Below are 57,671 nucleotides of genomic sequence, written 5' to 3' on the forward strand. Positions count from 1 at the left end.
TGGAGTTCGTAAATTCTCTGCGACTATTTCAGCAGAAAATGGAGCAACTACTCATGAATTGATGGCCACTTATGGCTGGAAATCAGTAGCACAAGCAGAAAGATATACTCGGGGAGCTGATAGAGTACGTTTAGGAATCAATGCTTCTAAGGTTATTTCTGCTTCAATTAATCCCGAACCCAATAAAACAAGGTGCGGAGAATAATTGAAAAAAGCCATAATATCAAGGACTTAACGATAAATTAATAATTAAAAGAAATAATTAAAAGTTATTTGTGTTAATCTCATTCTTGTATTTCTTTTAAAACCTCAGCAGCTAGAGAACGCGTCATACCAATACTACGAGATAAAGCTAGATTATCCATTCTATCTACTAACTTTTCTGCAACAACAAAAGATCTTTCCATTCGTTGTACAATATAAGCAGCAAGTCTTTTATCAACAAAAATCTGTCTATCAGCAAACATTTTAACTATTATTTTTTCTAAACAATCATCATCTGGTATACTAATCTTAACTACTGTTGCAGCTTGCAAACGAGAACATAAATCTGGCAAGCATACCTCCCAAGAAACAGGTAGAGTCCGAGCTGTCATCATCAAGCTTGAATCATATTGATATACATTATTGATAATATGAAATAATTGAGTATCATTAAAATCTAAACGATCAACATCCTCTAATAGAACTGGTTTCCTCGTATCTATTAAAATAGAATCCAAGCTTTTATCAATATTATCAAGCCTTGTAGATTCGCTTTTTTCAGACCATATACGAGATAAAAAAGATTTTCCAGAACCACTAGGACCAACAATAATTACAACAGGAGATGGCCAAAATGGCCAAGAGTCTATTAGACGTATAGCATGTTCAATAGAATTATGCACCAAAAGATCATCACGATTAATTTCATTATGTCTAGGAAAAGATAAAAATAGTTGCTCTTCCTTGTTATACTTTATCTGATTACCATCTTTCCTCTTATCAGAAATAAATAAATTATAGTCATCCATCTTAAATTCACGATCTAGAATTAACCTATAAAAATACTAATTATTTGATAAAAAGATCCTCTACGATATTGCAGAAGAGCAATGGCCTATATAATAATGCCCATAGAATAAAAGCTTCAACAATAAAAGAATAAAACTGTTATAACATAGTATATTGATAAAACATACCATATAATTTCCCCTAGTAAGCTCTAAATAATAATAATTTTTAAGATTTAGGAGAATAAATTTGAATCATGAACAAAGGAGCGGGCTTACATATAGAGAGTCCGGCGTCGATATAGAAGCGGGGAATCTGACTGTTGAACAAATTAAATCAACTTTAAGATCTACAAAACGTGCAGGAACCATTGGAGAAATTGGTGGTTTTGGAGGTTTATTCGATCTTAAAAAAGCGGGTTTTATAGATCCTATCATGGTATCTTCCAGTGATGGAGTTGGAACTAAAATTAAAATTGCAGCAGAAATGGATAAGAATGACAGCATAGGAATAGATCTAGTAGCAATGTGTGTCAATGATATATTAACACATGGAGCTGAACCATTATTCTTTCTTGATTACTTAGCAAGCAGCAAACTGAATCCTGATCAGGCAACTTGCATTATAAATGGAATAGCAAAAGGATGTCTCAAAGCTGGATGTGCATTAATTGGTGGAGAAACCGCCGAAATGCCAGGGATATATCATGGAAAAGATTATGATCTTGCAGGATTTGCCGTAGGAGCAGTAGAAAGAAAACACCTACTCTCTACTGATAACGTGTGTGACGGGGATATAATCTTGGGGATACCTTCTTCTGGACTACATTCAAATGGTTTTTCATTAGTACGAAAAATTATTTCATTATCGAAATTATCATGGAAAGACCCTTCTCCCATTTCTTCCGAACATAGTTTAGGAGAAACGCTTTTGACACCAACGCGTATCTATGTCAATCCTCTATTACAAATCATAAAAAAAACGAGAAAAATAAAATCATTAGCACATATTACTGGGGGAGGATTAACAGAAAATATTCCAAGAGCTATTCCATCTCATCTTACTGCTAGCATTGACTTGAATTATATTGAAATTCCTAAAATTATATCGTGGTTATCTAAAAAAGCACACATAGATAATGTCGAAATATTACGTACTTTCAATTGTGGAATCGGAATGATTCTTATTATCCACCCAGAAAACAAAGAACTTATTATAAAAAGCTTTAAAGATAAAAATGAAAATATAATCCATCTTGGAGAAGTGATACCGCGCAATAACAAAAGATCTCCTATTCTCTACAAAGGATCACTATCGCTATGATTCGTAAGAATATCGTGATATTCATATCTGGAGAAGGTACAAATATGTTGTCTATTATTAAAGCGGCAAAGAAAAGTAATTATCCTGCTAAAATTATAGGAGTTGTTTCTGATAATCCTAGGGCAAATGGTCTTGTAAAGGCACAAAAAGAGAAAATACCTACTTATTCAATTCCTTATGAAGATTATCTTTCTAAGACAGAACATGAAAAAATAATTTTATCACACTTATCCTCTATAAAACCAGACTTAATATGCCTTGCAGGATATATGCGTCTCTTAAGCGAAAATTTCGTAGAATCATATAAAAATCAAATTATTAACATCCATCCGTCTTTACTTCCACTTTTCCCAGGGCTACATACGCACCGTAGAGTCTTGAAAAAAGGGCTAAAAATAACTGGATGCACTGTTCACATAGTTACTAAAAAAATGGATGAAGGCTTAATTATTGCTCAGGCAGCTGTACCTATATTATCAAATGATACGGAAGAAAGCCTTTCCCAAAAAGTTTTATCAGCTGAACACATATTATATCCTCTAGCAATTGAATATATGATTACAGGAAAAAAATTTAAATACAATAACCATAATTATCAAATAATTGGAATAGGATAAATGAATAATATAAGAATAAATTTATTTTTAATTCACTATATTTAAATAAGCAAAAATATTTATAAAAAAGAATGGTGTTCAAGAAGTAAAACATAGTTCTTTTATATTATTGGCAAAAATTTATATGCATCGAAAGTATCATTTTTTCTTGATATTATTTCCTAAAAATATAATTAATATGAGTATCCCAATATATAGAAAATATTAATTAGCAATCTTTACAAACCACCTCATCACCTAAACGCTGCCGATAATAAAAAACTTTATCAAAAACAATATTATCCAAATTCTTTGGCAAGATTATTGAAAGAATAATCGGATGATATGTCATAGAAACTTCAGCACGTACTATAAAAGTAGAATAATCCTTTATAGAATAGGGAATATCAAGATTTTGTTTATTATTGACTGTACCAGAAGACCAATGCCACTTTTCAAGAGATTTTTTATTTTTATCAATCCAATAGCCACTTATATTAATAGAACAATCGTTATTTACATATGGATACATAGTAGCATCTGAAAACTTTTTAAAACCTTGAAAATATTGTTTACTAACTAAAGTCTCTTGAGCAACTATATCTCCTATATAACTAGAAACACGAGTTAAACGCTTAGAGAAAGTGTATAACATAGTTATCTCGAACACTGAAAGATAAATTAGTAATAACACAGGAAAAATAAACGCCATTTCTATTGCAGCGACACCATCTACCATAGAAAAAAAACGAAGGATATAATTTTCAATACGTTTCATTATGTATTCTCTTTGCCAATAATTAATTATTATTTGAAAATTACTTAAGTAAGACAGTTTAAAAATATGGCTTATATAAACCTTATAAAAATTAGGAAATTCCTACATATCATCATATATTAAAAAGGCTCATTTTTAAATACTACAATCGATGTAATTAAAAAATCTGGGCTTTTCCCTGGATGCTTGACAGTAGACATATACCTACGAATAAAATCCGTAAATAATGGCCAGTGATAATATGCTCTCAATACGTTATAAGTCGAAGGACCACCAGGGTTAAAATCAAATTTGCTATCATCTATTTCAGAACTATAGTCATTTATATTTTTGCGAGGTATATTCGTGGAGATATCATTCAACGATTTAATTTTAATAACATCTATATACAAATCATAAGGCGATAATATTTCTTTGTTCGAACAATTAAATAAAACCTTCAGGTGACTACAAAAGACCTTTCGAAATTCCGTAAGAGATTTAGTGTTGCTTTGGTTTATTTCTCCCGTACGAATTTTACGAGATATTTCGTATGTCGCATTTTCAAAAATTTGTCCAGCAGTAAAAGATAAAGAAATTTCCAATATAGCAAAAACCAACATAAAATAAGGCATAGATAAAATTGCAAATTCAATAGCTACCGCACCTTCGCGTTTTAATATTGAAAGCCTCATACCTTGTAATAATTTTATTCTCATAATAGATCCGCAATTAAAATTATAAAAATTATCAACTATATAATACTCGTAATTACATACGAATAAGCAATTATTGCCAAATAATAACATAAAAAACTAAACATCTTATAAAAATACAATTTATTATTCTTATAAAAATAATTTAATAACTTTAAAAAATTATCTTTAATAAGATATAATATAAATGAAGCGACTAATACGGTTGTAAGCTCTATATAGAATGAGATAATTTGAACTAAAACATCCACTCATCTACAAGGCTTTTCTGATGAACCCAACAATAAAACTATATAACACCTTAGAACGAAAAACAATGCAATTTCAAGCTATAGAACCTTCGAACATTAGAATGTATGTTTGTGGCCCAACAGTATATGATTTTGCTCATATTGGCAATGCTAGGCCAATGATCGTATTTGACGTTCTTTATCGTCTTTTGCAGTACTGTTATGGAGAAAAATGTGTAACTTATGTCCGTAATATTACTGATATTGATGATAAAATAATTGAACGAGCACGTATAGAATATCCATCTGTATCTATAAACAATGCTATAAGTATAATAACAGAAAAAAATACAAAACAATTTATCAAGGATACAATGCGTCTATCATGCCTTTCACCTACACATCAACCACGTGCTACTGACCATATTCCTCAAATGATAAGCTTAATTCAATCGATAATATCAAATGGTAACGCATATGAATCAAAGAATGAAATTTTATTTGACACAAATTCTATACCAAATTACGGATCTTTTTCCAGACGTATAATAGATGATCAAAGAATAGGAATGCGTGTTTCCAAAAAATCCCATAAAAAACATCCTTCAGATTTTGTTCTTTGGAAAAAATCTACTTCATCAGAACCAGGATGGGAATCTCCTTGGGGTAAGGGTAGACCAGGATGGCATATAGAATGTTCGGCAATGTCTTCCCATTATCTCGGGAAAGTATTTGATATCCACGGAGGTGGACTTGATTTAATTTTCCCACATCACGAAAACGAAATAGCACAATCTTGTTGTGCTTATAAATTAGAAAAAACAGCTAATTTCTGGATTCATAACGGTTTTCTCAATTTAGAAGGACATAAAATGTCCAAATCAAATGGGAACTTTATTACAATAAACGAACTTCTTGAAACTAAAAAATTTGGAGGACGATCTTGGCCTGCTCCAGTCATACGACTTGCTATACTCATGACTCATTATAGAGAACCAATTGATTTTACTGTTCAACGCCTAATAGAAGCAGAAAAGTTATTGTCTAAGTGGCCTAGAAGCAAATCACCTAAAGGTAAAATTGATTCTTCAGTTATTTCTGCATTGTTTAATGATCTTAATACTGTATCAGCAATACAAGAGATTCACAAACTAGCACGAGAAAGTACAAGAAACCATGATTTAATACCTGTATTCAATGCCAGCACCCATATTTTGGGAATCGAAGTTTTCGAAGAACCTCTTAATAAGAATTTATCAATAGCAATTGAAGAATTAATACAAAAACGTATTGCTCTTTTAAATATAAAAAATTTTTCTTCTGCAGATTATATCAGAAAACAACTAGAATATAAAGGTTTTATAATAGAAGACTACAAAGAACCCACAACTGGAAAACGTATGACTAGGTGGAAACGTAAATAATGTTATTAAATTAATAATATTGATTGAGTATAATCGTTTAAGACACTAAATAAATATCATTATTTTTTTAATATAAATTTAATTGTTATGTAAATGGTTTAAAGTCTTGGTTAATAAAGGAAAAATATGGCACAAGAAACAATTCAAAAAGATACTTCTACAAATTGTAATCATAAAAGCAATATACAAATATCTATGACAGGCACTTTACTTGTATTTTGTTCATACGTTATTTGGGGATTGTCACCTCTATATACTCAGTTCTTAGAACACTTAGCTATCACTGAAGTGATTCCTCATCGTGTAATATGGTCTTTGCCGGGAGCTTTTTTTGCATTTTCTTATTTTGGTGGTGGATTACCTGTATTGAGAAATACCTTTCAAAACAAGAGACATATTACAATGCTTTTAATAAGTGCAACCCTTCTCGCTGCTCACTGGGGATGCTTTGTATATGCTCTCTTATCAGGACAAATTCTTCTAACATCTTTTAGCTTCTTTGTTTCTCCAGTTATTACGACACTTTTAGGAGTAATATTTTTAAAAGAGCGGTTAAATTATCTACAAATGATTGCAGCAGCACTTATTATTTTATCTTTAATAATAATGACATATTACAATGGAATACCATTTTTATCTTTGTCTATAGCTGTTACTTGGAGTTCTTACTGCTTTGCACGTAAAACAATTCCTGTAAATTCTAGTCAGGGATTCTTTGTAGAAATGTTCGTTCTAGCTGTTCCATCATTATCATATGTTTTGTGGAATATCTCTTCAGGAGAAGATCATTTTTTTCTACAGACTACGTCCGACACATTGTTATTGATAGGATACGGACTTATTAATTCATTTGTTTTCTGTATATTTGCGTATGGCATTCAAAGATCTCGTATAACAACTGTGGGAGTTATGGAATATATTTCACCACTTTTTGTGGCTTTCATTAGTGTTTTTGTATTAAGACAACCTATTGATACAGTACGCATTGTTGTTTTAATTATAGCTATTCTAGCTATTGTAATTTATTTGACATCAAACGTTATAGATGAAAAACAAAAAAATAAAATAATATCAAACTGATTATGAAGATCTTTCAAAAAATGGCTTTTAATAATTTTACTTTACCAAGAATCATAAAAAAAATTTGGCCATATATATGGCCTGATAACCAATTAGATCTGAAAATTAGGATTATAGGAGCGATGCTTTTTCTTATAGCATCTAAGTTTATAACGCTCGGAATTCCTTTCTTTTTTAAATGGGTTACAGATAATTTACTTGAACAATCTTTGTCTAATAAGACAGCATCTTATATCTCGATAACAACATTTATTTTAATAATATCATACGGCACAATGCGTATTGTAAGTCTAGTATTAAACCAGATTCGTGATTATCTATTTGTAGAAGTAGGTCAAGGAGCTACATGTACTTTATATCATCAAGTAGTGTCACACGCTTATAAACTATCACAACGTTTTCACATTGATTATAAAATTGGCAGATTATCTTCTGCAATAAGCAATGGTACAAAAGCCATAGAAACAATCATTCGCATTATAGTAATTCATTTTATACCAACAGTTTTAGAATTTTTGATTTCCATATCTTTCATATGGAATATCTATGGTATTACTTATGTTAATGTCATAGCTATTACAGTGGTTTTTTATGTTTGTTTTACTATAATAGCTAGCAATTGGCGTGTAGGTCTTTTTAAAAAGATGAACCAATTACTGCATTCATGCCATGCTACAGTATTTGATTCTCTTATTAATTTTGAAACGGTAAAATATTTCAATTCTGAAAAAATAGAAATCAAAAGGTTTGAAAAAAATATATCGGAATACAAAAAAGCTGCAATTTCTATATCAAATTCTTTAGGATGGTTAAATTTCGGACAGGGAATGATTTTTAGTATAGGAATGGTCATAATAATGATTATGTCTTCTCGTGCGGTTTATGCAGGAAAACAAACAATTGGAGATTTTGTTTTTATCAATGCATTACTAACTCAACTATCTATTCCACTAAATATCTTAGGTACAATATACCGTGATTCTCGTCAGAGTTTTATAGAAATAGAAGAACTTTTCAATATTCTAAATGAAAAAATAGAAATAGAAGATGATATAAATTCAAAAGATCTAGAAATAAAAAATTCTCATATAACTTTCAATAATGTTTTTTTCTCATATAATCCTAATACTTGCATTTTTGAAGGAATATCTTTTGAAATTTTACATGGTAAAAAAACAGCATTAGTTGGTAAATCTGGAGTAGGGAAATCAACTATTTCCAAGCTTATCTATAGATTATATGATATACAAGATGGTTGTATTACAATTGATGGTCAAGATATCAAGACTGTCACACAAGAATCTTTGCATCGAAGCATTGGTATCATTCCACAAAACACCATCCTTTTTAATGATACTTTACGGTATAATATTCTATATGGAAACCCAAATGCATCTGAACAGGATTTGTATAAAGCCGTTGAGATTGCACAACTAAAATCATTTATCATGAATTTACCAAATGGATATGATACTATAGTTGGAGAACGAGGATTAAAACTATCTGGAGGAGAAAAACAAAGAGTATCAATAGCTCGTGCCATTCTAAAGAATCCCCCAATAATGATTTTTGACGAAGCAACCTCATCTCTTGATGTCATTACAGAACAAAATATTCAAAAATCATTGAACACTATTTCAGAAAATCGAACTACTTTGGTTATAGCTCATAGATTATATACTATTTCAGATGCTGATAATATTATTGTATTGGATAAAGGAAAAATCGTAGAACATGGATCTCATGAAGATCTGATATCACTAGGTGGTATCTATGCTAATATGTGGGAAGAACAAAAAAAGATTTGATTCAATAAAATAAATGTAAATATTTTGTATATAAGCATCATACAAGAAATTTATTCATTCTATAATTAAATATTTACATTGTTTGTGTATTCTGATAGAAAATCTCTCTAAATACTAAATATTTTTAGATATATAAATATTAAAGGAGCAATTCTATCTATGAACCTCATCGGAGCGATTCGCAAGATTATAGTGCCCATCCATTTTCATGGTTGGCCTTTTATAATATCTTTTCTAGCACTCACAATAATCGTGGGGATGTGGTCTAGTTCATTATTATGGTTAGGAAGTATTATAACTGTTTGGTGTGCTTACTTTTTTAGGGATCCAGAAAGAGTTACACCAGTAGATCCAGATTTATTCATTAGCCCCGCTGACGGTAATGTATCTGCAATATGTGAAATAGAACCACCGCCAGAGCTAGAACTTGAAGATGGATCTATGTATCGTATTTCCATTTTTATGAGTATTTTTGACTGTCATGTAAATCGCATACCAATCAGCGGTGAAGTTGTAAGAAGTGTTCACCGTAATGGACAATTTTTAAATGCTTCTTTAGATAAAGCAAGTGAACAAAATGAAAGACAAAGCTTAGTTCTTAAAACTATTCATGGAAAAGTTGGTGTAGTACAAATTGCTGGATTTATAGCACGTAGAATTGTTTGTTGGGTTAAGCCAACTATGAAGGTTGAAGCAGGTGCACGTTTTGGAATAATAAGATTTGGATCAAGATTAGATGTTTTTTTACCTAAGACTGCTAATATACGCGTCGAGATTGGTCAAAAAACTGTATCTGGTGAAACAATAATTGCTGAATTTAACTCGACCAAGCCCTCCCTATTAGTATGTCGCACTTAACAGAAAGTTGTATATAGGCAAGGAAATTTCCCATGGTCAAAAAAGGGAATGACTTTTTTCTTGATGATCTTAACCTATCCGATAAGGATCAAACAGAATTTTCCAATATCCAGGATAATAAAAATATTTTAAGAAAAAGGGAAACTATTCCTTTTAGATTTTTATTTCCTAATTTGGTAACGATTCTGGCAATATGTTCGGGATTTAGTGGAATAGGATCTGCTCTAGAAGGTAATTATGAAACTGCAGTATGTATGGTGCTTGTCGCTGCTTTTCTTGATGGAATTGATGGACGTATAGCTAGACTAATGAAAGCAACTTCAAAGTTTGGCGCACAAATGGATTCAATAGCCGATGTAATTAATTTTGGCGTTGCCCCCTCTTTAGTAACTTATATTGTTGTATTACATAAAGCTAATACTTTTGGGTGGAGCATATCTCTTATGTATACAATAGCAATAAGTTTACGTCTAGCAAGATTTAATATTATGAATGAATGCGATCATAAAGAATCATGGCAGGATGAATATTTTGTTGGTGTTCCGGCTCCGCTCGGAGCAATACTGCTAATGCTACCATTGTATATAAATTTTTTGGGTTTTAAAATTAGTGTAATGTATGGATATGGATCAGCAATTTATGCTATGATCATCAGCTTTTTATTATGTTCACGATTACCAATTTGGTCTGGAAAAAAAATAAATGTAAGATTTGTATTACCAATTGTACTTTGCTCTGTAGCTTATATAGCATTCATGATACACTTCTTATGGGAAATAATAATCTTTAGCACGTTATGTTATATTATTTTTCTGCCAATTTCATTTTGTTATTGGCACAAAAGTTATGGAATTAAAGTGCAAAATAAGAAAATATAAAAGATACATAGTAAAAAACATTAAATCTAATAAATAATTTTTATGATCATAATAACTTAGATTTTACATAATTTTGAATATAGCGAACATATATATTTATATAAAATAGTGGATAAATATATCAAATTATTTTTAAAAAGATGATTTTTTTCCTTAAAATTTAAAATTATAAATAATATTGATAGTAGTAAGTATTCTTTTATATATTGGATAAATATCTGCTAAAAAATAATGTAGAAAATTTACATAAATACTTATTATAAGCAAATAAAATATATGAAAACAGTGTAAGGGAAAAGTTTGCGCTATTATTGGTATAGTATTTCTATGTGTTTAATGTTTTTTATAATAGGTTTTATATCATTTATAAACTGTGTTCAAAGAATGAGGATACCTAATCATCCACTTGTCAACGCCATCGTGGTATTAACTGGAGAAAAGATTAGAATAGAAAAATCATTTGAATTACTTGAAAACAACATAGGATCTAAAGTTTTTATATCAGGAGTTCATCATTCTGTTAGTAAGGATATTTTGATTAAAAAAATACCTATAAAAAAAGATTTAGCAGAATGTTGCATAGATATAGGATACAAAGCACTTAATACATCAGGAAATGCTACAGAAATATCCGAATGGGCTAAAAAACATAATTTTCATCATGTTCTCATAGTTACTCATGACTATCATATAATTAGAACATTCCTTGAATTAAATAGAGTTAATAATACCATAAATTTTATTCCCTATCCCATAATCAGCCCTAGTGTACAAAATAATAATTTAATCTTAAATATGAGAATGTTAATAATAATTTTCATAGAATATTTGAAGATTTTACTATTATCTGTACAAAATGAATTGCATTACAATTTTTTATAGCACTAATTTAAAAACATCTACAAATGGATTATATGACTATGATTTTTTTGCGATCTTTAATTTTTAATATAGTATTTTTTATTCATATTTTTATAGCATCGATTATTTTTTTATTTGCATGTTGCTTTGTAAGTCGAAAGAAATGCTTACTTATTGCACAAAAATCAGCACATATAAACCAAATATTTTTAAAGTATATTACAAAAACAAATATTCAAATAGAAGGCATAGATAATATTCCAACTACAGGATGTATTATAGCAATCAAGCACCAGTCATCTTGGGATACATTTTATTTTTTAACATGTATCAAGGATCCAATCTTTATATTAAAACACACTGTTTTTTACATACCAGTACTAGGATTTTACTTTTTAAAACAAGGCATGATCGGAGTTAAACGTAATTCAAAAAGCATTGATATGAAGAATATTATCAAACGAGCTAAAAAAGCAGTTGTAAATAATCGCCAATTGATCATATATCCTGAAGGAACACGCCGCCCTCCAGGAGATAAGCCTATTTATAAAAGAGGAATTGCACATATATATGATGCTCTATCAATTCCTGTTATCCCGATTGTCGTACATGCGGGATTGTTTTGGCCACGTAGAAAATTTATGCGTTATCCAGGAAATTTTAAAGTAAGAGTTTTAAAACCAATACCTGCTGGCATACCAAGAAAACAGTTTTTTGCAGAACTTCAAGAAAAGATGGAATATGAAAGCAATAATCTTTTGCTTGAGACAGTTCGCGATAATCCTCAATTACATCTTCCTAAATCCACAAAAAAAGCCTTAAATAACTTACAAAAGAATATAAAGTGCATTTAAAATTAACTAAAATAAAATAATTCATGGTTTTCTTTATTCTGTATATTTAAAGATTTTTTTTATAGAAGAAAAAATATTTTTAATCTAATCCATTAGAAATAAATTTATTATTTAAAGTTGAAACTGTTTGAGGAACTAAAATTGGAACTGGAATACGTTTAGCTTTAGATTCTATTACTGGAATCCCTTGATATAAAATTTTTCTTGCTTCTACTGCATAAACTCCAGCAAATCCTGGCCCCAAAATATTACCGATTCTTTCAAAAACTGGCCATAATTTTAGCATAAACTTCTTATGCGTAGGAGGGAAAAAAAGGGATCTTGAAATTGTAGATACAGTAAAATTAGTTTCTTTCAAGAGAGAAATGATCTGATATAATGCGTAAGGTTGTCCTGAACCAAATGGAGTATGTTCCATACGCGTCCAACAACCACGTCGATTAGGGATAATGATAATCATACGGCCACCTGATGACAATACTCTCCATATTTCAGCCAACATTAAAAAAGGATCTTCCGCAAACTCTAAATAATGAACCATTAAAATACAATCAATAGAAGAGTCTAAAAGTGGTAGGCTTTCTTCAAAAACCAACGCAGTTGAAGAAAAATTATCACCTGGCCAGTTTGTAGCTCCCTGACCTGCAGGCATAAATGCTAAGTTGCATTCTGTTTTCCCCTCAAAATAAGGGAAGAAAGGAACAGCATAACCTAATCCTAACAAACGACATCCTGTAACATCATCCCATATTGTTGACAATACTTTAGATATAGCATCTTTAGTACATTCACCAAGAAAAGAACTATAAAACTGTTGAAGTTCAATGATATCAACTCGCATAATACTCTGCCTAATAGATTATTTGATTATTAGTAATCGTTTTTATATTAATAATAGATTTTTATATAAAAAAATTATAGAAGAAAAAATATGAAATCACTAAATATCAATATATCCCTTTATTATGATAATTTTTGCATTCTTGTTCATAATAATGAACACCAATTAACAGCCTCTATTGACGCTCCTGATACACACACCATTGTAAAAATGCTCAAAAAACAAAATTGGTCTCTAACACATATCTTCAATACACATTACCATATAGATCATACACGAGCTAACTTAGACCTAAAAAGAATTTTTAATTGCAAAATATTCGGACCTATAAAAGAATCAGATAAAATCCCTGGTATAGACCATGCATTTTATAACAGAGATACTTTTGAGTTTGGATCACATCCAGTACAAATTATAGCCACTCCAGGACATACTATCGGACACATTTGTTACCATTTTACAAAAGATCATATTCTTTTTGCAGGAGATACATTGTTTTCATTAGGATGCGGAAAAATCCTTGAAGGAAGTTATGTCGAAATGTTTGAATCATTATCAATAATAAATTCTTATCCAGATAAAACACGTATTTATTTTGGACATGAGTATACAAAAAACAATGCCAAATTCGCCTTATCTTGCGATCCTAACAATATAGAATTAAAAGAATATTATTCTAGGATAAACATTCTACGTTCTCAAAATCTTTATACTAATCCAACGACTATATCTCTTGAGAAAAAAGTTAACCCTTTCTTACGAACAAAAAATACTTCCTTACGTAAAAATTTAGACATGGAAAACGCAAGCGATTTAGATATTTTTACCGAACTTCGCATTCGTAAAGATCAATTTAAATAAAATCTCATTACTAAATTTTTACTATGAAACATCAAAAAAATACATATTATCCAAGAGGAGAAAAAATTTTATTATTATAACTTCTACCCTTATTATTTAGAAGATACTATAATTTCAAGGCTAAATATGATAAAATAGGACTAGCATTTTAAAAATTATCGATGTATGAATTACCGATGAGATTTATAAATATTAATATGATATCTGGTGTAATTGCTTACATGAATTTATCGCATAATGCTATTCTGTAAATAAGAGAAAGAAAATATTTTTTCTTTCTTATCCAGATAAAAGGAGCAAAATTGTGTCACGAGTTTGTGAATTAACTAAAAAAACCATCATGTCAGGCAATAAAGTTAGCCATTCTAACAATAAAACTAGAAGGTGTTTTCTCCCAAATCTTTGCAAAATTACGCTAATTTCTGATATTATGGAACAAAAATATCATCTTCGTATTTCTAAATACGCATTGCGCTCTGTTGAACGGCAAGGAGGATTAGATCAATTCCTATTGGATTCTAAAAAAGATAATCTCTCTGATCGTATGCGTACCTTACGTAATCAAATAATAAAAAAAATGTCTGAAAAGTCTTCTTGACAAAAAATATTTACAAACTTGGTTTATTATCACGTATTTTTTTTATTAATAAAATTACATAAATTATAATTTAGAGCATTTTAATATTGAAAATTATATTTATGTCATTGAAAATATAATGTTCCGTATTATGGTGGTTTACGAGAAAAATCGTAACAAGACAACAACTTAAGGCAACCGGAGTATTATTTATAAAGATCAGTATTCTACTTAACAAAACCCAGCTTTTTTCAGTACTTTATATGCTTGTACAGCATCCTGAAAATGTTCTTTAGATCCACAGTCTCCCCCATTTACATCGGGATGATGTCTTTTCACCAAATCTTTATATCTTTTCCTTATCTCTTCACAAGAAGAATCATAAGACAAACCCAATACTTCGAATGCGTTATACTGCAAAGAATTTAAGCAGTTTTCTGGTCTATCAGAAAAATGGCCATAAGAACCTTTCTGATCATTGAAAAATGAAGTATCTTCAGGATAACGGGTAGCATATAAATGAGTTGTCCAAGTGAAACGCTCCCCAGTTGATGCTTCTTTTTGATAACGACTAACCTCATCATTAGAAAGATCTAAAAAATAATTATATCCTTTATTGTATTTTTTAACATGATCAAGACAGAAAAGGAAAAATTGCTCCTCAGCACCACTACCTACTGGGGCACGATATTCTCCTATACATTGGCAATTATCCCATTGACATATAGAAGACTTAAGAGTTGGAGCGTTCTTTTTCTTCTTTTTACGAGTTCGAATACGATCGAAATACTTTGAATCAAGTTTCATAACGGCTACTGTAACTAACTATACAAGGTTAAAACAAGAAAACTTCTTGAGAATAATATCCACCATATAAAATGAATAGGAAACAAAATGCAAACTTATCACATATCACTTATCAACAGAATAACAGAAAAAATACGTTACGCACTATCCCCTGATTATTTACAAGTAATAGACGAAAGCCATCTTCATGTTGGACATCAACCAGGATTCAACGGATTAAATGAAACTCACATCCGTATAAAGATTGTATCCAAAAGCTTCATAGGTATAAGTCGTATTTTACGACATAAAAAAATCTATGAACTATTAAACAAAGAAATAAAAGAAGAGCTACACGCACTATCCATAGAAGCTTTTTCTCCCGACGAAAAACATTAGATACTTACATTACTGTTTTTTTCTTTGTACGATCCTTTTAAAAATCACTAGTCTTAATGATATTTTTTTTTAAATATCGATACTAATGGATATATCACTTAGTATCATAGAGCAATGTTATCTAAAATAATTTCGTACAAAAAATAGTATAATCAAGAAAATATGAACATAGAATCAAGATATCATCTCATGATTTATCCTAGCTATCTTTCTCAAAAGAGATAATATAAAAAAATAATTTCTAAAGCATTTTTTATCTTTGCCTAATATTGTTACGTAGTTGACATAATAACTATAATACTATTATCAAATATTAAATAGATTCTATTAATGAGGATCTTCAAGCACATAAATCATAAATTTTTATAGATACTAAAAAGTTATTTTAAAATATTTTGACAAAAATAAAAACGAAAATAGGACAAAATAAAGACGTCATCGGACTTTTCTTAGAAATGATGACTTATGAAAGAGCATCTAGTATTAATACACTATCTGCTTATAAAAAAGACTTGGAAGAAATACAAATATTTCTCTGCAATTGTGGTACATCACTATTAAAAGCTTCTGAAAATGATATTGTTTCTTATCTAAATTATCTGTCTCAAAGAGAGTTAGTCGCTAATTCTAAAAGGAGGAAAATATCTGTAATACGACAATTCTACAATTTTCTTTGTTCTGAAGGAATTCGCAAAGATAACCCTTCTGCCACCCTTGTCCTTCCAAAAAAAAACCATACACTGCCTAAAATACTAAACAAAAAAAACATATCAGATCTTTTACAAAGGGCTTATACAGAAGCAAAAGATCCTTCTCCAGGTCAATCGAAACGCATACGTACATTTTTATTGATAGAGTTGCTATATGCTACTGGTATGCGAGTAAGCGAGTTAGTAACACTATCCTCCCATATTCTAAACTTAAAAGAGCGTACAATGATAATTAAAGGGAAAGGTAATAAAGAACGCATGGTTGTTCTTTCTCCTTCTGCATTGCATGCATTACAAATATACAAAGAAAATTTCTATTCTACAACAAATCTGATCGATAGCCCGTGGTTATTTCCATCATCTACCAAGAAAGGACATATATCACGTCAAGTGTTTGCAAGAGATTTAAAAAAATTAGCCAATCGTTCTGGCATTCCAACAGAAAGCATTTCTCCACATATAATACGTCATGCATTCGCGAGTCATCTTCTTGAAGGTGGAGCTGATCTACGCACTATACAAATGCTTTTAGGTCATACAGACATATCAACAACTCAAATATACACTCACCTTTTATCAAATAAATTGCAAAAATTAATTCAAGATCATCATCCCCTTGCTAAGAAGGAAAAGAAATAATAGAATTGGTCGTCCACTAAATATTTTTAAAATAAGAGTAAATATTAATATGCATCATTATTTTGATTTTGAACAACCAATATCTGATCTAGAAGCGAAGATTCATGAACTTAAAAAATTATCACGAGAAAATGAGAATATTGATTGTTCCGAGGAAATTCATGAATTAGAGAAAGTAGTTTACAAAACTCTATCTGATATTTACTCAAAACTTACCCCTTGGCAAAAAACTCAAATTTCCAGGCACCCCAATAGACCCCATTATGTTGATTATGTAAATTCTCTCTTTACTCACTTTATACCTCTTGCAGGAGATCGACTATTTGGAGATGACCCAGCAATGCAAATTGGCCTTGCTAGATTTCATGGACAACCTGTCGCTATTGTAGGACAAGAAAAAGGATGTGACACAAAATCAAGAATCAAACATAATTTCGGTAGTCCACGCCCCGAAGGATATCGTAAGGCTATACGTCTTATGGAAATAGCTGATAGATTTAAAATACCTGTAATATCATTAGTAGATACAGCAGGAGCTTATCCTGGAATGGATGCAGAAGCACGAGGACAAGGAGAAGCAATTGCTCGTTCTACTGAGATGTGTCTTAAATTACAAGTACCAATGATTTCTATAATTATTGGCGAAGGTGGATCTGGTGGAGCAATAGGAATAGCTGCTGCTAATTTTGTTTATATGTTAGAATATTCTATTTACAGCGTTATTTCTCCAGAAGGTGCTGCCTCAATTCTTTGGAAAGATCCTTCTCGTGCACAACAAGCCGCTATGGCTATGAAGATAACAGCAGCTGATTTAAAGGATCTTTCCATAATTGATGGAATTATTCCAGAACCTATAGGAGGAGCTCATAGAAATCATGCTCAAACCATTTCCTCTGTTAGCGAAGTAATAAGTAAATTCTTATCAGAAACATCAATGTATTCTGGAAAAGAGATACGCAAACATCGACATGAAAAATATCTGAATATTGGTAGAACATTATAATCATTTAATATAATTTATGATATTTTTTATTTATCAAAGAATCAAAGATTTTAAAGTGACGAGCTTAAATAATTTTTTATTGTTTATAATATTGATGTTAATAGGTGGATGCAATAGCCAACGTTTATTCGTTGATAAAGCAGAATATCCCTTATCAAAAAGTCTTACGTTATCTATGAAAAAACAAAGGACTTCTGCTTATCATCCTGCTTTGATACGTATCTTTAAAAAAGAAAAAATTCTTGAAATATGGAAACTTAATGATGATTACCAATATGTTCTGTTGAAAAAATATGATATATGTGCATGGTCAGGAACCTTTGGGCCTAAGATAGAAATAGGAGATGGACAGGCTCCTGAAGGGTTTTACTATATTGGATGGAATAATTTAAATCCTAATTCAAAATACTTTCTATCAATTAATATCGGATTTCCTAATGAATTCGATAAAACACATAATAGAACAGGAACTGACCTAATGATTCATGGAGGATGTGAATCTGCTGGTTGCTATGCAATGGATAACAAACAAATGGTAGAAATATATGCGATCATAAGGGATTCACTCAGAGGTAATATGCAATCTTATGTACAAATACAAGCATTCCCTTTCAGAATGACATCTAAAAATATGAAAATTTATCGCGATCATCCAAGTTATCTTTTCTGGAACATGCTAAAAATAGGCCATGATTATTTTGAGAATACTCATCAAGAACCAATTGTAAAAATACTAAATAAACATTACATATTTTTAAAAGAATAATGCGTATTAGATTACCATTTGTATCTATTTAAAATATATACTATAATTATATTTCTACTTAAAATTTATATATAAAAATATCTAATATATTATATTTAAAATTAGTAGAAAAGTAATAATTTAAATTATAAATAAATAAATTTTTAACTTATATTTTATCTTTCTGATTAGTGTAATATTAAATTATAACTTATGAATCTTAAATAGCTGTACCATTTGATAGTTATACAATATCTTGTATATAGAAGAAATGTTATATACTGTATTAAAAATTAATCTTTGATAATTTCATTTTCCTTGGATATATTTTGTTATCATATTATCAGGAATAAATAGTAGTCTACTAGCTAGGAGTAAAAACTATGGAAAGTATACGCAGCGTAGAAGATAAAATCAAGATTTTGATACCCTACTCCTTCATGAGAAGATGCAGGTTGCGATTGAATATCAAAATGAAGCATGGGCTGGTGGTATAGCAGATGGTATAGAGCCAGAAATTATTGCTAATGCCGCCATTACTCAAGCAATACGCGAAACAGTACGGATCCACGGAGAAGAGAAGGTGGAGTCATTGATAAATTCAATAGTTGCCCGTATGTTAGTTAGTAGGAGAATTTTCGCCTGAAAGAGTTATTCAGTAAAATTGATAATTGCTAATAGTGATATAAAAGTATTATATTGTAAGTTATTAGGAAAAACACTTAAAGTAAGTTAGTAAAAATAATATATTTAGCATAGTAGAAAATCCGTAAGGATTATTCACAAGTTTAAAAGATATTAATAATAATAAAATAGATTTTTTTTTGAGAAAGTGAATGTCATCCGTTTACCTATCTAACCGGTCGTTTATCAAAGTAAGAGGTAACTCCGCTGTATCTTTTTTACAAAATATTATAACAGCAGATATATCCTCGTTGCCTTTTAAAGTCGCGCGTAGCAGTGCAATTCTCACCCCTCAAGGAAAAATTTTATTTTATTTTCTAATAAGCAAAGTTGAAGAAAAAGTATTTTTACTAGAAGTAGACACAAACAAACGTGACTCTTTGATTGAAAAACTTGCTTTTTATAAATTGCGATCAGATGTTGTTCTAGAAATACAACCGATAAATGGAATAACATTATTTTGGAACAAAAAGTATATATCCGATCATCCCTCATTTGTTGATGAACGTTTTTCAATAGCAAATGTATTACTTTACAGAACGTGGGGATACAATGATAATGCCACATATGATGTTACAGAATATAATAAACTTAGAATTAATTATGGAATAGTTGATCCTGATACTGACTTTTTACCATCTACTATATTCCCCCACGATGCATTGATGGATCTCACTAAAGGAATCTCTTTTACAAAAGGCTGTTATATTGGTCAAGAAGTTGTGTCACGAATTCAACACCGAGGGATAATACGCAAACGTCCGATAATTATCACAGGGAAAGATACTCTCCCTCCTAGCGGATCCTATATAGTTGTTAATAATGTAAAAATAGGAATACTCGGAGTATCTGCAGGGAAAAAAGCTCTATCAATAACACGAACAGATAAGATAAATGATGCTATAAAAAAATGTATGATAATAACAGTTAATGGAATTGAGGTAATACCAACTTTTCCTAAATTATTAGAATATAATGAATGTATATCAAAATAATATCTTTAACAATAAGTATTGATTTCATAAATAATAAAGTAGTATTATTATACTCAAGTTATAACTAAACTTGCATATATATTATAAATTATTATTGCATGAAAGATAATGAATATATATATTTGCAAAGGTTAATATTTTGTCATTGATTATTTATAATTTTGGTACTAAAAAATTAATTTTTAAATATTATATCAATGATGAAACTTGGTAGTTGTTGTAATTTTAATAACGTCTTTGTCTGTTTGTATTTATTTTGTATACATGCATTAGTTGCATTGAAAAATATTTGTTTGAGAAAATTTTGACAACAAGCAAAGATATTTTTTATCCATATAATTTTAAGGGAATAAGATAGTGATCGCATTGTTTCCTCTTTTAAGTATTTTTTTTAAAAATATCAAATACTCATTTTTTGTAGTTACGATATTTTCATTATCTAGTTGCTTTTTATTAAAGCCTGGTATATCTGTGCCAGATCTTGAATCTCTAGAAAATATGAACAATGAACAATTACTAACTGTTGTAGATACCGTAGGAGAAAAGTACAAAGCACATCCTAAAAACAAAATAATAGGAATTATATATGCAGATGTATTAAAAAGAGTTGGACGTATTTCTCAAGCACTTGCTGTCATGAGACAAATGGCTATATTCTATCCAAAAGATCAAGAAGTGCTATCGGCTTATGGAAAAGCTTTAGCAAATGCTGGATACCTAAGTGAAGGTCTTAATGCTATTGATCGTGCACAAAGACCTGACATGCCCGATTGGAGATTAATATCTGCCAAAGCATCTATTCTAGCTCAGATGGGCAAACATTCTGAAGCACTATTAGAATATGAAAAAGCTCTAGAATTATCTCCCAATGAATCATCTATTGTTTCTAATATGGCTATGTCCTATCTCCTCATGGGAGATTTAAAGACAGCAGAAGAAAAACTACGATATGCTTCTAAAATGATAGGATCTGATAGTCGTGTAAGACAAAATTTAGCATTAGTGGTTGGTTTGCAAGGACGTATAAAAGAAGCTTATTCTATAGCATCAAATGAATTATCCTCTGAAGAGGCTGAGACAAATATGAGATATATCAAATCAATTATTTTCCAAAAAGATCCTTGGAAAAAAATTGCTAAGAAAGAAAATAATATTAATAAGGAGAGAAGATCTTTTTATTAAAAAAGATAAATTATCTATAAAAATTATTTTGATTATTATTGGATTTTCGAAGCAAGATAAACTTCTTATATATCAAATAAATAATTTTTATATTTCTTGGTATATTTTTATTATTTATAAGATTATATTAAAATTTTTTTTGTACTCTAAAAAAATCAAGTTTACCATGTAATAAGTATCTTTACTTTAAAAAGATTACTTATTATTCGGGAAAATAACTATCCATTTCTACATTTTATGTTGTAATTGATTCTATAACTTTTTATAACTTAAACTAGAGTGATTTTTAACATCAAATGTCATATTATAAATATTTATTATAGTATGAAAAAAAAATTTAATGCATTGCATAACTTATTTTACATAATAAATAAAAATTTCACTGATTTATTTGTTTTTTTATTGATCTTATATATATGTGAAAAAAGATTTTTATTCTAAAAATTTATGGTTGTAAATTAACTGATAATCAATAAAAAAGTTGATTATTAAAAAAATACTTCTAAAAATAATCCTATAAAACCAATTAATATTCTCCATAAAGCAAAAGGAGCATATCCTTTCTTTGCTATAAAGTTCAGTAAATATCGTATAACAATTAGACTAGTGATAAAAGAAGATATACAACCAAAAATAATCTCCTGTCCTATATCATTCATTATAACACTATAATTTTTATAATAATCCAGTGCACAAGCACCAATAATTGTTGGAATTGCTATGAAAAAAGAAAATTCTGCCGCAGAAGTTTTATCAGCCCCTAGAAACAATGCACCGGTAATAGTAGCTCCTGAACGAGATACACCAGGAATCAAAGAAAAACATTGAAAAAAACCTATTTTAATGGATAAAGGTATAGGATAATTTTCAATACAAAAATATTTTGATTTAAATTTCAAACGATCAACTAATAATAATACAAATCCACCAATAATTAGATTATAGTATACAAGAATTTTTTCTTTAAATAGTATTGATTTGATAAAATTATATGAAAAAAAACCAAATACTGCCGCAGGAAAAAATCCACAGAATAGAACTATTACAAAATGACGTTTAGCAGAACTAAATGGAAGAGAAAAGAATATAGAAATAATTCTGCTAAAGTAAACATATAATAATGCAGAAACAGCTCCTAATTGAACTAAGATAGTAAAACTACTACCCAAATCACCCCCTAATAATCGATTTACAATTAACAAATGCGCTGTTGAAGAAACAGGCATAAATTCTGTTAATCCCTCTACTATTCCCAAAATAAGTGAGACAATTAAAGAATGTCTTAACATTTATATCTCGCAATATTTTAATTGATTGTTTACTTATCTACATCTTGCATCTATTATTTCTACATAATACAATGCGAAATAAATATTCAACATAATCTTAATTTATATCCACTTTGAAAAATCAAAATCAAACCTTAAAGCACAATGTCTAAACTTTACCATTATCCTATGTCATCTAGTTCAAGATTCGTAAGGTTAATTCTTAGTGAATATGACTTTAAACCTGATATGATAGAGGAATATCCTTGGGGAAAACGCCGTGAATTTTTGAAACTAAATCCATCTGGCGGACTTCCCGTTTACATAGTAGATAATCATCCGCAAGCATTATGCGGTTTTGCCATTATTTCTGAATATCTTGATGAAATATATGGTTCAGTTACAAAGAAGAATCGTCTTTTTCCTACTGATCCATTTCAAAGAGCAGAAACACGTAGAATGATCGAATGGTTTATGTATCAAATAGAATACGATGTTACACGACCATTAGTTAATGAACGTGTTTATAAATTACATATGACTACTGAACAAGGCGGAGGATCTCCTGATTCTAAAGCACTACGTATAGCACGTAAAAACATGCGAGAACATACGAAATACATAACATGCATCATAAAATCAAGATCATGGATTGCTGGTGACCATATCAGTTATGCTGATTTCGCAGCTTCTGCAACAATTTCGGTACTTGATTATCTAGGAGAAATAGATTGGGAGAGCTTCCCTATTATCAAGGAATGGTATCAAAGAATAAAATCTCGTCCTTCGTTTCGCCCTATTCTATCAGAACGTATTCGAGGATTGCTACCCGTTTCACATTATACTGATCTTGATTTTTAAGCATAGTGTATTATTGTCTATAATATAACGATAAAATTTCCCCGAATACTTATTTTTAAAATTTGTCTATAGTCGAGGATTTAAAGATGCACCTCATGATATTCGGCGCTGGTTATACTGGACAATTCATCGCAGATGAAGCATTAAAAGCAGGAATACAAATATCAGGAACTACAAGATCAGAAACTAATTTTCCAATATTAAATAATAAAGGAATATCATCTGTTATATTTGCGAATAAACAAATAAATAGCGTATTACAAAAAAAGCTATATAGCACTACACACATCGTACAATGCATTGAACCTGAAAATACAGGGGATCCATTAATTATGTCTATGGGAGAAGATTTTTATAAATTAGTACCTAATCTCAAATGGATTGGATATCTTTCTAGCACAAGTGTCTATGGAAATCGCGAAGGACAATGGGTAGATGAAAATTCTTTTATATATCCGATTTCTTGTATTGCTACTAAAAGATTTAACGCAGAAAAAGAATGGCTTTCAATAGCAAAAAAACTAAATGTTAAATTAGCAATCTTGCGATTATCTGGAATTTATGGAGAAGGACGTAATCCTTTTATCAAAATAAAACAAAAAACTTCAGTAAGATTAATTAAAAAAAATCAAGTATTTAATAGAATTAGAGTAGAAGACATAGCTAGAGCAGTTTTTTTCTTTACTAATCATAATATTGGAGGAATTTTCAATATCAGTGATGACGAACCAGCTCCTTCACAAGATGTAATAACGGAAGCTGCTTCTATCATGAACGTAATCCCTCCACCAGAAAAATATTTTGATACGACATATATATCACCTACTACCAGATTTTTTTATGCGGATAACAAAAGAATATCAAATGCAAAAATTAAGTCACTTGGATTTAACTTTTTATATCCTAATTATCGCATATCACTCAAACAATTATGGAAACAAATAAAAAGCATATAAAAACACACTCTATCTTTTAATATCACTGCGGATTATCAAAACTAAAAAGCTCACTCTGTTCGTCATAAGAAAAAAGTTCTGCATATCTTCCCCAAGATACGACAGTATCAATGGTTTCTTTTGCATATTCTTCAGACATATAATCCTCAAGTTCATTTCTAAATCGTGCAGCAGGCGCACTATGCAATCTACGTTCATCAAGAACACGTCTAATAAGATTGACCAATGGAACATACTTTAAAAGATGTTTTGCAAAAAGTATTTTACGAGAGTCTGTATCAAGATTCGCAAATCTTCTTCCTGCTTCTGTTAGTGTAATATCACCTTCATTTAGATTAACTAACTGTAATAATTGAAGAGATTCTCCAATATGAAAAAGCCTATCTGCTTCGAGTTGAAAACTATTTGCTAGATCTGGAAGATCAGCTTTACCATTATATGGAGGAGCTATAATAGCTTCAATAAGCCCCGACAACAAATTTATTGAGACATGTCTCAAAAACATTCCTATTCCTGATCCTGGAGCATTTTCCAGAGGATTAAAACGTTTTTCTTCCTTTTTTGTCATAAGAGCATATATTTTTTCAACAATTTGACGAAATTCAGGAGAAAGACGATTACGTGGATGCGGAATATTAATCAAAACTTCTTCTGCTATTCGACCAGGATTAGAAGAAAAAACTAAAACACGATCACACATCAATACAGCTTCTTCTATATTATGAGTGACCATCAACATAGATTTAATAGGAAGTCGACCTTCAATCCAAAGATCTATAAGATCAGTACGTAAATTTTCTGCAGTCAAAACATCTAAAGCAGAAAATGGTTCATCCATTAATAGCAAACTAGGAAAAACAACTAACGCACGTGCAAAACCAACACGTTGACGCATACCACCTGAAATTTCTGTTATATTCGCAGATTCAAAACCATCCAATCCAATTAAATCTATTGCTGATAATACTCTTTTACGTCTTTCTTCTCTATCTATTCCTCTTGCTTTTAAACCCAATTCAACATTTTCTAATACCGTCAACCATGGGAACAATGCAAATGATTGAAATACTAAACTAATATCTTTTGAAGGAGATGTTATTTTTTTCCCTTTAAAGATAACTTGACCTGAAGATGGGGAAACTAAGCCTGCAATGATACGTAACAAAGTCGATTTTCCAGAACCAGAACGACCTAGTAATCCGACAATTTCACCCGTAGAAACATTAAAATTAACTTTATCCAATACGAGATGATTACCCGACATTTTTTTAAGAAAAAAGCTTTGGCAAATATTTTGGATTTCTAAAAGACAATCAGTCTTAGTAGTAATATTCACTACCATATTCAACTCCAAACATAAATATTAATTATTACGCATGTGACGTGTTCCATATAGACAGAGGGGATGCCATAAAAAACGATTCAGTGCTAAAACAAAGAAACACATTACTAATACACCAAGAGATACTTCTGGAAAGCTTCCTTTTTCTGTAGCTTCTGCAATATAGGCACCTAAACCTATTGTTCTAAGATGTATATCACCCCAACTAGCCACTTCAGCAACAATACTAGCATTCCATGCACCTCCACATGCTGTAATAGCCCCAGTAATATAATAAGGGAAAATTCCTGGAATAATAACATATCTCCACCAACGCCAACCAGTAATATGAAAACTTCTTACTACTTCTTTAAAATCATTTGGAAAAACACTGGCTCCAGCAATAACATTAAATAGAATATACCACTGAGTCCCAAATATCATCAAAAGAGATAACCATATATCAGGATTGAGATGATAATAAAAGACAAAAGAAACCACTAGAGGGAAAAAAACATTAGCAGGGAATGCAGCTAAAAATTGAGCGAATGGTTGTATTTTACTAGCAATATTAGGACGAAAACCAATCCATATACCAATAGGAACCCAAATAATAGTAGCGATAAAAATTAAAATAAGCACGCGTGACATTGTAATACAGCCAAGCCAGAATACATGCATGAAATCATGATAAGTAAAATGATCCGATATATAACCAATAGATTTCCAAGCTATTCCAATAGCAATACTACACACCATTAAAAACCACAAAACATCCATTATGGATGATATTCTCTTGTTGTAATAAATATGGAAACAATCTTCTGGAATATGGAATTGTATTTTTTTAAATATACGAAATATTTTTTTAATATTATTAGATAACGGCAAACAAACATTCCAAGAACTATATCCTATAAAACGCAAAAAATTTGTTTTACGAAATAAATGCAATACCCAAGAATCGGAAGAATATCTTGCTGTAGTTTTTTCAAGGATAAATTTATTTGACCAAGCAATCATAGGACGAAAAAACAACTGATCATATAAAAAAATAACCCCTAACATTGTTAGCATTGCATATAAAACAGCTAATAAATTTCGCTCTTTAATTGCTAATGATATGTAAGAACCAATACCTGGGAGAGGAATAATTGTATCTCCAACTACAATCATTTCAGAAGCCACTACAAAAAACCATCCCCCAGACATTGACATCATCATGTTCCAGACTAACCCTGGAATGCTAAAGGGCACCTCTAAATGCCAAAAATTTTGCCAACCAGAAAGCCTAAAGCTATTAGCTACTTCTTTTAAATCTTTTGGAATATTACAAAGAGATTGATACATACTAAAAGTCATATTCCATACTTGACTAGTAAAAATAGCAAAAATAGCTGCTAATTCAGCACCTATAACTCTTCCAGGATATAAATTCATAAAATAAACAACCGTAAATGTTAAGAATCCAAGGATAGGAACAGATTGCATAACATCTAAAATAGGAATAAGAATCATTCCTAATCTACGATTCTTAGCTGCAAGAGTAGCATAAATAAAAGTGAATAACAGAGAGATAACTATAGCAATTAGCATACGCAAAGTCGTACGTAATGCATATTTTGGCAAAACATTTACATCAAGAGTAATAGGAATAATATCTACAATATCACTCGATACTGTTGTTTCCTGTATACCATGGAATAGAATAACGATTATCCCAACAACCAATATAAACGCTAAAACATCAAAAATATTAGGGAAAGTCTTTTTAGACACAAAAAGTGGCAATATATTGTATATAAAAATTGTTCTTCTCCCTAATTTATTCAATTATATTACTCAAATATGGTTATAATAAATAATTCACGACCAATATATTTATCTAGCAAGAAAATAAAATTTTATTATTTAATATAAAAATAAAAAACATCAAATAGAAGCGATACGATTATAGAAATCATTAACTTATGTTTCACAGAACAAATTAATAAAATTGAAAAAATTATAAAGGAAAACCGGACTTTTTATAAAGCCCGGTCTAAATAATGCAATAAATAGCAATATTAGAATTTCATTCCTACACCAGCAGAGAACATATTCTGAACATGATTAACTTCTTTGAAATATTCAGTTAAACGATATTCTATACGACCAGTGATATTATCAGCTAATATAGCCTCAACACCAACACCAGCTGTTCCACCTAAAGGATAGCTAGCATTATTTCCTGCTAATTTTCTAACAACGTCTATACCAGCAGTACCATATAACAATACGGAATCTACTACTTCATATCCTCCGCGAGCACGCAACGATCCGGATACGCCATTCAAGGTATATGGACGAGCATCAGCTGCGTCTTTAGTTTCAGACTCTACACTAAAAACGTAGCGAACATCTCCTTCAACACCATAAACTATACCATAATCCTGCATATTATATCCAGCATAAACAGCACCTCCTAAACGGTTTTGATCATGATTTGCTTTTGAAAAATCTGTGTTATATAACGCACTTAAACCTGCATATGGACCAACAAAGCTCTGATAAGTAACATATCTATTAGTATAAGCAGTTGGAACTTTCCCACGAGAAGCACTATTATGATGACGATTATATACTACAGCATCAGCAGCATTAACTGAACAGAACGAGGCAAGTGTAATACTAGAAACACCAACAGCTAAAAGGAATTTTTGCATTATATTTTCTCCATGATTAAAAAAGCACATCTTCGAAATAAAGCGATATACCCTACAAGTCACAAGGACCCAAGACCGTCATAGCTCCCATAATTATCTCCAATCGTCAAGAACAAAAGGCAAATACACGATGAAAACTATGAATAAATTATGCATCAAAAACTAATATAATAAACAGGTAAACTATTTATTTATATAATTTTCCGAATGTAAAAAATAATAGTTGCAAAAAAGCAACATATATCTCTTAACTTCAAGAAAACCGCCTTTGACGTATAAACTTTCATAATAACTCAAATACACTATCACTCGATCATCATTATTTAGTTCATAATGTACATATCACTTCATATTCATTATAAAATAAACATTAATGAAATGTTGTAAAAATGTAAATCCCAAAAATATAACTAATATTAACCAATAGTATCTTCATCTTAATATAATGATACATGATAACAAGAAAACTTGATATTTTATTATTATTGTAAAAATATATATAAGGGTAATAGTATATATTAAAACGAATATTGATTCTTAAATTTTATATTAGATGAGAATATTTGTTCTACTTTTAAATAAAAAATATATCTTATTAAAAATATCGATAAAAAATAAAATATGAATATTATACAGACACTTAGCAAAGAAATGCCAGAATGCCCAGGAATCTATCAAATGTTAGATGCTACTGGAAAGGTTTTATATATAGGCAAGGCTTATAATCTTAAAAAACGTATTAAAAATTATATGCAATTGAAAAATCATACGCGAAGAATCATGCATATGATTAGTCAAATACAAAATATACAATTTACTATTACTAAAACAGAATCCGAAGCACTTCTTCTAGAAGCAATAATGATCAAACGCTTGAAACCTCGTTTTAATATATTATTACGCGATGATAAATCTTTTCCTTATATTCTCATAACAGACGAACATAAAATACCAGCACTGTATAAACACAGAGGTGCTCCAGTATTAAAAGGTAGTTATTTTGGTCCATTTGCATCTGTAGAAGCCGTAGATAAAACAATCAGTGCCCTTCAGCGTTCTTTTTTTCTTCGCAATTGTTCAGATAGCGTATTTGGATGCAGATCAAGACCTTGTCTTCTTTTTCAAATTAAACGCTGTTCTGGACCATGTACTGGAGAAATAAGTTCAGAAGAATATATGGAATTAGTCCATAAAACGAAGGAATTTCTTTCTGGTCGTAATAATAATATAAAAGAAGAAATCTCGTTTCAGATGAATCAGGCCTCACTAAAAGAAGACTATGAAACTGCAATTTTACATCGTGATAGGCTAGTAGCACTTTCAAATATCCAAAATCATAGAGATTTAAATTGTAATACGACGATGGATTATTTCTCAATTTATCATGATAGAAACATTGCTTGTATACAAGCTTTCTTTTTTCGCTTTGGACAAAATAGAGGAACCTGTACTTTCTTTTTAAAAACAGATTCCGAATCAACCAATTCACAGATTTTGAGTCATTTTCTTAGACAATTTTATGAAGACAAGCCTTGCCCAGAAAATATTTTGTTATCAGAGGAAGCAGATGAAATAACATTACTTGAAATATCTTTGTCTAAAAAATATGGATATAAAATCAAAATTACGATTCCCAAACAAGGCGAAAAAAGAAAAATAATTGAGCAATCCCTCATAAACGCGCGCAAATCTCATTCACAAAAACTTAATGAAGAGATATCTACTCAAATAGCCATGAAAGATTTTGCAAAAAAATTTTCATTACCATGTATTCCTAAAAGAATTGAAATATATGACAATTCTCATGTTATGGGTTATAGTGCTGTTGGATGTATGGTTGTGGCTGGAGAAAATGGATTTGTACAAAATCAATACCAGAAATTCATTTTTAATCAAGAAGATATAAAGACACAAGATGATTGTGCTATGATTCGTGTGGTATTAGAAAGGAGATTCTCCTCTTTAATTAAGAATAAAGAAAATTTAACTTTTAAATATAAAGAATGCGAATATTCCTTTCCTTCTTGGCCTGATGTAGTTATCCTTGATGGAGGGAAAGGACAGTTATCTGCAGCTAATAGCGTATTTAAAAAATTAAATATTGAAAATCGTATAAAGGTTATCAGCATTGCTAAAGGGAAAAACAGAAATGCTGGGATGGAAAAGTTTTTTGTAGAAAATGGAAGGGAACTTATGTTGCACATGCGTGATCCTGTTCTTTATTTTATTCAACGACTTCGTGATGAAGCACATCGTTTCGCTGTTACTGCCCATAGAAAACGTCGTAAAAAAGCTACTTATAATCCACTTGACGAAATTAATGGTATAGGATCTTTGCGTAAACGTTTACTGCTGCAATCGTTTGGAACGGTTAAAATGATATCTAGATCTTCCCCTGAAGTACTTGCATCAATAAAAGGAATTTCAAAAAAAATAGCTTATAAAATTTATAATCATTTCCATAAAAATACTCCGTATAAATCAACGTGATATACATAAAGTATTTCCTATCCGATGTCCTTCTTCAGAACCTTTAAAATGATTACTTAAGATAAATAAATGGCTAAACGTTCTTATAATATCCCTAACATGTTGACATATGGCCGTATTTTAGTCGTGCCACTCATAGTATTGTGTTTTTTTGTTCAAGAAATAGGAATCTTTGCGATCCCAAATCTTATGCGATGGACAGCTTTATCTTTATTTACCATTGCTTCAATTACAGATTTTTTTGACGGATATCTTGCAAGAATATGGAATCAAACTTCCAATATAGGTCGCATGCTTGATCCTATAGCTGATAAGCTACTCATATCATCAGTTCTACTTTTAATGACGGCAGATGGTACAATTAACCGTTACTCAATATGGGCAGCTATAACAATATTATGTCGCGAAATTCTAGTATCTGGATTACGAGAGTATCTTGCAGAACTCAAAGTTAGCGTTCCCGTTACACGAATTGCAAGATTTAAGACAGCCATTCAAATGATATCTATTGGATTTTTATTAGCAGGACCTTCTTGTAAAGATTTTATACCTTACGTTACCGAAACTGGAATTATCTTACTTTGGATTTCAGCTCTTATGACTATTTATAGTGGCCATGATTATTTTCGAGTAGGAATCAAACATATTGATTATGAAGATTAAAAATATCACTATTAATTACAGAACCACTATAATAAATATTGCGAAATAATATAATCCTTAATAAAGAATATCTTTATCATATTAAATTAAGAAAATTTAAAATAACTTTAGATCTAGTTCTTAGCCTTTAAACTTCTTAAACCTCTTATTTTTCGTACTATCTTGTAAATTTCTAGATGTAAAACTAGAAAATCTATTGTTTTTAAAATCTGGTTTTTCACCATCCAAATATTTTAATTGAATACCCCTATCTAATTTTACAGAACGGCGTAAAAGATCCGCACTATCCGCAGCAACTTCAACAAAAGTCTGATCTGGTTGAACACGAATAGCCCCTATACTATGGCGATTAATACCACTACTACGACATAACATAGGTATTAACCACCTAGCTTCTGCCTTTTGTTTACTTCCCACAGACAAAGAAAACCATGCAGAGTTTTTAAAGTTATCCCTGGAACTTCTTCCAAATTTTGAATTTCTAGAATCATCTCTAAAACGATCTTTACCAGAACTTAAAGAAACAGATCTTATCTCTTCTGGAACACAAAGAGCCGCACGATGAATACGCAAAAAACCAGCTGCTATAGTTTCAGAATCGTGTTTCTCCAATAAAATACTGACCATCTTTTTTTCATCACCTTTAATAGGATCTGACAGTAATGGACTATGAATAATTCTTTGATAATCACGCTCCACTATTGCCTCCACTGAAGGTGTCTGCCCCCAAACAACAGAAACATTAGCTTCTTTAAACAAACGTTCAGCGCGACGTTGCATATTTTGAGGAACAACGAAGATACTAATTCCTTTTCGCCCAGCTCGACCTGTACGACCACTTCTATGAAGTAGATTATCAGCGTTAGAGGATAATTCAGCGTGAATCACTAGCTCAAGATCTGGTAAATCGATACCACGAGCAGCAACATCTGTCGCTATACATACACGAGCCCTTCCATCACGCATTACCTGAAGAGCATTAGTACGCTCTTGTTGGCTTAATTCTCCAGACAAGGCAACAACTTGGAACAAGTGATCTGCCAATACCTTGGTGAAACGCGATACAGATGCACGAGTAGAACAAAATACTATTGCATTTTTTGCATCATGATACCTCAATATATTAACAATAGCATTATCACGATCACTAGACGCTACCAAAACAGCACGATAATCTATATCACTATGTTGTTGGTTATCAGAGACTATATTAACACGTACAGCATCTTTTTGATAGTTCTTCGCTAATACCGTGATAGCAGGAGAAATAGTAGCAGAAAACATTAACATTCGTTTTTTTTTAGGAGAAGAATCCAATATAAATCCTATATCATCACGGAATCCTAGATCAAGCATCTCATCTGCTTCGTCAAGCACTACAGCCTTGAGACGGGACATATTCAAACCTTTACCTCGAATATGATCACATAATCTCCCTGGCGTTCCGACAACAATATGCGCTCCATTTTGCAAATCCCGACGTTCACGATGTAAGCTAACCCCACCAATACATACAGTAACAACAACTCCTGTTTTTGCATAAAGCCATTCTAATTCACGCCCTACTTGTAACGCTAATTCTCTGGTAGGAGCGATTGCAAGAGCAAGGGGAGATCCTGCCGGACCAAAACGATCATTCCCCTCAAGAAGATTTGAAGCTAAAGATAATCCAAAAGCTACAGTTTTTCCTGAACCAGTTTGAGCAGAAACTAAAATATCCCTTTCTTTTAGATCAGGATTTAAAACGGCCTCTTGAACTGATGTTAAATTATCATAACCTCGTTCAGAAAGTGCCTCACCTATAACCTTAGGAATATTTTCAAAAATCTTCATATAGCAATCTTCCAGATTCTAATATCACAGCACTCTAATAATCAATTAATAAAGCAAATATAATCAATTAATAAAGCAAATAAAAATAACAGTCGTTTCAAATTTCAAAAGAATATACGAAAGAACATACTAAATACAACAAATATTCCAGATAAATAATACTTTTGTATCATTTAAAATTAGAACCTAACTGACTATAACCGTCATAGAAAACCAAACGGTCTCACTTCAACAAAAAAAGAGAAGGGAAAAAACAACATAAGTAGTTTATTCCGATAATACAAGTCACAAGAACGATAATCCTTAAGACAATGAATTGATATAAGGCCAAGAACCTACCTATACCCACTCAAATTACCAAATTAAAGGAGGATTCAACAGAAATAATCTCAACATACGATAATCTGCGATAAAAAAGTCAACCACAGTGTCATTTATTATGCTTAGATATATCTCTTTTGTCAATATTATTAAAAAAATATTACACCTATTAAAAAAGACTTATTGTTCATTGCGAAGTGACCCTAAAGAACAAATCTAATTTAATAAAAATTATTTTTCATAGAAAAAATACAATTAAGAGCAATATTTATCAAAAATAATTACTGTAAAGAATAACAGAATCTTTTAATACGCATGCATGCCTCTTTTAAAATAGAATCAGATGTAGCGTAAGAAATACGTATACTTGGACCATAACCAAAAGCAGAACCATGCACTACAGCAACATGTTCTTCTTCTAACAGTTCATTTACAAAATCTAGATCGTCTTTTATAATATTTCCAGAAGGAGCTCTTTTCCCAATCAAATCATTAATAGAAGGATATAAATAAAAAGCACCATCAGGGACAATACAACTTATACCTGGAGTTCCTTTCAATTCGGATATGCATAAATCACGACGAAATTCAAAAATATTTCTGTTTTTAAAAACAAAATCTTTTGAACCATTAAGGGCTTCAACAGCAGCCCACTGTGCTATAGAACAAGCCCCTGAAGTCTGCTGTCCTTGCAGAATGGTCATTGAATTAATCAAATCTAACATACCAGCAGCATAACCAATTCTCAAACCTGTCATTGCATATGCCTTAGATACACCATTAACAACAAGGGTACGCCCATATAAATCTGGCTCAACATTTACAATATTTTTAAACTGACAATTACTATAAATAATATGTTCATAAATATCGTCTGATATAATATAAACATGTGGATTTCTAATCAAAACATCTGCTAAAGCTTTTAATATATTTTTAGAATATACCGCACCTGAGGGATTTGAAGGAGAATTTAGAATCAACCATTTTGTTTTTCTCGTAATAGCTTTCTCAAGCTCCTCTGGAGAAATTTGAAAATTGTCACTTTGTTGAGTATCAATAAAAACAGGTGTACCCCCACAAAGCTCTACCATGTCAGGATACGAAACCCAATAAGGCTTAGGTATTAATACTTCATCACCCGCATTAATAGTGGCCATAAGAGCGTTAAAAATTACATGCTTAGCTCCAGTACCTACTATGATCTGATTTGTATTATAGTTAAGATTATTATCTTTTTTAAATTTTTCAACTATTGCTTCACGAAGATGATGTATACCAGCCACGGCAGTATACTTTGTCTCGCCTCTCTCCATGGCACGCACTACAGCATACTTAATGTTCTCGGGCATACTAAAGTCTGGCTCCCCTGCCGTAAGGCTTAATACTTCAATACCCCTAGAGCATAAATCGCGCGCCTTTTGAGATGCAACAATAGTAGCAGAAGGTTTTACACGAAGGAGAATATTAGAAATAAATGTCATATTTATTTCATTCCTATTATAATCATCATAAATACCAAGAAAAGGAGAAAACGCTATTTATAAATAGAATTCAATCCCCATCCTAGAACAAGAAAACACTGGAGCGGGTAGCGGGAATCGAACCCGCATACTCAGCTTGGAAGGCTGCTACTCTACCATTGAGTTATACCCGCACATAAAAGAAAAATAATTTGGTGGAGGGAGTCGGATTTGAACCGACGTAGGATAAACCAACGGATTTACAGTCCGCCCCCTTTAACCACTCGGGCATCCCTCCTATACAAAATTTTTCGTAATGCAATATCCTTATGACTTCTAAGTTCATAACTGTCAAGACAGCATATAAAAATGATCAAATTCTTATTTGTACAACATACAAATATCCACTAAATCCATACTAAAATAAATCTATAATATAAAAGTATGCTAGCCTTAGTAAAAAAATAATTTAAAGGAAAATAAAACTATGGACATAATATCAAAAAAAAATCCTGAGAGCACTTCTTCTCCAAAAGACTCACACTATGCAAAACTGAGAAGAAATTACCGTGATCTAAAAAAAATGAAATCATTCAATAAAAAAGATCAATACTCATCACCAAAAGAAAATCTATTCCTATATGGCATTCATACAGTAAAATCGGCACTCAACAATCCTCAAAGGAAAATATTTCAATTACTAGTAACAGAGAATGCTCTAACACGTTTAGATTGGGATAAAAATTTATCCTATTCGTTTCCTGTTAAGATAGTATCACCAAAAATAATAGACCAATTTGTTGGAAGAGAATCTGCTCATCAAGGAATAGCCTTAGAAACATCCCCATTACTACCTCCAGCACTTGACATAATACAAAATAGCCAGTTACTCATCATATTAGATCATGTAAACGACCCTCATAATATAGGTGCAATATTACGATCAGCTGTCGCATTTGGATGTGATGGTATTATTACAACAAAACGATATAGCCCTACTGAATCAGCTGTACTTGCTAAATCTGCATCAGGCGCATTCGAGCATATTCCATACATTAGAATTGGCAATCTAACTGATGCTTTAGAAAAAATTCATTCCTGGGGATTCCAAACGATAGGACTCTCTTCCGATAGCAAAGAACCATTAGAAAAAGAAATAAAAAAAGGAAAAACAGCTCTTATTTTAGGAGCAGAAGGAAAAGGTTTGCGCAAAAAAACTCAAGAAACTGCAACTTCTATGGCTCACCTAAATATGCCTGGCATAATAAAATCTCTAAATGTATCAAACGCTGCAGCTGTTGCCCTTTATATAACACAAAAACAATTTACCACATAAAAATATAATTTGTATTCTACATTACTATTATAATTCTTAATATAAATAAGTGTTAATTTATATATTTCTTAAAAATATTTTAAATAATTATTTTAAGATCGTTTTATTATCTTATTTATCATATGATTAGGAATATATATAATACACAAATAACAATTGCTAACATTACTAAAAATATAAATTTTATTTTGTTTAGATTTAAAAAATAATCATGTGAAAGCTTCTTACTACATAAAATAAAGTTTACAACTAAAGAATATAAAAGCTCATAATCAATAATAGAGTGTATGTATTACAGTTAAAAAGAGAGCATTATATGGATTTCGAAAAATTTTTCAAAGATCAAATTGACTATTTACATTATGAAAAACGATATCGTGTTTTTACAGAACTTGCATATGAAGAATGTAATTTTCCTTATGCAATTTATAATTCATCCGAAGGATCAAAAAAAGTAACTATATGGTGTTCCAATGATTATCTTGGAATGGGGAAAAATCCAATTGTCATAGATAATGCTAAAAAATCCTTTGAAAAATGTGGTATTGGAGCAGGAGGAACACGAAATATTGCAGGAACAAATTACTATCATGTTATGCTAGAAAAAGAATTAGCAGATCTTCATGGAAAAAAATCTTCTCTTGTATTTAATTCTGGATATATTGCAAACTGGGCAACGATAGGAACACTTTGCTCTAAGATTCAAGACATCGTATGCTTTTCAGATTCTAATAATCATGCTTCTATTATTGAAGGTATTAGTAAAGCACGGTGTAAAAAAGTTATATGGGCTCATAATGACCTTGAAGATCTAGAAAAAAAACTTGCTAAAACTAGCCGTTCTACACCTAAAATTATCATATTTGAATCTGTTTACTCAATGAGTGGGAATATAGCTCCTATTAAAGAAATATGCGATCTTGCAGATAAATATAACGCAATAACCTATATAGATGAAGTACACGCAGTTGGAATACACGGACCTCTAGGAGCTGGAATAGCTGAACGAGAAGGGGTTATGGATCGTATTACAATAATATCAGGAACATTAGCAAAAGGATTTGGTGCATTTGGTGGATACATCGCAGCTTCTGTTAATTTATGCGATTTTATACGCTCTTTTGCTTCTGGTTTTATTTTTAGCACATCTTTACCGCCAGCTATTGCTAGTGCTGCTATCACTTCAATTCAATATATTAAAAAAAATTATGAAAAACGAAAAAAATATTTGGAACGCGTAAGAACAATTCGCAAATCTCTTGAGGAAAAGTCCATTCCTTGTATACCTAATGAAAGTCATATTATCCCGATCATGGTTGGAAATTCTCAAAAGTGCACATGGATTTCGAATATTTTACTCAAAGATTTTGGCATCTATATACAGCCAATCAACTATCCAACTGTGGCAAAAGGAGAAGAAAGATTACGTATAACACTCACTCCTTTACACACCGATTCTGATATAGATCATTTGATTACAAGTATCGAAAATATTTGGAAAAAAATGAACTTATACACCTAATAATTACGAAAATAAAAACATAATCTACGAATATTTTCATCTGAAACACAATACAAAATCTATTTTAATTCTTAATGAAATATTCATTAAATTGGTAAAGTAACAGAAAATAACCAAGACGAAATTTCTTTATCATCTATTAATGGAGAGAGAGCAGTATAAACAAGTCTATGGTAATCGTTGAGCCACTTTTTCTCTTTGCTAGTGAGAAGTTCAACAAGTATTAGATCTCGATTTATAGGACAAAGAGTAATAGTGTCGAATCCAATCATAGGAAGTTCCTCCTCATTAGTTCTTACTAAAGAAGTAACACAAAGAACATTCTCAATACGAATGCCAAAATCATCACGCCTATAGTAACCAGGTTCATTCGAAATAATCATACCCTCTCGAAGAGGTTCTTGATTCATTTTAGAAATTCCTTGAGGTCCTTCATGAACAGGTAAAAAAGAGCCAATACCATGCCCAACTCCATGGGCAAAATCCGCACCTGCTTCCCATAGAAAAATACGTGCCAGAATATCAAGATCACATCCCCTTGTCCCCTGAGGAAATATTACAGTGGAAACAGATATCATGCCTTTTAATACCAATGTAAAATAGTACTTCTTTTCATAATCTACATTACCAATAGCTATTGTTCTTGTAATATCAGTAGTTCCATTTACGTATTGCGCACCTGAATCTAATAACAATAATTCACCTTTTTGCAATAAACGATTACTTTTTGTAGTTACATGGTAATGGATAATAGCGGCATGTAAACCAGAAGCAGCTATCGTATTAAACGCAATGTCACGAAGAGGATTGTACATCTTACAACCTATTTCTTCGCGGCAACTTTCTAATTTATTAACAATATCAATTTCACTAATTTTCTCCAAATTATGACGATCAAACCAAAAAAGAAAATAAACCATCGCAACGCCATCTTGAATATGCGCATCTTTCATACCTTTAATTTCAACTTTGTTTTTAATAGCACGTAACAAAGAAGATGGATCCGAACCTTCGACTATCACACCATTTTCTTGAACAATAATCTTGAAAAGTCTGTAAGGAATCCATTTAGGATCTATAAAAATAGGCATATTTGTTCGAGATAAAGAAATAAGATGTGAATCAATCATATCAATATCTAATACAACAGCTACATCATATAGTGATGCTTTCAATTCTTCATTAATATACTGTTTACAGAAAAAAATTTCAGCTTTGCCATTATCATAAATTATAGCTCTAGATAATGGATATGGTGAACACTGAACATCAAAACCACGAATATTAAAAATCCAAGCAATAGAAGAAGGATCACATATAACAACTGCTGTTACTTTCTTTTTATGAAGAATCTTACAAATATCACGTATCTTTTCTTTAGACTTCACCCCTGCATATTCCATAACTTGCATTTCAATCTTACGATATAATGGATGAGGACGATCTTTCCATAAAGAATCAATGGGATTATATGGAAAATCAACTATTATCCCCCCTATTTTATCTAATGATTTTTGTATCAAACCTACTTCAAAAGGCGAATGTAAGCGTGAATCCAATCCTAAACGAAGTCCTGCTGAACCATGTGATGATATCCAGTTATAAAGAGATTCAACAGCAATATTCTTTATCGTAAATAATTTAGTATCTACTTCTTGCTCTACTTGAATGATGTAACGTCCATCTATAAAAATAAAAGCTTCTTCGCGCAATATAATAGCTATCCCTGATGATCCCGTAAAACCAGAAATCCAAGCAAGCCTTTCAGAACCTTTATCTACAAACTCGCCCCTATATTCATCTGCACGAGGAACAAGAAATGCATCTATATCCAATGAATCAAAATAACATCGAAGATTGTGGACTCTTTCAAATGTTTTGCGGGAAGATGATTGAACATCAAAAGACTGAAACATATTTTTCCTACCGAATTTATTTAATAATCTCTATAAGAACAAAAAAATATTGTACGGAAAATTCATACAAAACATTGCTAATAAATAAAATCAACCATTGATGTACAAACAATTCCTTAACTTGTTCGGGAACAAAATTGATAGTATCATTGATAAAGTTCCTTGATTAATAAATTTATCATCAAACCATCTTAACTTAGTACCAATCTATCGTATCTACTACATATCAATATAAAAATTTTATTTTTGAGATAATATTTGATTATATTTTTCATTGTTACCTAAAAACATAATGCGATTTTTGTATATTTCGGAATACTACCGATAAATTACTTTCTTCTTATCTCTAATTTCTAATTATTCTATCAATAGAAATAATATGTAATAAAAATGTTGTTTATAGATACTTTGCTTAATAATTTTTTTATTCCTTAAAATCCATTGAAAATGAATTTTAAGGAAAATAAACATCAATCTTTCATACATGAAAGTTACTTTTCCCAAAATAATATAGACCATAAAGTGTTATAAATTTAAATAATTATATTTCATTTCGGAAGTAAATTATTAACTGATTTTTACTATTGTTATCTGGTAAGAGAAAATTAACCGTAGTGGCAAACATGAAATTTTCAAATAAAAACAAACCGAATTGGCTAGATGATAAGAAAGATGATCTAAAATCTTTCCTTCCGCAATGGCACGAGGCATTTCTACTTAGTCCTAACGTACGTTTTACACGTACACCTGAAAATGATCTCAATAGATATCGTAATAGTCATGCATCAAAAAAATCAAATGGAAAAAGTTCTATTGATGCTTATATTCAAAAAAAATCTACTGAGGAATCTCTTAACTCTACTAGCTCTCTAGCTCATTTAAAAAGCGAATTTATGATGAGAAGAAATGTTATTGAAGATAAACCCAATCCAGAAAATAAGTCTTGCAAGTTACATCTTGTACAAGAAAACTTATCTTATCCTGATGAAGAGGTTAAAAAAGAGAACATTATATTATCTTCAAAAGATGTAATAAAATCAGAGATGGCAAAAGATATCCTAAATACAAATCCTGAAATAATTTCTTGGCTATCAGATTTTGCTTTTTTTGAAGGATTATACACGTCATCTAATTCTATTCTATCATTAAATGATAATCAGCAACATATATTATCTCAAAGCAATGAATCAAATAATGCAGAGATCATTCCACATATGTTTAAAAAACAAGATGACTTCTATAATCAAAAAACAAAGAATAATCATTATTATAACGATAGTATAAGTTATAAAAAAGAGGAATATCCTATCAAAACTCTCCATAATCTATCTTCATATTATAAAGAAAATACTGATGATATTTTTCAGAAAACTTCAAAAAAAGTTGCTGCCAGACAAGGACAATATGAACAACCATGTTCATCTTTTCTGCATACACACTCGAATATGAACTTGCAAAAAATAACTCCTGAATATTTGAAAAAAAACGCTGGATTTCTAGAAAACATCTTAGAAGAATTCGGAATTAAAGGAGAAATTATCAATGCAAATCCTGGCCCTGTAGTAACCTTATATGAATTTGAACCAGCGCCAGGCATCAAGTCCTCTAGAGTTATATCATTAGCAGATGACATCGCGCGTTCTATGTATTCTTTATCTGCTCGTGTTGCGGTTATCCCTAAGCGTAATGCCATAGGAATTGAACTTCCAAATGAGACTAGAGAAACTCTTTACCTTCGTCAAATAATCGAATCTGAATCTTTCTCAAATTCTAAAGCTAATCTACCTTTATGCCTTGGAAAAACAATCGGCGGAGAATCTGTCATAGCCGATCTAGCGAATATGCCTCATATACTTGTCGCAGGAACTACTGGATCTGGAAAATCCGTTGCTATCAATACAATGATTATTTCTTTGCTATATCGTCTACATCCTGATGAATGTCGAATGATAATGGTAGATCCTAAAATGTTAGAATTATCAGTTTATGATGGCATCCCTCATCTTCTTACTCCTGTTGTTACAGATTCTAAAAAAGCTGTACTGGCATTGAAATGGGCAGTACGTGAGATGGAAGATCGATATCTAAAAATGTCTCAGCTTTCTGTGCGTAATATTAAAAGCTACAATGAACGTATTTCTAAAATGAATACCCCAAAATTACAAGAAAACGATCATATTAAACCTATGCCTTATATTGTCATTATAGTTGATGAGATGGCAGATTTGATGATGGTTGCTGGAAAAGAAATTGAAGGAGCAATTCAAAGGTTAGCACAAATGGCAAGAGCCGCAGGCATCCACTTAATTATGGCTACACAAAGACCTTCAGTAGATGTGATCACTGGTACAATTAAAGCAAATTTCCCAATAAGAATTTCTTTTCAAGTAACTTCAAAGATTGATAGTCGCACAATATTAGGAGAGCATGGTGCTGAACAACTTCTTGGACAAGGAGATATGCTTTACATGTCAGGAGGAGGACGTATCCAGCGCGTACACGGCCCTCTAGTATCTGAAATTGAAATTGAAAAAATTGTTCAACATTTAAAAAAGCAAGGAAGTCCTGAATATCTTAATACTGTTACCGCCAACGCTGATAAGAACAAAAATAATTTTGATTCTGATGCAAAAAAAGAGCGTTCCGATCTATACGAAAAAGCAGTAGATCTCGTAATAGATAATCAACGTTGTTCAACTTCTTTTATACAACGTCGACTACAAATTGGATATAATCGCGCTGCATTGTTAGTTGAACGTATGGAACAAGAAGGATTAATAAGCAAGGCAGATCATGTTGGAAAAAGAAATGTTTTTTCTGAAAAATTCATCTCAAAATGATATAATTATCCTATAAAAACCAAATATAATATCGTATTATTGAATGTAAAAATAACAGAAATTCTATTGAAATAATAATTTTACTACGCTTAAGGAGTTCCCTTTATAAAATTTCTAGTAAACTAATAATCAAATAGTTAAGAACTTATAATGATAGTTATGAGTAAAATTAATAATATATATTGCCCAATAATATTATTTGTTTTTATAGAACATGAAATAAAAAATCATAGTAGGTTGTATAATAAATTTACTACTATCCTAAACATTAAATAATTAGAAATTTTTTAATATTTATTTTCACAAGTAATGCAAATGTTTAAAAAAACTATATTTTTAATTACTATTACCATAGCATTTCAATCAATGGCCTTTGGTAGTGAAAAAATTTTAAATCAAAAAGAAATGAATAATGATGCAGAAAATACTTATAATATTGCAAAAGAAGAACTGAAGGTAATGTATGAGAAAGTTCTAAGCAAGATTAAAGATCATCAAAAAGAATTATTTGAAAAATCACAAAATGTATGGAAACAATACAGTGATTCTGAATGCAATTTTGCTTCTTTTGGATTCAAAAAAGGATCATCTGTGCCAATGGTTTATGCGAATTGTCTGCATGATCATATCATTAAACGAAACGAGCGACTAAAATATTACCTTACATGTCCAGAAGGAGATTTAAATTGCCCGTTTATAAATAATTAATAATTGGATGGAATTAATTTGTAATGTCATTTGTTTTATTTAATTAAAACTGATCTATTTTTTCACTGGTTAGTACGATCAATAATTTTTTCGTAGTTAAGAAGTAGCACAATTTGTAACCTTTAAGTTCAATAATAGAACGACATATCAAAAAATAAATCGATTACTAAGAAGAACAAGACCCAATCTAAACTTAGAAAAAAATTATTAAAATATCAAATACATATCGCGGATAAGTAAAAGTTCCAAATATCAAGAAAGAAATATATTGCCAATCTTTATGTTAGAATTAATGTTTAATGCCAAACTTACCTATTAAGTAATGTTGCTCAAACATTCAACATCCATACAGATCATAAACGTTGGACACATAACTCTTGATTATATTGAAAACAAAAATCATCCCATGTTTCAACCATATGTGCAGGTAATGGTGCTGTTATTCGCAATCTACCTCCTGCGGGATGAGGTAAATCTATATAACGAGCATGAAGATATAATTTATTTTGGATATTACCAATAAAATCTCTTTTAGAATTAATGGAATACTTTTTATCTCCTACAATTGGATAACCTATATGAAGTGCATGAACACGCAATTGATGTGTACGCCCTGTATAAGGCTGCATTTCCAACCAGCAAAACTTTTGCGCAAAACAATCCATGACTCTAAAATAAGAAATTGCATAATTAGCTCCCTTCTCATTTTTTTCTACTACACGTACACAATCTCCTCCAGGGTTACTTTTTTTTAATAACCAATTGGAAACACATTTTTTTTTATCTTTAGGAATTCCCCAGACAAGTGACCAATATATTTTCTGAATCTTACGCATTCGAAAAGCTTCCGTAAGGATTTGAGCTGCAGTACGAGTACGAGCTACTACTAATATGCCAGAAGTTTCTCGATCTAATCTATGAATAAGACGTGGTTTTTGACCTCTATAATCTGTCCAAGATTGCAAAAAACCATCAATATGATTTACAATGCCAGATCCTCCTTGAACAGATATTCCTGCGGGTTTATTGAATACATAAATTTCGCTATCTTTATATAATAAAATGCTTTTTAAAAAATCCGAATGTGTCGATTTATTAATAGACAAATCATATTCTTTTGTTTCTTTTGATATATAATTTATAGAATTAACAATGGGTGGAATTCGTATTACTTGTCCAGATTGAATTCGATCATTAGATTTAACACGCTTTTTATCCAATCTTATCTGACCAGATCTTAAGATTTTTTGGAGATTTACAAAATTAATATGCGGATAATGATTCTTAAACCAACGATCAAGACGCATATTTTCTTCGTCTTTTTCAACTACTATATACTTAACATATGTCATCAAAGACATTACCTTACTCCAATGAGATCAATTTTTTATATAACTTCAATCAATCCCAATTTTTTCATAAATCAGCAAAAAAAATAATGTTTTAATAATATATTTTTTTATAAATTATAACTATTTACCGAAGATCACAAAACGTTATACTATGACTATGTTTGTACTAGCACATATATCGGATATTCATCTGAGCTATCCCCCAACTTTTTCAGAATTATCCCCCAAACGACTTGTCGGATTAGCAAATTGGCACTTTAATAGGAAAAGATACTTCTCTAATTCAACTGCTATAATGTTAATTAATGATATTTTATTACATAAAGTTGATCATATTTCAATTACAGGAGACATTGTAAATTTTACATGTAAAAGAGAAATATCTGCCGCTACCCATTGGCTAAAAAGCATTGGTAAACCTCATGATATATCAATTGTTCCAGGAAACCATGATGTTTATGTAATAGGATCACAAGAAAGATCTTTGAGTGAATGGAAAAACTATATAACAAGCGATTCTTGTTTATCAGATTCCAAAAAGAAAAAATTATTTCCTTATTTACGCATACGCGATAACATTGCTTTAATTGGATGTTCAACAGCAATAGCTACCCCACCTTTTACTGCTAATGGATACTTTGGACAAGAACAAGCTGATGACACATCTAAACTTTTACGAAAAGCAAAAAAAGAAGGTCTGTTCCGTGTTATTATGATGCACCATCCCCCTATTTTAGGTACGATATCTGTATGCAATCGTATGTTTGGCATTAAAAGATTTAAAAAGATGATTTGGGATGAAGGAGCAGAATTAATACTTCACGGTCATACACATCTTAATAGCCTCTATTGGATGAATAGCTATAAAAAATTGATACCTGTTGTAGGAATAGCATCAGCTTCTCAAAAAATAAATACCGACAAACCGCAAGCATCTTACAATCTTTTTTACATTGAAAAAAAACATGAGTGTTGGAAAATAATAAGAGAAAGATACACTATCTCACCAGATTATCTCAGCATACAAAAAAAATGTTCAGATATTTTTTCATGATAATATTGATTTATAAAATAATGGCGTGTACCGTGCTGAGTATATGATAGATAACGATTAAATAAATCTACAAGAAGTCCTGATTGAAATTAAAATTATGAAGATAACTCTAGTGTGAGTAAGTAGTACTTTTATATGAAAATCATCTTCTAATATTAGGTTGTAATTAAATCTCACGAAATCATTAAAATCATCAATCGGTATTTAATTATATGTCAGGTTATTAAAATAATCATATATTGAATCATAGTAAATTAAATTAAACATAAAAAAATGCCACTAATATTGAACAATAATATCCCCATGAAAATTTCATTACTAGCTAATAGTTCAGCAGTAGGAAGAATAGATAGATGGTTATCTGTTAATGTAGAAAAAAAATTTTCAAGATCTTATGTTAAAACGCTCATACTAAATGGATATATAAGCATTAATGGAATAGTTTCCACAGATCCAAGTAGAAAAGTTGTTCCTGGGGATAGTTTCTTTGTTAATGTTCCTGAAGCACAAAAATTGAATATGGATCAAGAAAATATCCCTCTTGATATATTATATGAAGATAATGATATAGTTGTTATAAATAAACCAGCAGGTCTTGTATCACATCCCGCACCTGGTAATTGGACGGGAACTTTAGTCAATGCTCTTCTTTATCACTGTAATAATAATCTTTCTAGTATAAATGGAATAAAGCGTCCTGGTATTGTTCATAGACTAGATAAAGATACGACAGGAGTAATGGTGATTGCAAAAAACGATCTTGCGCATCAAAAACTTTCAGAACAGTTTGCTGATCACGGGAAAAACATGGGATTAAAACGTTCTTATTATGCAATGGTATGGGGAATACCATCCCCAGATTCTGGAATCATTAATGCTCCTCTAGGACGATGCAAATCAAATCGAATACGACGTGCTGTAAAAAGAACAGATGATAAAACAGCAGATAAAGCTATAACTCATTATAAAATAGTTGAAACCTATAATAAAAATTCTAATTTTGCAGCATCATTGTTAGAATGTCGCTTAGAAACAGGTAGAACACATCAAATTCGTGTGCATATGGCTTATAAAGGAAATCCACTAATTGGTGATATTTTATATGGAAAAGGGTTTAAAACAAAAGAAAATATCGTTAACCAAAATGTAAAAAATGCCATTTTATCACTTGCAAGACAAGCATTACATGCGTATCATCTATCTTTTGATCATCCTTCTAAAAATCAGGTTATGAGCTTTAAAGCACCTATTCCTGAAGATATGTTAACTGTGATCCGCGAATTGCACAAAAAATAAGATGTTTTATCTATAATCTTTTTTATTCTTATAAAAAATTAATTTTCTAGTCAAATAAAGATAATATTATTTTATAAAAAGTGTATTCTATAGATATCAATCATGATATTAGTGAAAAATAAAGAATACTTTACATAAAAAAGGCAAATAGTCTCATGAACCGAAGAAACATGACTATAATAACAGATGGTGAAATTGGACTCAGTCGCTATATTCGCGAGATACAAAAAATTCCTATGCTGGAAAAACAAGAAGAATATATGCTTGCTAAAAGATATCACGAACATAACGATTTAAATGCTGCCCATAGGTTAGTAACAAGCCACCTCCGTCTTGTTGTAAAAGTTGCAATGGGTTATAGAGGCTATGGATTACCTATTAGCGAAGTAATTTCTGAAGGTAACGTAGGTCTGATGCAAGCAGTTAAAAAATTTGATCCAGAACGTGGTTTTCGTCTTGCTACATATGGAATGTGGTGGATAAAAGCTGCAATGCAAGAATATATTTTGCGCTCATGGTCATTAGTAAAAATAGGGACTACAGCCAATCAAAAACGTCTTTTCTTTAATTTGCGACGTTTGAAAGGACAGTTACAAGAAACAACTGATACAAACTTAAAGCCAGAACAAGTTGTTGCTATTGCTAATAAACTTAATGTTTCAGAATCAGAGGTAATTGCCATGAACTGTCGTTTATCTGGTGATGAATCTCTAAATGCTCTTATAAATTCTTCAGATAAAGAATCTAGCCAATGGCAGGATTGGCTTGTATATGATCACGATGGACAAGAACAAGTACTTATCGAAAAAGAAGAACTTAAAAATCGTCGTAATATGCTAATGCGTTCTATGTCTATATTAAATACTCGAGAAAGAAGAATTTTTGAAGCGAGACGTCTAAAAGAAAATCCTATTACACTTGAACATTTATCATCAGAGTTTGAAGTAAGTCGTGAACGCGTACGACAAATAGAGGCACGTGCTTTTGAAAAAATAAAAGAAGAAATACAAAAACAAACAGCGTTATCTTGTCCATCATCCACTATAAAAACCAATATAGAGAAAAAATAAAATCAGTAATAATAAGATATTACAATAGTCATTTTATGATAAAAAAAACCTATTTTTTAAATCTATTTTCCCACTGCATGATTGCAGCTTTGAAGATATCTGTACCTACTTGTCCTTTATCTATAGTCAATATTACTTTCTGACCACTACGATAAGTAATAGGAATATCTATTAATAGAGATTCTTCTAGAATTTTAGAATTTTTAAAGAAGTCTTCTGCAGAAGACTTTAAAGAAATCAAATAAGAATTCTTGGAAATCATAAAAATATTAGAATCTATAAAAACACTTGGACTATTTTCTGTCCTTCTCATAGAGATTTGTCGCAAGTCTACGACAGAGTCTTGGCTTCCTTGAGGAAAAGAAAAATCTATCTCCATTATATGAGTAACAGATAAAGATATATCATGATTACATTTTAGAATAAAAGATGCCGAAAATGCGTTATTGATTATAGGAATATACCCCTTAACAATCAAGCCTTTCGCTCCTTGGGGTTGTTCTTGTTGTAAGGACCATAGTATTTTACCTGATAAAACTGAAGATCTACCTTTACCTTTATTTATAAAAACCTTACTTTCCCCTGTAAGAGAACTTACTTCTTCTATTTTTTTTCTCTCTAATGGAGGTGTAATAACTTCATTTTTATCTATGTGGTTTTTAAACATAATATTACTAATATTAGACGAACTATCCGCCGAAACAGTAGAAGGACCCATATCAACTTCAGAACCGTCCTCTAATAATCTACGTGTGATTTTAGGGCGAATATTTGATAAAACATTTTTATTGTCATAAATATCTTTATTTAATGATTTTCTACTTAAAAAGTTAGTGACACTAACTTTAGTCTTTATCAAAAAATATGATAATCCCATTGTCATAATTATTAATACAATCAAAAATATAAAATATTTGAAAAAATTACGTTCTGATATTCCCGAGTAAAAATATGGCAATTTACGTTTTATATTAATAAAATAATTCTGTACTGAAGAAAAAATTGAATTAGATGAAGAAGAAAACCTTCCTAATAAATTAGCCCTTCTAAAACAACTTTTATCATGTTCAATAGCCGTAAACGGGAAAATCGATGGGTTATATCTTTGTTGTGCATTGACTGGAAAACTCAAAATATCTCTTAATCTACAAGAAAAATGTTTTGATGAAAGAATAGTTCCCACTTCATTTTTCACTTTAGAAGACAAAATTGAAGATGTCTGCTCATTTTTATTATCATTCAAAGAAGAAGAATTGGTTATTAAACGAGATTTAATAAAAACATTCTTCTTACAAGTAGAATCATTTTTTTTAGAGATTACTAAACCCTTATTATCATTTACAGAACAAGATAATTTTTTATTTTGTTCTTCTACTTGTATAATTGCTGTCTCTAACTTATTAAATTGACGTTCTAATATCTCTTTAGGAGGACGGGGAGTAATGGATTCTAAGCGACGAGATACTGACTGCCGAGCGCGTTCATATATATGAAAACGCATTTCAGGAGTATTCTCAGGCAAATTATCAACAGCACGCTGAATTACTAATACAAAATCCACCATTTATCACATTTCTACTATCTTAATGTATCAAATACAAAATAAATAAATACTAAAGAGTATAATTATCGAATGGGTTAGAGATAATCATAGTATTTTCTCTTTCTGGACCAACGGATAACAAAGCTACAGGCACTTCCAATACCTCCTCTATTTTTCTTATGTAACTCTTTGCTTTTTCAGGAAGATCAGAAAAAATACGAATTCCAACAGTAGACTGCTTCCATCCCTCTAACATCATATATATAGGCTCAAAATGAGTATGACATATAGAATCATCTGGCAAAAAATTTACTTCACAACCATCTATCTGATATCCTATACAAATTTTCAATTCATCAAGACCATCTAGAACGTCAAGTTTTGTCAATGCTATACCTTTAACACCATTAATAATAACAGAACGACGTATTGATACTAAATCCAACCAACCACAACGACGTTGTCGATTAGTTACTGTACCAAATTCTTTTCCAACTTTTTTTAAAAAATCACCAACTTCATCTTTTAATTCAGTAGGAAAAGGCCCCTCACCAACGCGTGTTGTATAAGCTTTTACAACACCAAGAACATACCCTATAGAATCAGGAGCAACTCCAGATCCAATAGCCGCCTGTGCAGACATTGTATTTGATGATGTAACAAAAGGATAGGTGCCATAATCATTATCCAATAAAAAACCTTGCGCTCCTTCAAAAAGAATACGCGCTCCTTTACGAAATTTACGCTCAAGAAAAGACCAAACAACATCCATAAAAGGAAGAATTTTGTCTCTTGCATACATTAATTCTTCCAATATCGTTTTACACAACACTTCTTTTTCACCAAAAGAAAGTCTTAATGCATTATGATGCAATAATAATCGTTCAATTTTTTCTGAAATATTATCTATATCGGTGAGATCCATCACTCGAATAGCACGTCTTCCAACTCTATCCTCATAAGCTGGACCGATACCTCTTTGCGTTGTTCCTATATGAGTTCCATGACAAGAAAGCATGTTTTCTCGCAACATATCAAGATCTCTATGTACAGATAATATTAGGGATGCATTATTGGCAATACGTAAATTATTAGGAGTAACACAAATTCCTTGATTTGATAAACTTTCGATTTCATATACAAAATAATGCGGATCTATTACCACACCACTGCCTATAATAGATATCTTATCAGGACGCACTATTCCAGAAGGAAGAAGAGATAATTTATAAATAACATCATTTATTTTTAAAGTATGACCAGCATTATTTCCTCCTTGAAATCTCACAATCACATCAGAATTATCTGAAAGCCAGTCCACAATCTTTCCTTTGCCCTCATCACCCCACTGCAATCCGACTACCACTACATTTGCCATTAAGAATCTCTTTCTTTTATTATATAATCCAAAAACAATTCATAGTAATAAAGATAATTTCTACACTTTCATCTAATCACAAAAAATCGAGATATAAAATGTTAATAAGTTAATGTTTTAATTTAACTTTATATCCATATTTATTTCCCTGACAAAATAATTAACTTATCTAATCATCAAATATAATTAATTTAATAAAGATATACAAATTATTGTAAAGATCGCAAAAATGATCTACAACGAAAATTATTTTGTAATATAGTACTTGTTGTTTTTAAAAAAAATTTATGCTTATATGGGATGATTTAAAAAATGTGCGCGGGTGTGGCGGAACTGGTAGACGCGACGGATTCAAAATCCGTTTTTGGTGACAAAGTGTCGGTTCGATTCCGACCATCCGTACCATTATGCTAGTTTTATTTTTAAATGACAAAAGATATATTTTTATATTATTTTTTGTAAAAGTATTAGACGGAAAGACAATGTAAATTTTGTGTTTAACACGTAATAAAATATTTAAGAATGATGTTTTTATAAGTAAGTTACTAATCTATAACCGCAAGTTAAATTATAAGCTAAAATTATTCTCATATAAATCGAAATAAGGACATAGAAACGGGTTATTGACTATAATATTATCCATCTATAATACCTTACAAGAATAAAATCTACGTAATTTGACTACGCAAATAGGATAAATCTAATAATAATTGTTGCATCTGAGATCTTTGATCCACGTCAAAGATGTTATCAAGAGAAGAACGAGCTTTATTGATACGATTATCTAATTCTTGAAGACAAGTTTCATCCATCAACAAAATATTCTCACTTAAAACTGTACAGCGATACGGCATTATATCGCAAATACCATCAATTATTACATACTGATGACAATCTTCAAAATTAAGACCTACCTTAATAATTCCAGCCCTTATTGTAGTCAAAGTATAATCATGACCTATGAGAACTGTCATATAACCAGACTCAGAAGGCAATTGAACAGACTTAACTGTACCAGAGAAAAAACACATTTCTGGCGACACTAATTCAAAATGCAAAGCTTTTACTAAAGACATAATATCCCATATAAAATCTAAAAAAAAATTTAAATTGTCTTAGCTTTTTGTACAGCCTCGTCTATTGATCCAACCATATAAAATGCAAGCTCTGGTAAATGATCATAATCACCATTTACCAATCCTTTAAATCCTCTGATTGTCTCTTCTAAAGAAACAAATTTACCTGGCAATCCCGTAAAAGATTCGGCAACATGAAACGGCTGTGACATAAATCGTTCTACCTTACGTGCACGAGCAACAACTAACTTATCTTCTTCTGAAAGCTCATCCATCCCAAGAATTGCAATAATATCTTGTAGAGATTTATACCTTTGTAAAATTTCTTGAACTCTACGCGCAACCTCATAATGCTCTTCTCCAACAATATCTATTTCCAGAATACTAGAGTTTGAATCAAGTGGATCAACAGATGGATAAATTCCTTTTTCCGATATCTGACGTGACAAAACAGTTGTCGCATCAAGATGTGTAAAAGACGCAGCAGGAGCAGGATCTGTTAAATCATCAGCCGGAACATAAATAGCCTGTACAGAAGTAATAGATCCTGTCAAAGTAGTTGTAATACGCTCCTGCAGTTCTCCCATTTCAGAAGCAAGAGTGGACTGGTATCCCACTGCAGATGGTATGCGCCCTAATAAAGCTGACACTTCTGAACTTGCCTGAGTAAACCGAAAAATATTATCTACAAAAAAAAGAACATCCTGTCCCTGATCTCGGAAATGTTCAGCTACTGTTAAACCAGTCAAAGCAACTCTTGCACGAGCACCTGGAGGTTCATTCATTTGACCATAAACCAGTGAACACTTAGACCCTACAGCAGAACCATTATTCTTGCTTGGATCAACATTAACTTTTGAATCAATCATCTCGTGATACAAATCATTGCCTTCACGAGTACGTTCACCTACACCAGCAAAAACAGAATAACCACCATGTGCCTTCGCAACATTATTAATTAATTCCATAATTAACACCGTTTTCCCTACACCTGCACCACCAAATAATCCTATTTTACCTCCCTTTTTATAAGGAGAAATTAGATCTATAACTTTAATGCCTGTTATAAGAATACTAGCATCTGTAGATTGCTCTGTATATAAAGGAGATGGTTGGTGGATAGCACGACTATATGAAGATACAATAGCACCTTGATCATCAACTGGCTCTCCTATTACATTCATAATACGACCTAAGGTAGACTCTCCAACGGGAACAGTAATCTGAGAACCAGTATCAATTACAAGATCCCCCCTACTCAAACCATCAGTCCTATTCATAGCAATACATCGGACTGTTTTTCCCCCTAAATGTTGAACTACTTCAAATACGACACGAGGATCTTTATTGCTTGTTTCTAGAAATCCAAAAATTAGTGGCAAGGAATCTACAAAAACAACATCCACAACAGCTCCCATAATCTGTTGTATTTTTCCAACATTCTGGGCCTTTGCCTTAGTAATCATAATAATATTCTCTCTCTTCTTTCCCTCATTTCTTACACAGCTTCCGCACCCGCAATGATTTCAATAAGCTCGGTAGTGATACGCATTTGACGCTGACGATTATATGATAAAACTAAATCATCAACTATACGATCAGCATTACGAGTAGCATTATCCATAGAAGTAATCCTTGATCCTAATTCACTAGCTTTACTATCTAAAATGATCCAAAATATTCGAGATGAAATAATCTGCAACAAAATTTTTTCAATCATCGACAACAGATTAGGTTCATAACGATAAATCGATAAATTTTCTTTTGTTTGATCTTTTGAATCCTGATCTAAACTTATTGGAATTATCTTTGAAATAATAGGAATTTGCTGCATAATTGATTTAAATTCTGAATGTATACAAAAGCATTTATCAAAGACGTTATCTGTAAAAAGAGAAACGATCTTGCTTGCAATACCATTTGCTTGAACAAAACTTATTTCTCCTTTAGGGGATAATTCTACATAATCAACAATCATAGAAGAAAATTCTTCATGCAATCCTTCATATCCTTTTCTTCCTATAATAAACAGTTTGATATTTTTATTATAAGAAATAAATTCTCTTATACGATCTCGAGTAAAACGAATAATCTGATAATTAAAACCACCGCATAATCCTTTTTCTGCTGTAAAAACAACAATAAGATATACCTTGTCCCTACCGGCACCCCTTATCAAAGGCGAGGGATATTCTTGAAAAGACTCGCTGGAAATGCATTTTATAAAAGATTCTTTTATACGAGATTGGTATTTAGAAGCATTATTAATAGAATCTTTTGCTTTACGCAATTTAGTGACAGATATCAACTGCATAGCTTCAGTTATTTTCTGAGTCTCTTTTACAGAATGTATGCGATTTTTCAATTCTTTTAGAGAAGACATGATCTAATTTTACCCAAACCTCAGTTAAAATATTTTAAAAAAACTTCTATTTCATTGATTAGATTATTACGAATATCATCAGTTAAGACTTTTTGTTCTCTAATATTTCCTAGGATATCTTTAGATGAAACACGCATATGAGCTAAAAAATCCTTCTCAAATTTACCTATCTTAGATACCTCAACTTCATCAAGGTATCCATTTATAGCAGCAAATATCATAACCACTTGTTCCTCCATTGATAATGGGGAAAACTGCGGTTGTTTTAAAATCTCCGTTAGCTTTTCACCTTTACTCAAAAATTTTTGGGTAGAAATATCAAGATCAGAAGCAAACTTTGCAAAAGATAATATTTCACGATATTGAGCTAAATTTCCTTTTACAGAACCTGATACCTGCTTCATAGCCTTAACTTGAGCAGCAGATCCAACACGAGAAACAGATAATCCAATATTAATAGCTGGACGAATTCCACGGTAGAAAAGTTCTGTTTCTAGAAAAATCTGCCCATCTGTAATGGAAATAACATTAGTTGGAATATAAGCAGAAACATCATTAACCTGCGTTTCTATAACAGGTAGTGCTGTAAGAGATCCTGCTCCCAATGCATCCGACATCTTTGCAGCTCTTTCTAATAAACGAGAATGCAAATAAAAAACATCACCTGGATAAGCTTCTCTGCCAGGAGGACGGCGCAATAAAAGAGATATCTGACGATACGCAATTGCATGCTTATGCAAATCATCATATGCAACCAAAGCATGTCTTCCATTGTCACGGAAATATTCACCCATAGCACATCCTGTAAAAGGTGCTAAAAGCTGCATTGGAGCAGGATCAGAAGCAGAAGCCACAACTACAATAGAATAACTTAACGCACCTCTTTCTTCCAATTCTTTAACAAATCGAGCGACTGAAGAGCATTTCTGACCAATAGCTACATAAATACAGTATATTTTATCTTTATCTGATCCATTTTCATGCGCATACTTCTGATTTAAAAAAGTATCTAAAATAATCGATGTTTTTCCAGTTTTTCGGTCACCAATTATTAATTCACGCTGACCACGGCCTATAGGAATAAGTGCATCAATTGTTTTAATACCTGTTGATAAAGGTTCACAAACAGACTGACGTTGTATAATTCCTGGTGAATCTATTTCAACACAAGATCTTTGACTACACTTAATCGAGCCTTTACCATCAATAGGATTACCAAGAGCATCTACAACACGCCCTAATAATTCAAAACCAACTGGCACATCAACAACACGACCTGTACGCTTTACAATATCTCCTTCTGAAATTTCTTTACAAGAACCAAGAATGACAACACTTACATTATCGAATTCCAAATTGAGTGTCAGACCATAAATTCCATTGGGAAACTGAACCATTTCTCCGGCTTTGATATTATCAAGGCCATAAACACGCGCAATACCATCTCCAATAGAAAGTACACGCCCTATCTCAGAAAATTCAGAAACATCCTTAAAATCTTTAATTCTTTTTCTTAAAATATCAGAAATTTCTGCAGCATGGATATCCATTAATCGACCTCTTTTAATATAAAACCAAGATTCAATAATTTCGTACGCAAAGATGCGTCAATTTGATGAGAACCAATCTCCACAATAAAACCACCAATAAGCGCCGAATCCTCTATTATATCCAGTATAATACTTTTACCAACCTTCTTCTCTAAACATTCTATTAGCTCATTCTTCTGATGCAACGATAAACTACTGAACGTCCTAATAGAAGCCACAATTTGATTTCGATAATACATACAGACATCACGAAAAGACTTTACTATCATAGGTAAAATCGACAACCTTCCATTATAAACTAAAACCCGTAAAAAATTTTTTGTCATATCACAAAAACTGGATTTTTTTACCAAATCATCTATAACCAAATACCGATCTTTCATAGAAAAAACTGGACTGTTAACAAAAAACCTGAAATCGGAAGATTCTACAATAAGCTTCTCCAAACGCGACAAATCATCTGAGACTATTTCTAGAATATTTTCTTCATTAGATACAACAAACAAAGAATGAGAATATCTACCAGAAACATCATAAAAAAGATCAAACGAATGAGATAACAATTCTATAATCCCCTATAAAAAACAGGATTCAATAACTTAATAAATCTCAAGAAAAACAAACTTAAATAGAACATTTATAATAACGTCACAATTATAAAATACATAAAATTTAAAATAATAAGACAAAGTTATACTATACGCAATACAATAGATAGTTTATCTCATCTGAATTGTAGAATACATCAAATTTAAATATTCAAACCTCACTATTCATATAGCACATAAAATATAAAAATCTAGGATAAAATTTATGATCAAAAAAAATACGTAATGCCAATATATATATATATATATATATATTATGTAATTAACATTTACGCATCTAAGTATCATACTTCTCAAATCATCATTCAATCTAATCCGAAAATTATAAAAAATTTTGTGGATCCATATCAAATTGCAC

Annotated in this window: 49 protein-coding genes, 3 tRNA genes and 2 pseudogenes (1 of these 54 running past the window's edge); 31 read left to right on the forward strand and 23 right to left on the reverse strand. The window is 31.0% G+C overall.

Translation table 11 applies throughout. The features are described 5' to 3' along the window. Positions 1 to 205: pseudogene (locus tag GY664_RS02915) on the forward strand (tyrosine-type recombinase/integrase); the annotation flags it as partial. A gap of 79 nt (positions 206 to 284) precedes the next feature. Here GY664_RS02915 and GY664_RS02920 read toward each other — a convergent pair. Further along, a complete protein-coding gene (locus GY664_RS02920) occupies positions 285 to 1,013 on the reverse strand; it encodes a P-loop NTPase family protein (RefSeq protein WP_333947973.1) in 729 nt (242 codons plus the stop codon). Positions 1,014 to 1,242: 229 nt separating this feature from the next. Here GY664_RS02920 and purM point away from each other — a divergent pair, with 229 nt between their 5' ends. Together purM and purN are read left to right on the forward strand one after the other, a co-directional pair. Next, on the forward strand, positions 1,243 to 2,316 hold the full coding sequence (gene purM, locus GY664_RS02925) for a phosphoribosylformylglycinamidine cyclo-ligase (protein WP_333947974.1): 1,074 nt from the start codon (positions 1,243 to 1,245) through the stop codon (positions 2,314 to 2,316). Next, positions 2,313 to 2,933 (forward strand): phosphoribosylglycinamide formyltransferase, encoded by a 621-nt coding sequence (purN, locus tag GY664_RS02930; protein WP_333947975.1) that lies wholly within the window; start codon positions 2,313 to 2,315, stop codon positions 2,931 to 2,933. Before purM ends, purN begins: the two co-directional genes overlap by 4 nt. A 208-nt stretch (positions 2,934 to 3,141) precedes the next feature. Here the strand turns inward: purN and GY664_RS02935 are convergent, their stop codons facing one another. Both GY664_RS02935 and GY664_RS02940 read right to left on the reverse strand, forming a co-directional pair. Next, complete coding sequence (locus tag GY664_RS02935; protein ID WP_333947976.1) at positions 3,142 to 3,690, reverse strand: TadE/TadG family type IV pilus assembly protein; 549 nt, start codon at positions 3,688 to 3,690, stop codon at positions 3,142 to 3,144. Between the two features lie 119 nt (positions 3,691 to 3,809). Beyond that, a complete protein-coding gene (locus GY664_RS02940) occupies positions 3,810 to 4,388 on the reverse strand; it encodes a TadE/TadG family type IV pilus assembly protein (protein ID WP_333947977.1) in 579 nt (192 codons plus the stop codon). A 268-nt stretch (positions 4,389 to 4,656) separates the two neighbouring features. On the opposite strand from GY664_RS02940, the gene cysS reads away from it, so the two are divergent. The 7 genes from cysS to GY664_RS02975 all read left to right on the forward strand — a co-directional run bounded on the left by cysS (position 4,657) and on the right by GY664_RS02975 (position 12,378). Continuing rightward, on the forward strand, positions 4,657 to 6,039 hold the full coding sequence (gene cysS, locus GY664_RS02945) for a cysteine--tRNA ligase (RefSeq protein WP_333947978.1): 1,383 nt from the start codon (positions 4,657 to 4,659) through the stop codon (positions 6,037 to 6,039). A 126-nt stretch (positions 6,040 to 6,165) separates the two neighbouring features. After that, a complete protein-coding gene (locus tag GY664_RS02950; protein WP_333947979.1) occupies positions 6,166 to 7,119 on the forward strand; it encodes an EamA family transporter in 954 nt (317 codons plus the stop codon). Positions 7,120 to 7,139: 20 nt separating this feature from the next. Continuing rightward, entirely contained in the window at positions 7,140 to 8,927 is a 1,788-nt protein-coding gene (locus GY664_RS02955) for an ABCB family ABC transporter ATP-binding protein/permease (RefSeq protein WP_333947980.1), read from the forward strand. A 159-nt stretch (positions 8,928 to 9,086) separates the two neighbouring features. After that, positions 9,087 to 9,785: a phosphatidylserine decarboxylase gene (locus GY664_RS02960; protein ID WP_333947981.1), complete on the forward strand. Its 699-nt coding sequence runs from the start codon at positions 9,087 to 9,089 to the stop codon at positions 9,783 to 9,785. Positions 9,786 to 9,817: 32 nt separating this feature from the next. Further along, a complete protein-coding gene (pssA, locus tag GY664_RS02965; protein WP_333947982.1) occupies positions 9,818 to 10,663 on the forward strand; it encodes a CDP-diacylglycerol--serine O-phosphatidyltransferase in 846 nt (281 codons plus the stop codon). 300 nt (positions 10,664 to 10,963) lie between these two features. After that, the gene (locus GY664_RS02970; protein ID WP_333947983.1) at positions 10,964 to 11,545 is read left to right on the forward strand and encodes a YdcF family protein; all 582 of its coding nucleotides are present in this window, start codon (positions 10,964 to 10,966) and stop codon (positions 11,543 to 11,545) included. Positions 11,546 to 11,583: 38 nt separating this feature from the next. After that, entirely contained in the window at positions 11,584 to 12,378 is a 795-nt protein-coding gene (locus GY664_RS02975) for a lysophospholipid acyltransferase family protein (protein WP_333947984.1), read from the forward strand. 79 nt (positions 12,379 to 12,457) lie between these two features. Here GY664_RS02975 and GY664_RS02980 read toward each other — a convergent pair whose 3' ends face one another. Then, positions 12,458 to 13,219 (reverse strand): class I SAM-dependent methyltransferase, encoded by a 762-nt coding sequence (locus tag GY664_RS02980; protein WP_333947985.1) that lies wholly within the window; start codon positions 13,217 to 13,219, stop codon positions 12,458 to 12,460. Between the two features lie 90 nt (positions 13,220 to 13,309). Here GY664_RS02980 and gloB point away from each other — a divergent pair, with 90 nt between their 5' ends. Together gloB and rpmB are read left to right on the forward strand one after the other, a co-directional pair. Further along, positions 13,310 to 14,080 (forward strand): hydroxyacylglutathione hydrolase, encoded by a 771-nt coding sequence (gene gloB, locus GY664_RS02985; RefSeq protein ID WP_333947986.1) that lies wholly within the window; start codon positions 13,310 to 13,312, stop codon positions 14,078 to 14,080. 304 nt (positions 14,081 to 14,384) lie between these two features. After that, positions 14,385 to 14,678, forward strand: a complete 294-nt coding sequence (gene rpmB / locus GY664_RS02990; protein WP_333947987.1) for a 50S ribosomal protein L28 — start codon at positions 14,385 to 14,387, stop codon at positions 14,676 to 14,678. A 210-nt stretch (positions 14,679 to 14,888) separates the two neighbouring features. Here rpmB and GY664_RS02995 read toward each other — a convergent pair whose 3' ends face one another. Further along, complete coding sequence (locus GY664_RS02995) at positions 14,889 to 15,464, reverse strand: J domain-containing protein (RefSeq protein WP_333947988.1); 576 nt, start codon at positions 15,462 to 15,464, stop codon at positions 14,889 to 14,891. Positions 15,465 to 15,551: 87 nt separating this feature from the next. On the opposite strand from GY664_RS02995, the gene GY664_RS03000 reads away from it, so the two are divergent. The 7 genes and pseudogenes from GY664_RS03000 (at position 15,552) to GY664_RS03030 (ending at position 21,800) form a co-directional block, all read left to right on the forward strand. Next, positions 15,552 to 15,842 (forward strand): BolA family protein, encoded by a 291-nt coding sequence (locus GY664_RS03000; RefSeq protein ID WP_333947989.1) that lies wholly within the window; start codon positions 15,552 to 15,554, stop codon positions 15,840 to 15,842. Positions 15,843 to 16,246: 404 nt separating this feature from the next. Beyond that, positions 16,247 to 17,191: a site-specific tyrosine recombinase XerD gene (locus GY664_RS03005; protein ID WP_408612129.1), complete on the forward strand. Its 945-nt coding sequence runs from the start codon at positions 16,247 to 16,249 to the stop codon at positions 17,189 to 17,191. 49 nt (positions 17,192 to 17,240) lie between these two features. Then, positions 17,241 to 18,194 (forward strand): acetyl-CoA carboxylase carboxyltransferase subunit alpha, encoded by a 954-nt coding sequence (locus GY664_RS03010; RefSeq protein WP_333947992.1) that lies wholly within the window; start codon positions 17,241 to 17,243, stop codon positions 18,192 to 18,194. A 55-nt stretch (positions 18,195 to 18,249) separates the two neighbouring features. Next, positions 18,250 to 18,960, forward strand: coding sequence for a murein L,D-transpeptidase family protein (locus GY664_RS03015; RefSeq protein WP_333947993.1), 711 nt, complete (start codon positions 18,250 to 18,252; stop codon positions 18,958 to 18,960). Between the two features lie 427 nt (positions 18,961 to 19,387). Further along, positions 19,388 to 19,601, forward strand: a pseudogene (locus tag GY664_RS03020) (hypothetical protein). 174 nt (positions 19,602 to 19,775) lie between these two features. After that, a complete protein-coding gene (gene ygfZ / locus GY664_RS03025; protein ID WP_333947994.1) occupies positions 19,776 to 20,618 on the forward strand; it encodes a CAF17-like 4Fe-4S cluster assembly/insertion protein YgfZ in 843 nt (280 codons plus the stop codon). Between the two features lie 357 nt (positions 20,619 to 20,975). Continuing rightward, on the forward strand, positions 20,976 to 21,800 hold the full coding sequence (locus tag GY664_RS03030; RefSeq protein ID WP_333947995.1) for a tetratricopeptide repeat protein: 825 nt from the start codon (positions 20,976 to 20,978) through the stop codon (positions 21,798 to 21,800). A 488-nt stretch (positions 21,801 to 22,288) separates the two neighbouring features. Here the strand turns inward: GY664_RS03030 and GY664_RS03035 are convergent, their stop codons facing one another. After that, positions 22,289 to 23,089 carry an undecaprenyl-diphosphate phosphatase gene (locus GY664_RS03035; RefSeq protein WP_333947996.1) on the reverse strand — a complete coding sequence of 267 codons (801 nt, stop codon included), beginning with the start codon at positions 23,087 to 23,089 and terminating at the stop codon, positions 22,289 to 22,291. 144 nt (positions 23,090 to 23,233) lie between these two features. Between GY664_RS03035 and GY664_RS03040 the strand changes: the two genes are divergently transcribed. Next, a complete protein-coding gene (locus GY664_RS03040; RefSeq protein ID WP_333947997.1) occupies positions 23,234 to 23,929 on the forward strand; it encodes a glutathione S-transferase family protein in 696 nt (231 codons plus the stop codon). A gap of 86 nt (positions 23,930 to 24,015) precedes the next feature. Continuing rightward, complete coding sequence (locus GY664_RS03045) at positions 24,016 to 24,885, forward strand: NAD-dependent epimerase/dehydratase family protein (RefSeq protein ID WP_333947998.1); 870 nt, start codon at positions 24,016 to 24,018, stop codon at positions 24,883 to 24,885. 22 nt (positions 24,886 to 24,907) lie between these two features. On the opposite strand, the gene GY664_RS03050 is transcribed toward GY664_RS03045, so the two are convergent. From GY664_RS03050 to GY664_RS03060, 3 genes are all read right to left on the reverse strand, one after another. Beyond that, the gene (locus GY664_RS03050) at positions 24,908 to 26,227 is read right to left on the reverse strand and encodes an ABC transporter ATP-binding protein (protein ID WP_333947999.1); all 1,320 of its coding nucleotides are present in this window, start codon (positions 26,225 to 26,227) and stop codon (positions 24,908 to 24,910) included. Between the two features lie 21 nt (positions 26,228 to 26,248). After that, entirely contained in the window at positions 26,249 to 28,015 is a 1,767-nt protein-coding gene (locus GY664_RS03055; protein ID WP_408612130.1) for an ABC transporter permease, read from the reverse strand. A 257-nt stretch (positions 28,016 to 28,272) separates the two neighbouring features. Continuing rightward, positions 28,273 to 28,911 (reverse strand): outer membrane protein, encoded by a 639-nt coding sequence (locus GY664_RS03060; RefSeq protein ID WP_333948000.1) that lies wholly within the window; start codon positions 28,909 to 28,911, stop codon positions 28,273 to 28,275. A 621-nt stretch (positions 28,912 to 29,532) separates the two neighbouring features. Between GY664_RS03060 and uvrC the strand changes: the two genes are divergently transcribed. Both uvrC and pgsA read left to right on the forward strand, forming a co-directional pair. Beyond that, positions 29,533 to 31,401: an excinuclease ABC subunit UvrC gene (gene uvrC, locus GY664_RS03065; RefSeq protein WP_333948001.1), complete on the forward strand. Its 1,869-nt coding sequence runs from the start codon at positions 29,533 to 29,535 to the stop codon at positions 31,399 to 31,401. A gap of 69 nt (positions 31,402 to 31,470) precedes the next feature. Continuing rightward, entirely contained in the window at positions 31,471 to 32,064 is a 594-nt protein-coding gene (pgsA, locus tag GY664_RS03070) for a CDP-diacylglycerol--glycerol-3-phosphate 3-phosphatidyltransferase (RefSeq protein WP_333948002.1), read from the forward strand. 120 nt (positions 32,065 to 32,184) lie between these two features. Here the strand turns inward: pgsA and GY664_RS03075 are convergent, their stop codons facing one another. The 4 genes from GY664_RS03075 to GY664_RS03090 all read right to left on the reverse strand — a co-directional run bounded on the left by GY664_RS03075 (position 32,185) and on the right by GY664_RS03090 (position 35,979). Then, on the reverse strand, positions 32,185 to 33,897 hold the full coding sequence (locus tag GY664_RS03075; RefSeq protein ID WP_333948003.1) for a DEAD/DEAH box helicase: 1,713 nt from the start codon (positions 33,895 to 33,897) through the stop codon (positions 32,185 to 32,187). Between the two features lie 602 nt (positions 33,898 to 34,499). Then, positions 34,500 to 35,702: a pyridoxal phosphate-dependent aminotransferase gene (locus GY664_RS03080; protein ID WP_333948004.1), complete on the reverse strand. Its 1,203-nt coding sequence runs from the start codon at positions 35,700 to 35,702 to the stop codon at positions 34,500 to 34,502. 99 nt (positions 35,703 to 35,801) lie between these two features. Then, positions 35,802 to 35,875 (reverse strand) — tRNA-Gly (locus tag GY664_RS03085). A gap of 19 nt (positions 35,876 to 35,894) precedes the next feature. Then, positions 35,895 to 35,979, reverse strand: a tRNA-Tyr gene (locus tag GY664_RS03090). Between the two features lie 189 nt (positions 35,980 to 36,168). On the opposite strand from GY664_RS03090, the gene GY664_RS03095 reads away from it, so the two are divergent. Together GY664_RS03095 and hemA are read left to right on the forward strand one after the other, a co-directional pair. Further along, positions 36,169 to 37,017: a TrmH family RNA methyltransferase gene (locus GY664_RS03095; protein WP_333948005.1), complete on the forward strand. Its 849-nt coding sequence runs from the start codon at positions 36,169 to 36,171 to the stop codon at positions 37,015 to 37,017. A gap of 316 nt (positions 37,018 to 37,333) precedes the next feature. Next, positions 37,334 to 38,539, forward strand: a complete 1,206-nt coding sequence (gene hemA, locus GY664_RS03100; RefSeq protein WP_333948006.1) for a 5-aminolevulinate synthase — start codon at positions 37,334 to 37,336, stop codon at positions 38,537 to 38,539. An 86-nt stretch (positions 38,540 to 38,625) separates the two neighbouring features. Here the strand turns inward: hemA and GY664_RS03105 are convergent, their stop codons facing one another. Further along, the gene (locus tag GY664_RS03105; protein WP_333948007.1) at positions 38,626 to 40,455 is read right to left on the reverse strand and encodes an aminopeptidase P family protein; all 1,830 of its coding nucleotides are present in this window, start codon (positions 40,453 to 40,455) and stop codon (positions 38,626 to 38,628) included. Between the two features lie 623 nt (positions 40,456 to 41,078). Here GY664_RS03105 and GY664_RS03110 point away from each other — a divergent pair. Next, positions 41,079 to 43,295 (forward strand): DNA translocase FtsK, encoded by a 2,217-nt coding sequence (locus GY664_RS03110; RefSeq protein WP_333948034.1) that lies wholly within the window; start codon positions 41,079 to 41,081, stop codon positions 43,293 to 43,295. 315 nt (positions 43,296 to 43,610) lie between these two features. Continuing rightward, complete coding sequence (locus GY664_RS03115) at positions 43,611 to 44,003, forward strand: lysozyme inhibitor LprI family protein (protein WP_333948008.1); 393 nt, start codon at positions 43,611 to 43,613, stop codon at positions 44,001 to 44,003. 353 nt (positions 44,004 to 44,356) lie between these two features. On the opposite strand, the gene GY664_RS03120 is transcribed toward GY664_RS03115, so the two are convergent. After that, on the reverse strand, positions 44,357 to 45,355 hold the full coding sequence (locus GY664_RS03120) for an RluA family pseudouridine synthase (RefSeq protein WP_333948035.1): 999 nt from the start codon (positions 45,353 to 45,355) through the stop codon (positions 44,357 to 44,359). A 151-nt stretch (positions 45,356 to 45,506) separates the two neighbouring features. Between GY664_RS03120 and GY664_RS03125 the strand changes: the two genes are divergently transcribed. From GY664_RS03125 to rpoH, 3 genes are all read left to right on the forward strand, one after another. Further along, positions 45,507 to 46,409, forward strand: coding sequence for a metallophosphoesterase family protein (locus tag GY664_RS03125; protein WP_333948009.1), 903 nt, complete (start codon positions 45,507 to 45,509; stop codon positions 46,407 to 46,409). Between the two features lie 303 nt (positions 46,410 to 46,712). Beyond that, complete coding sequence (locus GY664_RS03130) at positions 46,713 to 47,705, forward strand: RluA family pseudouridine synthase (protein ID WP_333948010.1); 993 nt, start codon at positions 46,713 to 46,715, stop codon at positions 47,703 to 47,705. Positions 47,706 to 47,860: 155 nt separating this feature from the next. Next, on the forward strand, positions 47,861 to 48,775 hold the full coding sequence (gene rpoH / locus GY664_RS03135) for an RNA polymerase sigma factor RpoH (RefSeq protein WP_333948011.1): 915 nt from the start codon (positions 47,861 to 47,863) through the stop codon (positions 48,773 to 48,775). Positions 48,776 to 48,824: 49 nt separating this feature from the next. Here rpoH and GY664_RS03140 read toward each other — a convergent pair whose 3' ends face one another. Next, positions 48,825 to 50,339: a hypothetical protein gene (locus GY664_RS03140; protein WP_333948012.1), complete on the reverse strand. Its 1,515-nt coding sequence runs from the start codon at positions 50,337 to 50,339 to the stop codon at positions 48,825 to 48,827. 49 nt (positions 50,340 to 50,388) lie between these two features. Beyond that, a complete protein-coding gene (locus GY664_RS03145; protein WP_333948014.1) occupies positions 50,389 to 51,696 on the reverse strand; it encodes an adenylosuccinate synthase in 1,308 nt (435 codons plus the stop codon). 318 nt (positions 51,697 to 52,014) lie between these two features. On the opposite strand from GY664_RS03145, the gene GY664_RS03150 reads away from it, so the two are divergent. Next, positions 52,015 to 52,101 (forward strand) — tRNA-Leu (locus GY664_RS03150). A gap of 263 nt (positions 52,102 to 52,364) precedes the next feature. Here the strand turns inward: GY664_RS03150 and GY664_RS03155 are convergent. The 6 genes from GY664_RS03155 to GY664_RS03180 all read right to left on the reverse strand — a co-directional run. Next, positions 52,365 to 52,772 carry a F0F1 ATP synthase subunit epsilon gene (locus GY664_RS03155; RefSeq protein ID WP_333948015.1) on the reverse strand — a complete coding sequence of 136 codons (408 nt, stop codon included), beginning with the start codon at positions 52,770 to 52,772 and terminating at the stop codon, positions 52,365 to 52,367. Between the two features lie 29 nt (positions 52,773 to 52,801). Beyond that, the gene (atpD, locus tag GY664_RS03160; RefSeq protein ID WP_333948016.1) at positions 52,802 to 54,238 is read right to left on the reverse strand and encodes a F0F1 ATP synthase subunit beta; all 1,437 of its coding nucleotides are present in this window, start codon (positions 54,236 to 54,238) and stop codon (positions 52,802 to 52,804) included. Positions 54,239 to 54,270: 32 nt separating this feature from the next. After that, entirely contained in the window at positions 54,271 to 55,155 is an 885-nt protein-coding gene (gene atpG, locus GY664_RS03165) for an ATP synthase F1 subunit gamma (protein ID WP_333948017.1), read from the reverse strand. A 20-nt stretch (positions 55,156 to 55,175) separates the two neighbouring features. Then, on the reverse strand, positions 55,176 to 56,705 hold the full coding sequence (atpA, locus tag GY664_RS03170; protein WP_333948018.1) for a F0F1 ATP synthase subunit alpha: 1,530 nt from the start codon (positions 56,703 to 56,705) through the stop codon (positions 55,176 to 55,178). Then, positions 56,705 to 57,268, reverse strand: a complete 564-nt coding sequence (gene atpH, locus GY664_RS03175) for an ATP synthase F1 subunit delta (protein WP_333948019.1) — start codon at positions 57,266 to 57,268, stop codon at positions 56,705 to 56,707. The genes atpA and atpH overlap by 1 nt, the downstream gene beginning before the upstream one ends. A 367-nt stretch (positions 57,269 to 57,635) precedes the next feature. After that, positions 57,636 to 57,671 carry the 3' portion of a primosomal protein N' gene (locus tag GY664_RS03180; RefSeq protein WP_408612127.1) on the reverse strand. It continues 2,160 nt past the right edge of the window, so the window shows 36 of its 2,196 coding nt (coding positions 2,161-2,196); its start codon lies beyond the right edge, outside the window — the gene reads right to left on this strand; its stop codon occupies positions 57,636 to 57,638.

It is taken from the genome of Candidatus Liberibacter brunswickensis (genome assembly GCF_036858155.1).
GTDB lineage: Bacteria > Pseudomonadota > Alphaproteobacteria > Rhizobiales > Rhizobiaceae > Liberibacter > Liberibacter brunswickensis.

Excerpts from the sequence above, each read along its gene's own strand:
- GY664_RS02920 (WP_333947973.1), bottom strand. The coding sequence starts at position 1,013 with ATGGATGACTATAATTTATTTATTTCTGATAAGAGGAAAGATGGTAAT.
- purN (WP_333947975.1), top strand. The coding sequence starts at position 2,313 with ATGATTCGTAAGAATATCGTGATATTCATATCTGGAGAAGGTACAAAT.
- GY664_RS02935 (WP_333947976.1), bottom strand. The coding sequence starts at position 3,690 with ATGAAACGTATTGAAAATTATATCCTTCGTTTTTTTTCTATGGTAGAT.
- GY664_RS02940 (WP_333947977.1), bottom strand. The coding sequence starts at position 4,388 with ATGAGAATAAAATTATTACAAGGTATGAGGCTTTCAATATTAAAACGC.
- cysS (WP_333947978.1), top strand. The coding sequence starts at position 4,657 with ATGAACCCAACAATAAAACTATATAACACCTTAGAACGAAAAACAATG.
- GY664_RS02950 (WP_333947979.1), top strand. The coding sequence starts at position 6,166 with ATGGCACAAGAAACAATTCAAAAAGATACTTCTACAAATTGTAATCAT.
- GY664_RS02955 (WP_333947980.1), top strand. The coding sequence starts at position 7,140 with ATGGCTTTTAATAATTTTACTTTACCAAGAATCATAAAAAAAATTTGG.
- GY664_RS02960 (WP_333947981.1), top strand. The coding sequence starts at position 9,087 with ATGAACCTCATCGGAGCGATTCGCAAGATTATAGTGCCCATCCATTTT.
- pssA (WP_333947982.1), top strand. The coding sequence starts at position 9,818 with ATGGTCAAAAAAGGGAATGACTTTTTTCTTGATGATCTTAACCTATCC.
- GY664_RS02975 (WP_333947984.1), top strand. The coding sequence starts at position 11,584 with ATGATTTTTTTGCGATCTTTAATTTTTAATATAGTATTTTTTATTCAT.
- GY664_RS02980 (WP_333947985.1), bottom strand. The coding sequence starts at position 13,219 with ATGCGAGTTGATATCATTGAACTTCAACAGTTTTATAGTTCTTTTCTT.
- gloB (WP_333947986.1), top strand. The coding sequence starts at position 13,310 with ATGAAATCACTAAATATCAATATATCCCTTTATTATGATAATTTTTGC.
- GY664_RS02995 (WP_333947988.1), bottom strand. The coding sequence starts at position 15,464 with ATGAAACTTGATTCAAAGTATTTCGATCGTATTCGAACTCGTAAAAAG.
- GY664_RS03000 (WP_333947989.1), top strand. The coding sequence starts at position 15,552 with ATGCAAACTTATCACATATCACTTATCAACAGAATAACAGAAAAAATA.
- GY664_RS03010 (WP_333947992.1), top strand. The coding sequence starts at position 17,241 with ATGCATCATTATTTTGATTTTGAACAACCAATATCTGATCTAGAAGCG.
- ygfZ (WP_333947994.1), top strand. The coding sequence starts at position 19,776 with ATGTCATCCGTTTACCTATCTAACCGGTCGTTTATCAAAGTAAGAGGT.
- GY664_RS03035 (WP_333947996.1), bottom strand. The coding sequence starts at position 23,089 with ATGTTAAGACATTCTTTAATTGTCTCACTTATTTTGGGAATAGTAGAG.
- GY664_RS03040 (WP_333947997.1), top strand. The coding sequence starts at position 23,234 with ATGTCTAAACTTTACCATTATCCTATGTCATCTAGTTCAAGATTCGTA.
- GY664_RS03045 (WP_333947998.1), top strand. The coding sequence starts at position 24,016 with ATGCACCTCATGATATTCGGCGCTGGTTATACTGGACAATTCATCGCA.
- GY664_RS03050 (WP_333947999.1), bottom strand. The coding sequence starts at position 26,227 with ATGGTAGTGAATATTACTACTAAGACTGATTGTCTTTTAGAAATCCAA.
- GY664_RS03060 (WP_333948000.1), bottom strand. The coding sequence starts at position 28,911 with ATGCAAAAATTCCTTTTAGCTGTTGGTGTTTCTAGTATTACACTTGCC.
- uvrC (WP_333948001.1), top strand. The coding sequence starts at position 29,533 with ATGAATATTATACAGACACTTAGCAAAGAAATGCCAGAATGCCCAGGA.
- pgsA (WP_333948002.1), top strand. The coding sequence starts at position 31,471 with ATGGCTAAACGTTCTTATAATATCCCTAACATGTTGACATATGGCCGT.
- GY664_RS03075 (WP_333948003.1), bottom strand. The coding sequence starts at position 33,897 with ATGAAGATTTTTGAAAATATTCCTAAGGTTATAGGTGAGGCACTTTCT.
- GY664_RS03080 (WP_333948004.1), bottom strand. The coding sequence starts at position 35,702 with ATGACATTTATTTCTAATATTCTCCTTCGTGTAAAACCTTCTGCTACT.
- GY664_RS03095 (WP_333948005.1), top strand. The coding sequence starts at position 36,169 with ATGGACATAATATCAAAAAAAAATCCTGAGAGCACTTCTTCTCCAAAA.
- hemA (WP_333948006.1), top strand. The coding sequence starts at position 37,334 with ATGGATTTCGAAAAATTTTTCAAAGATCAAATTGACTATTTACATTAT.
- GY664_RS03105 (WP_333948007.1), bottom strand. The coding sequence starts at position 40,455 with ATGTTTCAGTCTTTTGATGTTCAATCATCTTCCCGCAAAACATTTGAA.
- GY664_RS03110 (WP_333948034.1), top strand. The coding sequence starts at position 41,079 with ATGAAATTTTCAAATAAAAACAAACCGAATTGGCTAGATGATAAGAAA.
- GY664_RS03115 (WP_333948008.1), top strand. The coding sequence starts at position 43,611 with ATGTTTAAAAAAACTATATTTTTAATTACTATTACCATAGCATTTCAA.
- GY664_RS03120 (WP_333948035.1), bottom strand. The coding sequence starts at position 45,355 with ATGACATATGTTAAGTATATAGTAGTTGAAAAAGACGAAGAAAATATG.
- GY664_RS03125 (WP_333948009.1), top strand. The coding sequence starts at position 45,507 with ATGACTATGTTTGTACTAGCACATATATCGGATATTCATCTGAGCTAT.
- GY664_RS03130 (WP_333948010.1), top strand. The coding sequence starts at position 46,713 with ATGAAAATTTCATTACTAGCTAATAGTTCAGCAGTAGGAAGAATAGAT.
- rpoH (WP_333948011.1), top strand. The coding sequence starts at position 47,861 with ATGAACCGAAGAAACATGACTATAATAACAGATGGTGAAATTGGACTC.
- GY664_RS03140 (WP_333948012.1), bottom strand. The coding sequence starts at position 50,339 with ATGGTGGATTTTGTATTAGTAATTCAGCGTGCTGTTGATAATTTGCCT.
- GY664_RS03145 (WP_333948014.1), bottom strand. The coding sequence starts at position 51,696 with ATGGCAAATGTAGTGGTAGTCGGATTGCAGTGGGGTGATGAGGGCAAA.
- GY664_RS03155 (WP_333948015.1), bottom strand. The coding sequence starts at position 52,772 with ATGTCTTTAGTAAAAGCTTTGCATTTTGAATTAGTGTCGCCAGAAATG.
- atpD (WP_333948016.1), bottom strand. The coding sequence starts at position 54,238 with ATGATTACTAAGGCAAAGGCCCAGAATGTTGGAAAAATACAACAGATT.
- atpG (WP_333948017.1), bottom strand. The coding sequence starts at position 55,155 with ATGTCTTCTCTAAAAGAATTGAAAAATCGCATACATTCTGTAAAAGAG.
- atpA (WP_333948018.1), bottom strand. The coding sequence starts at position 56,705 with ATGGATATCCATGCTGCAGAAATTTCTGATATTTTAAGAAAAAGAATT.